This is a genomic window from Alkalicoccobacillus plakortidis, assembly GCF_023703085.1.
GTDB lineage: Bacteria > Bacillota > Bacilli > Bacillales > Bacillaceae_D > Alkalicoccobacillus > Alkalicoccobacillus plakortidis.
In genome coordinates, this window is sequence record NZ_JAMQJY010000001.1 from 1,614,804 (window position 1) to 1,672,231 (window position 57,428).

At 39.1% G+C, this 57,428-nt stretch carries 73 protein-coding genes, 1 other RNA gene and 2 pseudogenes (2 of these 76 cut by a window edge); 5 read left to right on the top strand and 71 right to left on the bottom strand.

The window, feature by feature from the left end; genetic code table 11:
• On the top strand, positions 1-336 hold the 3' portion of the coding sequence (locus NDM98_RS08690) for a hypothetical protein (protein WP_251606412.1). 255 nt of this gene lie to the left of the window's left edge; 336 of the gene's 591 nt are visible here — the last part of the coding sequence; its start codon lies beyond the left edge, outside the window; its stop codon occupies positions 334-336.
• A 381-nt stretch (positions 337-717) separates the two neighbouring features.
• On the opposite strand, the gene NDM98_RS08695 is transcribed toward NDM98_RS08690, so the two are convergent.
• The 49 genes and pseudogenes from NDM98_RS08695 to NDM98_RS08935 form a co-directional block, all read right to left on the bottom strand.
• The gene (locus NDM98_RS08695) at positions 718-1,716 is read right to left on the bottom strand and encodes a peptidoglycan recognition protein family protein (protein ID WP_251606416.1); all 999 of its coding nucleotides are present in this window, start codon (positions 1,714-1,716) and stop codon (positions 718-720) included.
• Entirely contained in the window at positions 1,713-2,141 is a 429-nt protein-coding gene (locus tag NDM98_RS08700; RefSeq protein ID WP_251606419.1) for a phage holin family protein, read from the bottom strand. The genes NDM98_RS08695 and NDM98_RS08700 overlap by 4 nt, the downstream gene beginning before the upstream one ends.
• A gap of 63 nt (positions 2,142-2,204) precedes the next feature.
• Positions 2,205-2,630, bottom strand: a complete 426-nt coding sequence (locus NDM98_RS08705; protein ID WP_251606422.1) for a hypothetical protein — start codon at positions 2,628-2,630, stop codon at positions 2,205-2,207.
• Between the two features lie 157 nt (positions 2,631-2,787).
• The gene (locus NDM98_RS08710) at positions 2,788-3,672 is read right to left on the bottom strand and encodes a DUF2971 domain-containing protein (protein WP_251606425.1); all 885 of its coding nucleotides are present in this window, start codon (positions 3,670-3,672) and stop codon (positions 2,788-2,790) included.
• A gap of 86 nt (positions 3,673-3,758) precedes the next feature.
• Positions 3,759-3,887, bottom strand: a complete 129-nt coding sequence (locus NDM98_RS08715; protein WP_251606428.1) for a CD1375 family protein — start codon at positions 3,885-3,887, stop codon at positions 3,759-3,761.
• The gene (locus NDM98_RS08720; RefSeq protein WP_251606432.1) at positions 3,884-4,171 is read right to left on the bottom strand and encodes a hypothetical protein; all 288 of its coding nucleotides are present in this window, start codon (positions 4,169-4,171) and stop codon (positions 3,884-3,886) included. Before NDM98_RS08720 ends, NDM98_RS08715 begins: the two co-directional genes overlap by 4 nt.
• Before the next feature lie 10 nt (positions 4,172-4,181).
• The gene (locus NDM98_RS08725; protein ID WP_251606435.1) at positions 4,182-5,051 is read right to left on the bottom strand and encodes a YomQ N-terminal domain-containing protein; all 870 of its coding nucleotides are present in this window, start codon (positions 5,049-5,051) and stop codon (positions 4,182-4,184) included.
• A 12-nt stretch (positions 5,052-5,063) separates the two neighbouring features.
• Positions 5,064-5,534 (bottom strand): hypothetical protein, encoded by a 471-nt coding sequence (locus NDM98_RS08730; protein WP_251606438.1) that lies wholly within the window; start codon positions 5,532-5,534, stop codon positions 5,064-5,066.
• Positions 5,512-7,197: a phage baseplate protein gene (locus NDM98_RS08735; protein WP_251606441.1), complete on the bottom strand. Its 1,686-nt coding sequence runs from the start codon at positions 7,195-7,197 to the stop codon at positions 5,512-5,514. Before NDM98_RS08735 ends, NDM98_RS08730 begins: the two co-directional genes overlap by 23 nt.
• A complete protein-coding gene (locus tag NDM98_RS08740; RefSeq protein ID WP_251606444.1) occupies positions 7,197-8,756 on the bottom strand; it encodes a phage tail spike protein in 1,560 nt (519 codons plus the stop codon). The genes NDM98_RS08735 and NDM98_RS08740 overlap by 1 nt, the downstream gene beginning before the upstream one ends.
• Entirely contained in the window at positions 8,756-9,466 is a 711-nt protein-coding gene (locus NDM98_RS08745) for a phage tail family protein (protein ID WP_251606446.1), read from the bottom strand. Before NDM98_RS08745 ends, NDM98_RS08740 begins: the two co-directional genes overlap by 1 nt.
• The gene (locus NDM98_RS08750) at positions 9,466-10,098 is read right to left on the bottom strand and encodes a peptidoglycan DD-metalloendopeptidase family protein (RefSeq protein ID WP_251606448.1); all 633 of its coding nucleotides are present in this window, start codon (positions 10,096-10,098) and stop codon (positions 9,466-9,468) included. Before NDM98_RS08750 ends, NDM98_RS08745 begins: the two co-directional genes overlap by 1 nt.
• Positions 10,031-10,867 (bottom strand): M23 family metallopeptidase, encoded by an 837-nt coding sequence (locus NDM98_RS08755; RefSeq protein ID WP_251606450.1) that lies wholly within the window; start codon positions 10,865-10,867, stop codon positions 10,031-10,033. Before NDM98_RS08755 ends, NDM98_RS08750 begins: the two co-directional genes overlap by 68 nt.
• Complete coding sequence (locus NDM98_RS08760) at positions 10,827-11,288, bottom strand: phage tail protein (RefSeq protein WP_251606452.1); 462 nt, start codon at positions 11,286-11,288, stop codon at positions 10,827-10,829. Before NDM98_RS08760 ends, NDM98_RS08755 begins: the two co-directional genes overlap by 41 nt.
• Before the next feature lie 28 nt (positions 11,289-11,316).
• Positions 11,317-12,183 carry a phage tail protein gene (locus NDM98_RS08765; protein ID WP_251606454.1) on the bottom strand — a complete coding sequence of 289 codons (867 nt, stop codon included), beginning with the start codon at positions 12,181-12,183 and terminating at the stop codon, positions 11,317-11,319.
• Positions 12,128-13,489: a tape measure protein gene (locus NDM98_RS08770; RefSeq protein ID WP_251606455.1), complete on the bottom strand. Its 1,362-nt coding sequence runs from the start codon at positions 13,487-13,489 to the stop codon at positions 12,128-12,130. Before NDM98_RS08770 ends, NDM98_RS08765 begins: the two co-directional genes overlap by 56 nt.
• A 38-nt stretch (positions 13,490-13,527) precedes the next feature.
• Positions 13,528-13,656 (bottom strand): phage tail assembly chaperone GT, encoded by a 129-nt coding sequence (gene gpGT, locus NDM98_RS08775; RefSeq protein WP_373370401.1) that lies wholly within the window; start codon positions 13,654-13,656, stop codon positions 13,528-13,530.
• Between the two features lie 62 nt (positions 13,657-13,718).
• On the bottom strand, positions 13,719-14,111 hold the full coding sequence (gpG, locus tag NDM98_RS08780; protein ID WP_251606456.1) for a phage tail assembly chaperone G: 393 nt from the start codon (positions 14,109-14,111) through the stop codon (positions 13,719-13,721).
• 47 nt (positions 14,112-14,158) lie between these two features.
• Positions 14,159-14,647 (bottom strand): head fiber protein, encoded by a 489-nt coding sequence (locus NDM98_RS08785; protein WP_251606457.1) that lies wholly within the window; start codon positions 14,645-14,647, stop codon positions 14,159-14,161.
• Positions 14,644-15,273, bottom strand: coding sequence for a major tail protein (locus NDM98_RS08790; RefSeq protein ID WP_251606459.1), 630 nt, complete (start codon positions 15,271-15,273; stop codon positions 14,644-14,646). The genes NDM98_RS08785 and NDM98_RS08790 overlap by 4 nt, the downstream gene beginning before the upstream one ends.
• A 13-nt stretch (positions 15,274-15,286) precedes the next feature.
• Positions 15,287-15,664, bottom strand: a complete 378-nt coding sequence (locus NDM98_RS08795; RefSeq protein WP_251606461.1) for a hypothetical protein — start codon at positions 15,662-15,664, stop codon at positions 15,287-15,289.
• A complete protein-coding gene (locus NDM98_RS08800; protein ID WP_251606463.1) occupies positions 15,661-16,026 on the bottom strand; it encodes a hypothetical protein in 366 nt (121 codons plus the stop codon). Before NDM98_RS08800 ends, NDM98_RS08795 begins: the two co-directional genes overlap by 4 nt.
• Before the next feature lie 30 nt (positions 16,027-16,056).
• Positions 16,057-16,425, bottom strand: a complete 369-nt coding sequence (locus tag NDM98_RS08805) for a phage head closure protein (RefSeq protein WP_251606466.1) — start codon at positions 16,423-16,425, stop codon at positions 16,057-16,059.
• Entirely contained in the window at positions 16,412-16,717 is a 306-nt protein-coding gene (locus tag NDM98_RS08810; RefSeq protein ID WP_251606469.1) for a phage gp6-like head-tail connector protein, read from the bottom strand. Before NDM98_RS08810 ends, NDM98_RS08805 begins: the two co-directional genes overlap by 14 nt.
• A 14-nt stretch (positions 16,718-16,731) precedes the next feature.
• The gene (locus tag NDM98_RS08815; RefSeq protein WP_251606472.1) at positions 16,732-17,895 is read right to left on the bottom strand and encodes a phage major capsid protein; all 1,164 of its coding nucleotides are present in this window, start codon (positions 17,893-17,895) and stop codon (positions 16,732-16,734) included.
• 6 nt (positions 17,896-17,901) lie between these two features.
• Entirely contained in the window at positions 17,902-18,528 is a 627-nt protein-coding gene (locus tag NDM98_RS08820) for a head maturation protease, ClpP-related (RefSeq protein ID WP_308807697.1), read from the bottom strand.
• Positions 18,485-18,688: a hypothetical protein gene (locus tag NDM98_RS23945; RefSeq protein WP_307728743.1), complete on the bottom strand. Its 204-nt coding sequence runs from the start codon at positions 18,686-18,688 to the stop codon at positions 18,485-18,487. Before NDM98_RS23945 ends, NDM98_RS08820 begins: the two co-directional genes overlap by 44 nt.
• 17 nt (positions 18,689-18,705) lie before the next feature.
• Entirely contained in the window at positions 18,706-19,827 is a 1,122-nt protein-coding gene (locus NDM98_RS08825) for a phage portal protein (RefSeq protein WP_251606475.1), read from the bottom strand.
• Between the two features lie 21 nt (positions 19,828-19,848).
• Positions 19,849-21,531, bottom strand: coding sequence for a terminase TerL endonuclease subunit (locus NDM98_RS08830; protein ID WP_251606478.1), 1,683 nt, complete (start codon positions 21,529-21,531; stop codon positions 19,849-19,851).
• A 3-nt stretch (positions 21,532-21,534) separates the two neighbouring features.
• Complete coding sequence (locus NDM98_RS24615) at positions 21,535-22,047, bottom strand: helix-turn-helix domain-containing protein (protein WP_373370366.1); 513 nt, start codon at positions 22,045-22,047, stop codon at positions 21,535-21,537.
• Positions 22,048-22,260: 213 nt separating this feature from the next.
• A complete protein-coding gene (locus tag NDM98_RS08845) occupies positions 22,261-22,683 on the bottom strand; it encodes a hypothetical protein (RefSeq protein ID WP_251606481.1) in 423 nt (140 codons plus the stop codon).
• Between the two features lie 66 nt (positions 22,684-22,749).
• Positions 22,750-23,091 (bottom strand): HNH endonuclease, encoded by a 342-nt coding sequence (locus tag NDM98_RS08850; RefSeq protein WP_373370367.1) that lies wholly within the window; start codon positions 23,089-23,091, stop codon positions 22,750-22,752.
• Between the two features lie 116 nt (positions 23,092-23,207).
• A complete protein-coding gene (locus NDM98_RS08855; RefSeq protein WP_251606483.1) occupies positions 23,208-23,789 on the bottom strand; it encodes a KwaA family protein in 582 nt (193 codons plus the stop codon).
• Between the two features lie 18 nt (positions 23,790-23,807).
• Positions 23,808-24,725 (bottom strand): Kiwa anti-phage protein KwaB-like domain-containing protein, encoded by a 918-nt coding sequence (locus NDM98_RS08860; RefSeq protein ID WP_251606486.1) that lies wholly within the window; start codon positions 24,723-24,725, stop codon positions 23,808-23,810.
• A 201-nt stretch (positions 24,726-24,926) separates the two neighbouring features.
• Positions 24,927-25,469, bottom strand: coding sequence for a hypothetical protein (locus tag NDM98_RS08865; RefSeq protein ID WP_251606489.1), 543 nt, complete (start codon positions 25,467-25,469; stop codon positions 24,927-24,929).
• Between the two features lie 12 nt (positions 25,470-25,481).
• On the bottom strand, positions 25,482-26,012 hold the full coding sequence (locus NDM98_RS08870; protein WP_251609043.1) for an ERCC4 domain-containing protein: 531 nt from the start codon (positions 26,010-26,012) through the stop codon (positions 25,482-25,484).
• Positions 26,012-26,449, bottom strand: a complete 438-nt coding sequence (locus NDM98_RS08875) for a hypothetical protein (protein ID WP_251606493.1) — start codon at positions 26,447-26,449, stop codon at positions 26,012-26,014. Before NDM98_RS08875 ends, NDM98_RS08870 begins: the two co-directional genes overlap by 1 nt.
• A gap of 250 nt (positions 26,450-26,699) precedes the next feature.
• Positions 26,700-29,078 (bottom strand): phage/plasmid primase, P4 family, encoded by a 2,379-nt coding sequence (locus NDM98_RS08880; RefSeq protein WP_251606496.1) that lies wholly within the window; start codon positions 29,076-29,078, stop codon positions 26,700-26,702.
• 58 nt (positions 29,079-29,136) lie between these two features.
• The gene (locus NDM98_RS08885; RefSeq protein ID WP_251606499.1) at positions 29,137-29,583 is read right to left on the bottom strand and encodes a DUF669 domain-containing protein; all 447 of its coding nucleotides are present in this window, start codon (positions 29,581-29,583) and stop codon (positions 29,137-29,139) included.
• Positions 29,584-29,612: 29 nt separating this feature from the next.
• Positions 29,613-30,320 (bottom strand): hypothetical protein, encoded by a 708-nt coding sequence (locus NDM98_RS08890; protein ID WP_251606502.1) that lies wholly within the window; start codon positions 30,318-30,320, stop codon positions 29,613-29,615.
• The gene (locus NDM98_RS08895) at positions 30,320-30,706 is read right to left on the bottom strand and encodes a replication terminator protein (protein ID WP_251606505.1); all 387 of its coding nucleotides are present in this window, start codon (positions 30,704-30,706) and stop codon (positions 30,320-30,322) included. The genes NDM98_RS08890 and NDM98_RS08895 overlap by 1 nt, the downstream gene beginning before the upstream one ends.
• 31 nt (positions 30,707-30,737) lie before the next feature.
• The gene (locus tag NDM98_RS08900) at positions 30,738-31,439 is read right to left on the bottom strand and encodes an MBL fold metallo-hydrolase (RefSeq protein ID WP_251606508.1); all 702 of its coding nucleotides are present in this window, start codon (positions 31,437-31,439) and stop codon (positions 30,738-30,740) included.
• Positions 31,436-32,305 carry a phage-derived integrase/recombinase RecT gene (locus tag NDM98_RS08905; protein ID WP_251606510.1) on the bottom strand — a complete coding sequence of 290 codons (870 nt, stop codon included), beginning with the start codon at positions 32,303-32,305 and terminating at the stop codon, positions 31,436-31,438. The genes NDM98_RS08900 and NDM98_RS08905 overlap by 4 nt, the downstream gene beginning before the upstream one ends.
• Complete coding sequence (locus NDM98_RS08910; RefSeq protein ID WP_251606512.1) at positions 32,277-32,531, bottom strand: hypothetical protein; 255 nt, start codon at positions 32,529-32,531, stop codon at positions 32,277-32,279. Before NDM98_RS08910 ends, NDM98_RS08905 begins: the two co-directional genes overlap by 29 nt.
• Before the next feature lie 108 nt (positions 32,532-32,639).
• Positions 32,640-33,428: pseudogene (locus tag NDM98_RS08915) on the bottom strand (DNA cytosine methyltransferase).
• Positions 33,429-33,479: 51 nt separating this feature from the next.
• Positions 33,480-35,444 carry an AAA family ATPase gene (locus NDM98_RS08920; RefSeq protein ID WP_251606514.1) on the bottom strand — a complete coding sequence of 655 codons (1,965 nt, stop codon included), beginning with the start codon at positions 35,442-35,444 and terminating at the stop codon, positions 33,480-33,482.
• Between the two features lie 79 nt (positions 35,445-35,523).
• The gene (locus tag NDM98_RS08925) at positions 35,524-35,790 is read right to left on the bottom strand and encodes a hypothetical protein (protein WP_251606516.1); all 267 of its coding nucleotides are present in this window, start codon (positions 35,788-35,790) and stop codon (positions 35,524-35,526) included.
• Positions 35,791-35,805: 15 nt separating this feature from the next.
• Positions 35,806-36,018, bottom strand: a complete 213-nt coding sequence (locus tag NDM98_RS08930) for a hypothetical protein (protein ID WP_251606522.1) — start codon at positions 36,016-36,018, stop codon at positions 35,806-35,808.
• 108 nt (positions 36,019-36,126) lie between these two features.
• Positions 36,127-36,270 carry a hypothetical protein gene (locus NDM98_RS08935; protein ID WP_251606525.1) on the bottom strand — a complete coding sequence of 48 codons (144 nt, stop codon included), beginning with the start codon at positions 36,268-36,270 and terminating at the stop codon, positions 36,127-36,129.
• Between the two features lie 55 nt (positions 36,271-36,325).
• Between NDM98_RS08935 and NDM98_RS08940 the strand changes: the two genes are divergently transcribed.
• Entirely contained in the window at positions 36,326-36,610 is a 285-nt protein-coding gene (locus NDM98_RS08940; protein ID WP_251606528.1) for a hypothetical protein, read from the top strand.
• Positions 36,611-36,637: 27 nt separating this feature from the next.
• Here the strand turns inward: NDM98_RS08940 and NDM98_RS08945 are convergent, their stop codons facing one another.
• The 4 genes from NDM98_RS08945 to NDM98_RS08960 are packed head-to-tail and all read right to left on the bottom strand — an operon-like array spanning position 36,638 to position 37,509.
• Positions 36,638-36,841, bottom strand: a complete 204-nt coding sequence (locus tag NDM98_RS08945) for a hypothetical protein (protein ID WP_251606531.1) — start codon at positions 36,839-36,841, stop codon at positions 36,638-36,640.
• A complete protein-coding gene (locus NDM98_RS08950; RefSeq protein WP_251606534.1) occupies positions 36,825-37,016 on the bottom strand; it encodes a hypothetical protein in 192 nt (63 codons plus the stop codon). The genes NDM98_RS08945 and NDM98_RS08950 overlap by 17 nt, the downstream gene beginning before the upstream one ends.
• A 15-nt stretch (positions 37,017-37,031) precedes the next feature.
• The gene (locus NDM98_RS08955; protein WP_373370402.1) at positions 37,032-37,253 is read right to left on the bottom strand and encodes a DUF771 domain-containing protein; all 222 of its coding nucleotides are present in this window, start codon (positions 37,251-37,253) and stop codon (positions 37,032-37,034) included.
• A gap of 13 nt (positions 37,254-37,266) precedes the next feature.
• On the bottom strand, positions 37,267-37,509 hold the full coding sequence (locus tag NDM98_RS08960; RefSeq protein ID WP_251606538.1) for a helix-turn-helix domain-containing protein: 243 nt from the start codon (positions 37,507-37,509) through the stop codon (positions 37,267-37,269).
• Positions 37,510-37,690: 181 nt separating this feature from the next.
• Between NDM98_RS08960 and NDM98_RS08965 the strand changes: the two genes are divergently transcribed.
• Positions 37,691-38,350, top strand: coding sequence for a LexA family protein (locus tag NDM98_RS08965; protein ID WP_251606540.1), 660 nt, complete (start codon positions 37,691-37,693; stop codon positions 38,348-38,350).
• 12 nt (positions 38,351-38,362) lie between these two features.
• Positions 38,363-39,496: a tyrosine-type recombinase/integrase gene (locus tag NDM98_RS08970; protein WP_251606542.1), complete on the top strand. Its 1,134-nt coding sequence runs from the start codon at positions 38,363-38,365 to the stop codon at positions 39,494-39,496.
• A 138-nt stretch (positions 39,497-39,634) separates the two neighbouring features.
• Here the strand turns inward: NDM98_RS08970 and ssrA are convergent.
• The 16 genes from ssrA to NDM98_RS09035 all read right to left on the bottom strand — a co-directional run bounded on the left by ssrA (position 39,635) and on the right by NDM98_RS09035 (position 54,716).
• Positions 39,635-39,997, bottom strand: a transfer-messenger RNA (tmRNA) gene (gene ssrA / locus NDM98_RS08975).
• 79 nt (positions 39,998-40,076) lie between these two features.
• The gene (gene smpB, locus NDM98_RS08980) at positions 40,077-40,550 is read right to left on the bottom strand and encodes an SsrA-binding protein SmpB (RefSeq protein ID WP_251606544.1); all 474 of its coding nucleotides are present in this window, start codon (positions 40,548-40,550) and stop codon (positions 40,077-40,079) included.
• A gap of 80 nt (positions 40,551-40,630) precedes the next feature.
• A complete protein-coding gene (rnr, locus tag NDM98_RS08985; protein WP_251606546.1) occupies positions 40,631-42,982 on the bottom strand; it encodes a ribonuclease R in 2,352 nt (783 codons plus the stop codon).
• 63 nt (positions 42,983-43,045) lie between these two features.
• A complete protein-coding gene (locus tag NDM98_RS08990; protein WP_251606549.1) occupies positions 43,046-43,789 on the bottom strand; it encodes an alpha/beta hydrolase in 744 nt (247 codons plus the stop codon).
• Positions 43,770-44,498 (bottom strand): alpha/beta hydrolase, encoded by a 729-nt coding sequence (locus NDM98_RS08995; protein ID WP_251606553.1) that lies wholly within the window; start codon positions 44,496-44,498, stop codon positions 43,770-43,772. Before NDM98_RS08995 ends, NDM98_RS08990 begins: the two co-directional genes overlap by 20 nt.
• 48 nt (positions 44,499-44,546) lie before the next feature.
• Positions 44,547-45,545, bottom strand: coding sequence for an LLM class flavin-dependent oxidoreductase (locus tag NDM98_RS09000; protein WP_251606556.1), 999 nt, complete (start codon positions 45,543-45,545; stop codon positions 44,547-44,549).
• Between the two features lie 723 nt (positions 45,546-46,268).
• On the bottom strand, positions 46,269-46,841 hold the full coding sequence (locus NDM98_RS23950; protein ID WP_307728751.1) for a hypothetical protein: 573 nt from the start codon (positions 46,839-46,841) through the stop codon (positions 46,269-46,271).
• Complete coding sequence (locus NDM98_RS23955; RefSeq protein ID WP_307728752.1) at positions 46,804-46,968, bottom strand: type 1 glutamine amidotransferase family protein; 165 nt, start codon at positions 46,966-46,968, stop codon at positions 46,804-46,806. Before NDM98_RS23955 ends, NDM98_RS23950 begins: the two co-directional genes overlap by 38 nt.
• Complete coding sequence (locus tag NDM98_RS23960; protein ID WP_307728753.1) at positions 46,925-48,760, bottom strand: beta-galactosidase; 1,836 nt, start codon at positions 48,758-48,760, stop codon at positions 46,925-46,927. Before NDM98_RS23960 ends, NDM98_RS23955 begins: the two co-directional genes overlap by 44 nt.
• Entirely contained in the window at positions 48,744-49,373 is a 630-nt protein-coding gene (locus NDM98_RS23965; RefSeq protein ID WP_307728754.1) for a hypothetical protein, read from the bottom strand. The genes NDM98_RS23960 and NDM98_RS23965 overlap by 17 nt, the downstream gene beginning before the upstream one ends.
• Positions 49,374-49,392: 19 nt before the next feature.
• The gene (locus NDM98_RS09010) at positions 49,393-50,229 is read right to left on the bottom strand and encodes a carbohydrate ABC transporter permease (RefSeq protein ID WP_251606558.1); all 837 of its coding nucleotides are present in this window, start codon (positions 50,227-50,229) and stop codon (positions 49,393-49,395) included.
• A gap of 22 nt (positions 50,230-50,251) precedes the next feature.
• A complete protein-coding gene (locus NDM98_RS09015) occupies positions 50,252-51,184 on the bottom strand; it encodes a carbohydrate ABC transporter permease (protein ID WP_251606561.1) in 933 nt (310 codons plus the stop codon).
• Positions 51,185-51,256: 72 nt separating this feature from the next.
• The gene (locus NDM98_RS09020) at positions 51,257-52,543 is read right to left on the bottom strand and encodes an extracellular solute-binding protein (protein ID WP_251606563.1); all 1,287 of its coding nucleotides are present in this window, start codon (positions 52,541-52,543) and stop codon (positions 51,257-51,259) included.
• A gap of 123 nt (positions 52,544-52,666) precedes the next feature.
• Positions 52,667-53,344, bottom strand: a complete 678-nt coding sequence (locus tag NDM98_RS09025; protein WP_251606565.1) for a substrate-binding domain-containing protein — start codon at positions 53,342-53,344, stop codon at positions 52,667-52,669.
• A 38-nt stretch (positions 53,345-53,382) separates the two neighbouring features.
• On the bottom strand, positions 53,383-53,706 hold the full coding sequence (locus NDM98_RS09030; protein WP_251606567.1) for a LacI family DNA-binding transcriptional regulator: 324 nt from the start codon (positions 53,704-53,706) through the stop codon (positions 53,383-53,385).
• 80 nt (positions 53,707-53,786) lie between these two features.
• Positions 53,787-54,716 (bottom strand): AEC family transporter, encoded by a 930-nt coding sequence (locus NDM98_RS09035; RefSeq protein WP_251606569.1) that lies wholly within the window; start codon positions 54,714-54,716, stop codon positions 53,787-53,789.
• A 117-nt stretch (positions 54,717-54,833) separates the two neighbouring features.
• Between NDM98_RS09035 and NDM98_RS09040 the strand changes: the two genes are divergently transcribed.
• Positions 54,834-55,361 carry a cysteine hydrolase family protein gene (locus NDM98_RS09040; protein WP_251606571.1) on the top strand — a complete coding sequence of 176 codons (528 nt, stop codon included), beginning with the start codon at positions 54,834-54,836 and terminating at the stop codon, positions 55,359-55,361.
• A gap of 53 nt (positions 55,362-55,414) precedes the next feature.
• On the opposite strand, the pseudogene secG reads toward NDM98_RS09040, so the two are convergent.
• Both secG and eno read right to left on the bottom strand, forming a co-directional pair.
• Positions 55,415-55,629 (bottom strand): annotated as a pseudogene (gene secG, locus NDM98_RS09045) (preprotein translocase subunit SecG).
• Positions 55,630-56,955: 1,326 nt separating this feature from the next.
• Positions 56,956-57,428, bottom strand: the 3' portion of a protein-coding gene (gene eno, locus NDM98_RS09050; protein WP_251606574.1) for a phosphopyruvate hydratase. Its footprint extends 817 nt past the window's final position; only the last 473 of its 1,290 coding nucleotides appear in the window; its start codon lies beyond the right edge, outside the window; it ends in the stop codon at positions 56,956-56,958.

Sequence of the window (57,428 nt, forward strand, 5' to 3'; positions counted from 1 at the left end):
GAGAACGCAGAATTCCAATACAAAGATGATATTCGCAGGATAGTTTTTCATTCAAGGGAGATTAGAAATAAAATTGGACCATTTGATCCTAGGGATATAGACAATAATCAATTCTTACAAGAACTTACTCAAGTTATTAAGAAAACACCTTTCTCTATTTATAGCTCTACTATAAATAAGTACGAGCTTGTCAAAAGATATCATTACCCTATGGGAGTTTATGATTTAAGTTTAAATTTCATTGTCGAAAGATATGCAATGATGTTAAATAACACCGGAAGAACTGGTTTGCTCTTTATTGAAGCTCGGGGAAAAAAGAGGACAAAGAAGTACTAGATCATTTAAATAATCTAATTAATAGAGGAAACAATTATTACAGTTCATCTGATTTCAAATGTATTAAAGGTGTTTATTTTAACCCAAAATGGTGTTACTCGAGTGATTATAAAAAATCTCACTTGCAACTGGAACTAACAGATTTAATTACACATCCAATACACAAGTTTACAACCACAGGATTAAAAGATATGGCTTATCAATCTTTTGAGAGTAAAATCTATAATTACCCTTATGTGAACGGTTATGGAATTAAATGTTTTCCATAAAAAAGAACCACTTATAAAAGTGGTCTCCGTTCGAGCACCCTCGAACCCTATTGCTAGTATAACCTAATAATCTTTAGTTATACAAGCCCCTCCAACAGGAAGGGCTCTTTATTTAATTTACAACCTTGTCCAACTCCCGATACGTATTAGGTCCAGCAATACCATCTACTTCACGAGGAAGATATACTTTCTGGAAACGTCTAACCGCATCCTGTGTTTTCGGGCCATAATCATCATCGACTCTTCCAACATTGTAGTTAGCAGCGTTTAATGCTGTCTGTAGCAAGCCGACGTCCTTCCCTTTGTTCCCGCGTCTGAGAACTTTAGTTGGAAGTACGTATTTTTTCTTAGTTGGTTTTGGAGCAGGTGCTGGCTTCTTTGGCTCTGGTTTACGTCCAGTATCAATTGCCTCCCACGTAAGAGCACCAACAATACCATCAGCATCAAGATTTAAAGATGCTTGATAAGCTCGTACTGCTTTATCTGTTTCTGATCCAAACCAACCATCTGCCTTAACACCAACAGCACGTTGAACCTTCTTGACGTCTTCTCCATTCATCATGTTTTTGGTATCCAATCGCAACGTTCTTGGCTTGCTTGGAGTAGGTGCTGTTACAGTAACAGGCTTAACTTCTGTCTTAGGTGGTGTGTATGTTTTACCTTCTCCTAATGCTTTTCTAACCTGGTCCATGTTGATACCAGGGCAAGCGGTAGAAGCTCCTTGGAATTCACGATGACCTAATACATTTGCTAGGGGAATACCTAAGCGTTTCTGCCAATAAGCTGCACGTTCATTCCAAGTCTTTTCTTGTTCTGCGGTGAATTGTCCATTACCTACTACGCAAATATGATACGTACCTGTGTTATGACCACCTACTCCGTTTGTAATGACGTCCGGATCGTAGCAAAACTGAATAGATCCATCCGGTAAGATGATTTCATGGTACCCACCAGTAGACCATCCTAACTGATCAAACCAACGCTTTCCAAATGAGAAATAGTCTCCACCTGTTGTTCCCGAATGGTGACGAGCGATCCGATTTACTCTGCTTAATGCTCGTTTACTTTTACCGCCACGTACTGATTTACGGATATCATGAATTTTTGTCATCTTTCTTCACTCTCCTCTGATTTTGGTTGGTCTTCTTCTGGTCCATGCTTATCAAACCCACGCAACTTCTCTTGAATCATCGGTGGCACTTTTAAGCCAATGTGTACTGCATTCTCTGTTATTGATAAAATTTCGTTAGCCATATAAAAAAGCACAGTCGCCGTGGCAACCATGCCGTTTAAATCCAAAATGACATCTATTACATTTGCCACAATAATAATGGCAAAAACTGCAATCTTACGAGCATAACCAAACAATGCAGATCGACTTCGTAAGTCCTTATTCTTAATGGCTTTCATTATTCCTGTCACGATATCCACTAGCATTAATATGACCAACAGATTAAGGTAACTCACCTCCCCGAATAGATATAACTTTACAACCTCTAAACTTTCCAAATTAAAAAACACTGATATTTGCTCCATAACGATCCCCTTTTCTTTTCATAATAAAAAGCCCTCCGGTTGGAGAGCTCACTTTAGTACTTATCAATAAAAATTATCTACGGTTTCTGCCTCGTAAGAAGAAGGAACTTTCTTATTTAATGACTCAATTAAATTGATTCCGACCCCATACATCAATATTGAAATTACAGTAGTGTTAAAAAGAATGTACATGCGCATTAGATCCTCTAAATCGCTAGCTCTTATGCTTGAAGAAAGCATAGAAAAAACTTGCGTTAATACACCAAAGATAATGATATAAAGGACACTTCTTATAACGCTCTTTTTTTCTCTTGTTGATTTTATATTTAAACTTAACGCCCCTAAGCCAATAGCAATAGATATGTTTATTATTGCCAGGTTCTGGACACCTTCTACTACCGCTAAATACTCAACATTTTTAGCTACATAAGCACTTATAACTAGTAATACAACAGAAATAAAACCAAATATAATTTTAAAACTTCTCACTCTCTATTCACCTCATTAAATATATCGGCAAGTAAAAAGCTTGAATAAAGACCTAGAAAAGAGCCTACTCTTCAGTAGACCCAGTGTTGTATATTTACCTCGCAGTTTTGTACTCCCCCCCTTTTCATAATAAAAAGCCCTCCGTGTGGAGAGCTTCTTACTCACTATTTTCAACAGTACATTCATCATAAATTGGCATATCTAATGGTATTCCGTTATGCCAGTTAATTTTTGAACAATGAACCTTAAACTTCTCGCAATAAGACTTGATTAGAGGTAAATAAGCATCATTAAAATCGGCACCAAGCACTATATGCACTAGAGAGTCTTGATAATCTACATATTCAAAACCAGATTCATTTTTTGTAAACACTACCCATCTAAACTCAGTTTCATCTTGCCAATCAATAAATTTTTCGAAAAATAAATCTTTATAATATGAAGATAGGTGATTGTATACCCCAGCTTCTAAATCATCTTTTATCGAATTGAATTTAATGTTCAATCTTAAATTATGGAAGTCTGTTGAATATTGAACATTCTCCCCAAAAAAACGTACATCAGAATTGAAAGTGTTGGAAATTTTCGATTCTAGCTTGTTCTGATCAAAAACTAGACAGATACCCTTATGACTATCCCCATACTGAGCCCACATTCGAGGACGTAAACAACCCTTAATCACCTCATTAATAGCATTAGGATCATAAACATTTTTGTCTTTTGTGAAACATATGAGCTTTGCATCTTCTTTTAATAATTCATTAATTTGCTTATTTAAATTAAGACTATCCATATGTTCAAATAGTTCAATCTCCTCCTCGGCAATACCAAATCCAAAGTACCACTCCTTATTTTCTCTTGGATCATTTGTTTTATTAATTGAGCTCAGCCTTAACTTTTGATCACGCAAAATATAGCTTATACAAGTATCAGATGAAGTGAAATGATATAAATAGTTTTCTTGTGCTCTATAAATGTCTAAGATAAAAATCACTCCTTTTAAATATAATAACATTATATTTTTAGGCAGTGATACTATCATTTACAACTATCAGAATTCCACCTGTCATTACTCCTCTCTCTATAAATTTCAACTTCTAACAACTTTTATTGAAATGAATGAGCCTACTATTCAGTAGACTCTGCTTCTACAATCTCTCTAACTTGCTCGCGAATAACAGAAGGAACAGAATCAATGGTTCTAAGCCCTCTAATCACATGAGCTGCATATAACATGGCTAATGCTGAAAATTTCATACTTTATCAATCCTCTCTTTTAATTGTAAGTTCATATCGGCTATCTCTAACATAGCTTGTTCTAAAATATCCATTCTTGAAAGTGATTCTTCTTGTTCTTCTGGTGGACCCCCTGTCTCTAACCAACCTCCATGACTTTGAAGGACAACACGGTAATTAGGTTCAGGCGGTGCGTTCCATGTGGTATTTTCCGGAAGCGTGTAGCTTCCACCTTCATTCTCTTGTACCTCAATCCAACCTGTTAGCACCTTAGTTTTTGGATCATACTGATAAGCAATCTTCATAACGTCCTCCTTATTCTGTCCAGAATCGAACGCCATCTAAGCTGATCTCATCGTTCGTAGTGATATCACCACGTAAAAGCATTCTACCTGTATCAGCTTCGATAGTAATTCCGACTGTTTGATTTTTTGTTACATTGTAAGCACCTGTCTTTATTAGGGTAGTCGGTCTTCTTCCTGATGGTAACGTTGATAAAGGTAGAGAAAGATTCGAATGCGCCTTGATTGATCCTCTAAAGAAGAGTTGACGATTCGATACACTGTATGCAGCCATTACTTCTCCTGCTGTGGATCCATTAGCTAAGGGTAGGTTCTGCCAACTTGCAGGAGCATTAATACTGAACATTGCCCATGAACTAGGATCAGATTCACTTGTTACACGGTAGTAGATTTCATGGATTACTCTGGAGCTCCTTATCAGGAATTGAATAAATGAGGAGCCTGTATCCTTTTTCGTTACGATAAGGAACCAACCCGCTACACCACGGTTAGGGTGATCGGTGAATCTGTTTGTATCAACTGTACTCATATAATGGGTATCAGCTTTAGATACTGTTGTGAGAGCCGTGATATTTGCATCTATACGCAACGAACTTTCTCGCGATAATGTTCCGAACATCGATTCTAACTTCTCGCGTTCTCCCGGTCTAAAATGCTTGTCTTGATCTTTTAAATGCCCTTCAATCTCTGAACTTTCTTCAAGTGGTGGTTCGATTGGAGGTTCACTTCCATTTGTCCACTTTCCATATAAGAAACGAGGACTATATAATGCATCTTCTGGCTGGATAAACGTTACATTCACCGGCAATTCTTTTTCATCATCAACAAAAAGGATATCAATAAGATATCCTTCTTCATCATACTTCCATGCTTGTACTTCCAACTGTCACACCTCCTATTTCATCGGCATTACTAAATTCACATAAACGGATGTTACATTATCAGGGAGATTTGCAATCAAGCCACTCGCACTTAGAATTCCATTGTCTCTAACTACGATTTTCCGATCGCCTGTTGTTCCAGCTACAGCACAATTAACCCACCAATTAAATTCAGGCGCCAGCTCACTTGGTATTCTTGCAAAGTCAACTGGATCGCCTTTAGGAATATCAACTCGACCTTTCATGAAAAGTAATCCTGCCTGAGAAGCATACATCAACGGATCATTAACGGGACTGTTACGAGTTCCATTAATTAATGTTGATCGTCTCCACACTTTTCGTCCACTTGTCATGATCTCCACGAAGTCACCTGGATCACCCACGGCAGGAACCACACGTATATAAATCACAACATCTCGATTTGCACTATTCCTCCATAACACCTGCCTGACTGATCCTGGCTTATCTGATGGCAGGACATCCATATACCAACCAAGCGTCACCCGGACTAGGATGATCTCTTAAACGGAAAGTATCATCCGTCGTCATATAATAGTTGTCAGGAATTTTGATATCACTTAAACGTGTGACGGACGGGTAAAGGTATTCACACTCTCCACCTTTGAAATGAATCTCCCATTTACTTGATGCAGTTGATTTATTTAAAATCCGTGAGAATACTCTTACTTTTCTAGTGAGTGTGCTCCTTGTTAAATATTGCGGAACAGTCCCCACTCTGTCACCTGGCAAAACGTCTAAAAACCACCCTGCGTTACCCGGATCTGGATGGTCCGTTAAACGTAAGGAATCATCGATAGAAAGATAATAATGACCAGGCTTCGTTATTTCAGCTAAACTTTTAGCGTTTGCAGGTATGTTTTTGCGCGAACCATCTGATTTAGTCATTGCGTATAGCTGAGGGTTACTCAATATATACTGCATTAACTTATTTATTGACCCTCTCTGTCCATACGAATACACTTTGTGGCGACGTCTTCCCATACCGCCTACTGTAATACCAGCTAGTAATGCTCTTTGTTTCGTTACTGGATCAGTATAAAAAAAGACTCCCTCAGGTTCTCGGAAGTCGTCTATAAATTTTCCATTGTTTTCTGCTCCAAATGTATGAAGTTTGCGAGCGACTTCCTGTCCTGTTTTAAAATCATACTGAGCTAAATATGGTTGATGCGGCGTTCCGTTGGCTGATCCACTGTACCAGTACATGTCATATCCATCCGAAGTGACACCTTGCATAAAATCAATATCAGAAGAAACGATTACTTCTCCCAACAAGTTGTCAACGCCCTCTTTGATGTCCGATAACTTACGTAATTCCACTACTTGTCTGCCATTCCTTGAATAACGTAAGGTAATAAACCCATAAGCAGGATCTATTGTTGGTGTAGTATAAACAGAGTTAAACTTCTTGAACCGTTCAATACCTGATATAGATCCAATACCTGTATTCGGTTTATAAGGAAAACGGACTAACTCATTGCTGATTACACGGTTGTTACCATCTACAATATTGAGGTTAGACCAGACATACAGTACATCATCTTCCCACTCAAGACCCACTGTAGTGCCATGACCACCATCTTTTATGATCATATAATCGATAAGCTCACCGTTAGGAGTCATCTGGCTCAACACATAATGCTCATTGTTGCCGCTTGTAGTGGAATGCACCTGAGTCGCAAATAGATTCTCTGTTCTCTCGTCAATTCCAAACCACTGCATAACAGATGCTGACATAGGAACCAATTCAGCGAAGAAGTAAGGCTCGTATTTAAACAAGTCAAATTCATGTTCAATGTCATCGAGCACACCCAATGTTTGATTAGTTACAATGAGCTCATTTTCATTATCATCCGCGCGTTCTCCCATGGTTCCGAAACTCTTACCAGTTGTGCGAGAAACATGATAATCTTTAATCTCTGTGATATCGGTAGCGTTAGCGATCTGCTCTTTATACTTTTTATCAAGGACCTCTTGCTGAAATTGCGTGTCTTTACTCAGCTTTTCGGTTTCATCAGCTAACTTTGCCGTTTCTTCCATACCATCAGCAATAGAATCTCTAACATATCGAGCTTTTTCTTCACCACGCACCGAATTAGCCAATTTTTGAATTACGTTTTTTATAGGCATTAGCTTCCTCCCTCTAATCTAGACAATCTGAGAAGTACATCATCTAAATTCACTAATTGTGTGGCAGTAATCTTGTTCAATTTTTCTTTATCAACCGAATCAAAAAGCCCGCTAACCAATTCGGTTGCGAGCTCATAATTCTTTAATCCATCTAGTTTTTGTTTATCGGCAGCAGTCATTAACCCTGTATTTGTTGATGTAGCTGGTTGGTAATCAGGTAGGTCACCAAGAGACTCATTCAACTCATCAAGAGCAGCGTTTAAATCTTTGACAGCTTGATCAAGACCAGGCAGATCATTGTCTTCTAGTGTGATCTTGATAATAGATACTGTTTCATTTACTCCATCAACTTCCGATCTTAAAATTCCGATTGTCCTAGCTTGTCTGTGTATGGTGTTCTGCAAATCCACAACTGTTCTGGCTGATCGATTTACATCATTTTGATATTGAGAAGCTGTTTTGAACAGATCACCGACAATCATATTATTATTGGCTGGGTTGATAATATCGATATTCTTTTCCACAACTCTCAGGGTTTCATTTATGGCCATGATTGGATTAATGACAGGATAACTGTTTCCGCACTCAAAGCTGTCAGGATCTTTGCCGATGTTGTATAAATCCAACGCCTCAATAACATGTTTGACTTTCACTCTATTGTTTTCAGCCAGATAGTTGCGTCCAGTTCTAATCAAGTTGGCAGGTATTGTGATATCATCCCAATTGACGCTTTTTGTTATAATGCCAAAAGCTGCCCTTGCTTGATCGTCCTCAATATAATCCAATCCGTTATTAACTGATTCAATCGTTAACCTTGCTTGGCTTGCGTCAACAGCCTGTTCATCTTCTGACTCAATTGTGACTCCAAGAGGAATGAGACGTGTAATGATCTCATTCGGATCAGCTTCTTTTTCAATGGACTTAAGATTGTGAGCCAATCTAATTTCAGTCTTTTTTACATCTCCACCTTTTTCAAGGTAGTCCAGATACCTGACTCCATTTTCTTTCCGAATCCACAGCTCCCCACCTAACCGATCTATGAGCTTGTCGTTGATAGACGCCCATGTAGACTCATATCCAAGGTAGCGATACACATTGTCTGTATTATTCACTACAGTGACGTTACCAAGAACAAAACGCTTATCAATATTGTCATTGGCTATTTCTCTGTTGTGTTGGTCAATCATATGCTGTAGAAAGGCTCTGATTGTGATGTCCCTAAATTCGCCATGACGCTGTGCTGAATCGTTGAGATAAGCAAGCTCTCCTTCACATAACAAGGACTTGCCGAACTTGCCTGAGTCGTCCATGTACTCACTGGGCACCCTTGCCCTTCCTTCAAACTCCATCTTTCCTGTTTTCATGTTCTTCACTTCAACCAAAGTTTTAAATGGTCTGATCAAATTATAACCAGGGTTAAACGGGAGAAACTTAAAGGAAAAGGTAGATGCTAGATTTACAACCTGTTTGATCGTACCCTCTTGTAGTTTCAATTCATTAAATTCAGGATGATGTATCTCTGTTCTCTTGCCATCATTAATGATTGTGACTTTATACATCAAATCATCTCCTTGTAGTAGATAAAGGAGACTTCTGCCGAACCTAAGATTCGTAGCCTGTTTACTCCTGGACTAAGTGTGAAATCATAAGATGATTTTGTTCCTGCAGGTATGTCATAGGTGACGCCATCCTTAATGATCTTAATAGATGCAGACGTCTTGATCTCAGGCTTTGCTTTACGACTGCCTGGGTTTTGAAGAATGACGTCCAGTGACCCATTGACCTTAAACATCGTATCTTGAAAGTAATCCCACAGAAAGTTGATCTCATCCCAAAGACCATGCCCCTCTGGAAACCTAGCTATTTTGTGCGAGTATGCTGTGAATGTGACTGTTACCTTACCCATTACAAATTGAAAATCCGTTTCTGCACTAGAAACGGACTCAGCCAAGAAATAGAAATCAGACAAGGTATCATCTTTAAGCGGCAACTTTCTAAAAGGAGCTTGCAGCCAATTTAACAGCTGCGTTTCAAGTTCCTGAAAATAATGCCTTGCTTTCTTCCCTGCAATATTAAACGTGTAAGTAAGCTCCCTTTCCGTCCACTCTTGCTCTCCATAGAGTGAAGAGAAGTCATACTCAATATTAGAGTAAGGTATCCTCTCCATTTTCTTGATTTTAGAGGGCTTGCCCAAGTTTCTTGATTCTATCGTTAATCCAAGATCTCTATAGCTGTGTAACCCATTAAATTCAATACCATCCCAACTCATTAGTAGGCAAGCCCCCTCTCTTGTAGTGCCATCCGTTTAGATTGTTCGCTATCCATCTGAGAACCGACTTTTTCACGACCTAAGAATACATCAGTAGATTTATCTGCAATCTTTTGCATGATAGCAAGCATTTTGTTGTTGCTATCCCTTAAGATTTGATTCTGTTCTTGCGTAGCAGCAAGTAACTCCTGCATGAGCGTCATTTCCTCTGGCTGTCCTCCAGATGGCTGAGAAGGATTAGACAATTGATTAGGACGCTTCGTTCCTTGGATATCTCGTCCGGCTAAAGCAAGAAGCTTTTGCGCTGCTGATCTACGGCTCGGATCAGTTGGGATAACATACTCTGGCCATCCTCCATCAGCAAGCTCATACATACCTCGTCTATCAACTCTACCTCCTGTTTTAAGTCCTCTTGGACTAATAGGAGTGCCATTGCGTCTAACTTCATAATGTACGTGCGGACCTGTACTATCACCAGTTGATCCAGTAAGACCAATAGTTTGACCAGGAGCAACCATTTGACCAGCTCTAACAAGGTTCTTTTGATTATGGCCATACCTTCTTTCAAATGGACCAGTAACAACCTTGATTAAGTTTCCGTATCCTCCAAGCCCATCCGGAGAACGAAACACGGCCAGGAGCCTGAGAAGAAAATGGTTTCCCCATAGGAGCTGCCCAATCGTCACCGTTATGCGGTCTGATTTGTCCTGTGATCGGATGTTTACGTCTTGGGTTGAATGGTGAAGAAAGCCTAAACCCTTTCCAACCCTTGCCACCAGATCCTCCTGCTCCACCTTCAAAGAAACCATTAATCTTATCGGTGACAAATTTTTTAAATGAGTCTTTCACCTTAGTAAAAGCGCCAGTTCCAATATCCTTAAGCGATCCACCCATTTCAGGTGCAGCCACACCCATGAGATCTAACGCTTTATTAAAGAGCTTGCCTGGATTAGAGATGTAGTCCCATACATCAAGAGCAGAATCCTTGATTGTAGATGCTACTTTTTTTGTCTTGCCCCATAGATTCTTACCTGCATTTTTCAATGTACCCCATGCGTATTTTGGTATATCCATCATTTCTTTTGTTTCTAACGCTGACCAAACATGAGAGCCTTTAGGTAGACTAATCAGCGTGTCTTTGGCAGGAGAAAGGAAGCGATCGCCATCAGGCGTCTCTATAAGCTCTCTGCCTGAGTTTCTTCCTCGTCCATCCCCTACTATGGCAAGACCGCCTTTGTGTCCATCTGTGCCGTGTGCGTATTGTGGTACTGACCATTCACTGATCTTCGTACTGACACCGACTTTATCAAGAACCCAGTTCACCCCGCCGATTACGCCATTTACCCCTTTACCTAGTTTGTCAGTCATGGAATTTGCTACTGCAATCAATCCAAGCTCCAATATTACCTGCTGTTCTCTTAAGGCCATCGCCCATTTTCTTTGGCATGCCCTTTACGGTTTCAACCATTTCAGAGACGTATTTTCCGACATTCGATTTCAAATCTGTGAAAATTCCAGTGATTCGGTTTTTCATATCAGTGAATCGAGAACGGATACTAGAAACCGTATCAATAACGGGTTTTACAATTCGATCCTTGATGGCATTCCATAAATTACGAGCTGTGTCACGGATTCCGGTAAAAATTGAACGAATTGTATCTCGCATTGAAGTAAAGCGACCCCGCACAAAATCAATGATTGCTCGGATCACTGGCATGATGATTCCGTTCCAGATGAAATTCCATATTTGAGAAAACGTATTACGAATTGAAGTTGAGATTGTTGAAATTGTTGTTTGCATGGAAGTAAATCGATTCTTCACGAAATCAACTATCCATTTTATAACGTTGTTAAAGGTCGTTCGAATTCCGGACCACATTGTTGAAATGTACCCTGCGAAACTTCTTATAAAAGTGAGTCCAAGCTTTAAGGATTCGTCCGAAGAACATCAGCTGAATGAAATTCCAGACAAACTGGATCGCCCCTGAAAACATCTGCTTTATGCCTTCCCACATTTTGCGGAAGTCGCCAGTAAAAAGACTAGAAAAAGTCTTCGCTAATCCCATAATGAATTTTAGCCCGCCATCGATGACGCCCTTTATATTCCCCCAGATCATTTTCGCTACTTCGAGCACGATTTTAAAGGCAACGGAAAAAATCTGTTGCATATACGGAAATGCCCACTTAAAGGCAGCGACCAGTCCATCAATGATCGGCTTCGTTACTTTCCAGATTCCAGAGAAAATATTCTGGAATGCCTTGAGGATGGCTTGACCTTCAGAGTCCCAAAACTTTTTGATTTCAGCTATTTTTTGACGTACAAAATCCATCGCTACTCCAATGGCATCCATGATTATTCTTTTTGCATCGGCAAATCCTTTTTTGACTGAATCTATAAATGCAAGGAACTGAGGATTGGTCGTAAGAAACTCTTTTACTTTTTGATAAGCATTCACAAAAGCATCACGTACTGCATGTATGATATTTCTGAATGTCTCTGATTTTTTATAAGCGATGATGAATCCAGTTGTAAGAGCTGTAATGACAGCAATCGTTATTCCAATTGGTCCCGTTAATGCCATAAACCCTAGCCTTAATACATTGAGCAAACCACCTTTAGCAGCTATTGCATGCATGACTGGAGCCATTGCCGACATCACTTTACCAATGATGATGATAAATGTACCTAGCACAGTTAAAACAGGACCAAGCCGCAACAGCTAAACCAGCAAATACCCCTGCTAGTTTCTGTTGTTCCGAGCTAAGGCCTTTAAACCAGTTGATTGCTGTTTTAACATGACCAACAATCTTAACAAACGCTTCACCAAACTTAACGCCCCATTCTTCTGCTACTCCGGACATAGTATCTATAGCGCTAGTCATATTAACGACTAAAGGTTTCATGGCAGAGAAGAAGCCTCCACCTTTACCGCCAGCATCCAAGAAGTTTGCTCCTAAACGTCCAACGGCTGCCCACATGTTAGCCAACCCAGCTTTGAGGGATTTATCCCCCATTGTTTGTGCAGCACCACCGATATTGTTTTCAATTGCTTTTAAAAACTTATCAGTCGAAATCTCTCCCTTAGAAGCCATATCAAATACAGCATCAGCGGTTGTATTTGCTTCTTCTGCGAGCCATTGGTAAATAGGCAACCCTCTATCAGATAACTGCTGTAATTCTCCGTTATACGCTTTACCTGACGTTTGGATCTTATTGAAAATACCTCCCATGTCAGATAGGTTTGTACCAGCGATAGCGGCAGCGTCACCTGTGAGAGAAAGGTACTTAGTAAGTTCTTTACCTTCTTTTACTCCTGCAGCTACAGCATTGGCAGCAGTCGTAGCAGCTTCATCTAATCCAAATGAGGTTCCACGAACAGAATCTAATGCTGATCCCATGATCTTCTCAATTTCTTTCGTAGTAAAACCAAGGCCTTCAAGCTTTGCATTAGCTTCATCGATCCCCATTAATCGACTAAGGCCTTTTGCAATGGCAGTAGCTCCAAGTGCAGCAATTGGAGCCGTGAGCCAAAGAGTCATTTTACCGCCAAGGTCTTTGACGCCACTACCAAAGCTTTGTAGCTTTGTTCCTGCTACATCCATCGCATTTCCCATCTTAGTCCAGCCTGAGTTTTCGATACGCTGAGCTTCAGCAAACTTTTTAAGCTCTGATGTAGTCTTAGAAATGTCGCTCTCTAAGTTTCTTAATGCAGCCGATTGCTTGTTGTATTCAATTGCAGCCTTTTCAGCCTCGGCAGATCCAGCACCGTGTTCATCAACCATTTTTTCATAACTTTTTTGAGCAGCTTCGACACGTACCTTTTGTACATCAAGCTTTTTATTTAATCCATCTAATCGGGTTTCATACTTACCAACAGATCGCTCGCCTCTATCAAAGGCAGACATATTGGCGCGCATTTCACTGTTCACTAAACTAAATTGTCTATTAAGGTTTTTAAGCCCGCTCTCCACTTTCAAACTGTCCAGGCTTAACCCTATCGACAAACCCTCAATGCGTTCCATGAGTTTCCTCCTTTCCTTGTTAATCAATAAAAAATCCCTTAACTACCACCACTAAAGGCAGCAATAAGGGATTTTTCTTCTTTGGGTTTATTTCGTTCTTTCAAGATTTGCACGACAAATTCATAAGGCATGGCAAGTGTTTCGTTAATGTCCTTGCCGTCCTTCATCAAGTCCAAGATGAGATTATCTAAGTACTCTTTTTGTTTGGTTGGGGAAAAGTCCTCATCCGTTAACCTTTCCTCTCCAGGAACTTTTTTGTCATTTCGGTATTTTGTTCAGATTGAGTACCCGTCATCACAAAGGCAACGTGTTCCTGTAACGTTTTTAAGGCATCTGGACCATGTAAGCCAGCAAGGAGATCCTTCTTAGTAAATTGCTTGTTGTAAAGTTTCACAGTGAAATCAACAAGCAAATCAAATAACTCACGGTTAGTAAGAGGCTTTTTATCATCATCTTCTTTTTGATCTTTCCCTTGTTCCTCCATTTTTTCAGCAATGTCCATCGCTTCATAAGTAACATCTGTACGGATAAATGGAGTTGTAATATAGGTCATGGATACGATGTCGCCGTCGTCCTTTACCTCTGTAATAAGTTCGATTGTATGTCTCTTTAAATTCGCCATTGTGACACGCTCCTATTTTTATAATAAAAAAGAGCAAGGCATCAGCCTCACTCTTGAATCAATGCTTTTAATGCTGTAACTTCATCTGCGGTGAACTGACTTTCACCGGGATCACCCTTATCCCCTTTATCTCCCTTGGTACCGCGAGGACCTTGGGGACCTTGCTCTCCTTGTGGTCCAGGTTCACCTTCGCCACCGCCGATAGATCCGGCAGTTCGCACTAAAGTGGCAATCTCTCCTTCTTCCACAGTAGCTGTAACATATCCAATATCAGATTCCACAGCATTGATTAAAACGCCATCCTCACCCGCTTGGACTCTTACACCTGCAACAATTGCTTCTCCAGCTTCGATGCGCCATGTAGACTTACCGGAAAAATTCACATCAACAACGGAATCAGCTTCAATCGCTCGTGTCGAATGGAAATCAGGAGTACCACCAGCTTCAGTGTGAGCGATTGTAGGTGCCGCCCCTTCTTCGCTTTCAAGAGATAACAGGCGATTGGCTAAGATATCACTATTTACGAGTACCTTCATCCTTCAACGCCTCCTGCTGGTGGAGTAGTCCCAGGGAATGGTTTGCCGAACGTTGCCATAAACAAAGCATCACGATTTTTTGTTTCGCCAGCTGCATCCTCTGCGGTTGCTACAGATTTCAATTTATCAAATCCTTCTAGCTCGCGATCCATGAACTGTGCGTTGATTTCCTCAGGATTAAACTCAACACTTTCGCCTTTTGTTTGAGCATTGATGTTAGGTCGAGTGAAAATTCCCTTTAGGCAAGCAACCCATTCTTTTCTCCCACTCTGATATGTCTTTGCAAAAATAACAGCAACATATGGAGGATTGTCTTCAGCTCCCATCGCTGTGATGCCGTTCTTCGCTTCAAGACCTAGCAGCTTCTTTTTATCCTCAGTTGGGATTTTGTGAAATGCAGAAGTGACAGTTGTGTCTCCAGCAGATACAGCCATTTCAGCAATCTTATTCCCACCGTAAGCCTTAACAATTTCTTGCGGCATTTCAATCCCAATTGTCTGAGGAAATTCTACTTTCTCAATGTCTTCACCAGCTAGCATAATAGCTGTTCCTGAATCTGCTAATACTCCATAATAAAACTCGTCCACTCCTGTGGATGCTGTATAATTCTTTTGTTCTTCTGGCACTTAAAGCCCTCCCTTAAATTACATGCTTAACACCGCGGTACCTTCTGGCATCGCGGTAGATCTTTAAACCTTCGTCATATTCGTCAAGACCATCGCCACTTTGCCTGAATTCAAGACTGTCCCATAAGACTTTTTCTATCGCTTCGGCAACAAGATCCCGATCTGTCAAACTGCTAGACCATACCTCAATTTGATAGAGATATCTTTTTGTGATCCATTTGTTGCCACCAAACGAATTAGGTGAAGGTGTCGTTATAGGATCAATGATGATGTAACATCCACTAAAATCACCCGTTGCGGGATACTTATAGAACTTGATCTGTGTATTCACATTGACCTTTTCTTTAATAACAGGATTAGCTGCCAATGCGTTGTAAATATCCCAATTCATTGGCGCATACCCCTTATGATCGCTTTCTTAACAGCATCACGATAAACTTTCTCTGAACTTTGCAAGGCTCGTGCAATGGCTCCTTTGGCTGATGGACTAGGGTTGCGAATCGTACCCCACTCATTCAAGTGGATAATCCGGTACCGCCCTTTAGGACCACGCCAATGGATCTTAATTCGTACTTCTCCATTAACGTAATAAGGCTTAGAAACTGTAATCTCATTGATAGTAGTGCCAGTGTCCTTGTAAGGCATTAATTGACGCCTTAACTCCTGAGCAAAAAGCATTGCCCCTGATTCGACTGCGCGCTCTTTGATCTCTCTCATTCGTTTTTGCCCAAAACGACTCTCTAATTCAGCCAAGAGCTTCTTCATCCCTCTTACCTGGACCACTCATTTAACAAGCCCCGCGACAATGTCAATAAAACGTCTGTCTTGTAAATTAGGCTGCACCTTTTTGATGTTGTAGTGGTACCCTTGATAGTCCAAAGCATCCACCTCCAAGTAATGCAAATTGGAAGGCTTGTACTCAAACTGAGGATCGCGGATCGTGATTGTGATATCTGATAGAGTGTTGTTTGCCTTAGCCTGTTCTAGATCTTTCAACCAGACTTGATCTACTTTTGCCCAACAATTAAAAAGAGTCCTCTTCACGCTTTCACCTGGAAGGGGACCCTGATTAGGTTGATATTCAAAGAAGATAACTGGCGTTCTTAGATCGCCATTATGGACACGTGGAGGTTTATATTCAAACTTCCTCATTAGGCTCACCTATTTCATCTGGAAGTAAAGAAAGCGCAAAAGAATTAAGCTCAGCAATGAAATTATCCTCAAAGAATTCAACAGCATCGTTATACGAATACCTCGTTCTTTCAAAGACTAATTCCTTTCCTGTTTCGCTTTCCTCAATGTCGAAATCCCCACAAGAGCTTTTTATTCTATTATAAGAAAAAGACAGTAATCGTTTTATATTACTGTCCTCAGAACTATGAGATAAGCGCATGCGTTCTTTAAATTCGTCCACAATGGCAGGCGTGATTGATGATGTCCCCATCAAAAGACACCTCCTTATGCTTCTACTGAATTATCTGTAGTAAAGCTGATATCCAAATCATACAATTCAGCAGTCTTATTATCACTTGGCTTACCATTAGCAAACTGCTTGATTGTGTAAAGCATCGCATCCTCAATCGCTAATGTTTGATCGAATTTATTCGTTTTGTAACCACCGGCAACAGCTGCAAGGTATTCACCAGAAACAAAGAATAAGGCTTTTTTCTCTGGAATCTCTTCAGACTCTACAGTCCTGATGTTAAATGGAAGAGCTGTTACCCATTGACCGTTAGAAGTCTGAACAGTGTTACGAGCTTGTACACTAATTGCATCCACAGGATTGATTACCATTACGATACGATTTAGAACTTTACGAGATTTACCTTTAGCGTTTACAGCTAAGGATTTAATTACGTCATGTAGTTCTCCTGCAATAACTTCGCCGTGTACTGATGGTTTGAATGTTAATACACCAATTGAACTCTTATCTGTAACGGCACCGTTCTCTGCCACATCTTTCATTAATCCAATTGGTTCATTTTGAGATGGACCCTTACCATTTACATAACCGTATTCCAATCCAACTGAGTAAGACTCAACAAGTAAGACCCGAACATAACGTTCAACATACTCCGGACCAAGATCAAGCATATCTTTTGGAATAACAGCGAATGCTGTAAGCTTCAATTGTCCAATCTGCTCTTCAGTGAATGCTGCACTTACTTGTCCTTTAATCTCACCGAACAATTGACCCCATGCATAAGCTTTAGTTGGATCAGATTTAATCCAACGTGTGACCGCTCCAAGATCTCTAATTCCAATTGCATCAAGTAGAGGGTGTGCTTCAATAAGATCCTCAAAAATACGCTCTTGTGTAGTGATAGGAAGAATGGAGTCTTCATCAAAGCCACCAAATTCAATTGCTTCGTTGAAAAATTTCTTCTCTACAGAAGTTAAAACGTTTTGACCTCGTGCAGAAAGAACTTGAGCATCATGAGCATTGTTCCGCGCTTCATTGCTAATCTTTTCTGATAGATCATCCTGTAGTGCAGAGAACATATCTGTAAATGCAGCTTCCAATTGTTCTGGTGTTGATTTTTCATCTTTCATAACGTTCATATACTCTTTTTTCTTCGCTTCAAAGTTCTCCATTTTCGTGCCATTTAACTTAATTGTCATTAATAGCTACCTCCATTTTTTTATAAAATTAAAAGAGCCTCTCTCTTGTTCCGCTGTGTTAGCAGGTGTAGGAGAAGGCTCTTGATCTGGCTTTAATATATTTTTCAATTCGTTCATGATGCCTTGCTTATCTTCATTACTAAATGAATTTTGTTGCCCTGTTTGATCATCTGAAGGCTTAGAACCTTCTGAATTAGTAGCGAATCCTAGTTCTACGGCTTTCTTTGCGCTGAACCATGTCTCGTCATCAACCTTCTGTCGAATCTCATCACGGTCGATAGTAGCCTTTGTTTCGTAGATATCAATAATACCTTCTTCAAGTTCTTCCAGAATATCTGCTTCTTTACGCATATCTCTTTTGGAACCCCATACAATGTTACTAGCTTCATGAATCATCATCATAGAACCAAGGCCCATGATCAATTCGTCAGCTGCCATTGCAATAACGGAAGCAGCAGAACAAGCCCAACCATCCACAAAGATTGTTACTTTACCATTATGACGCTTCAGGCGATTATAAATGGCAATACCCATAAATGCATCACCACCAGGGCTGTTTAAGTGAACAGTAATATCATGTCCAGCTGCATCATTTAATGCACTGTCCATTTCGCTTGGCCGAGAAGCTGTCACTAAACCAAGAAAATCCAATCACACCATAAATCGTGATCTCACTCTTTTTTTCTTCTTTGTTATGGACTACGTTAAACTTTTGTGGAATTTCTTTAAGTTGATTCACATACGTTTGATTCTTAAACGATTTAAAAAAATCATCTCTAGTCATTGCTCGCATTTTTATTCTCACCCCCTTCACTGGAATCTGCAGAACGATAATTTTTGGTTATAACAAACTTGTCCAAGCTCTGGATCATCGGCTTTCTCTTTACCAAACAAGACCCTAACCTCATTTCTAGTAAATGTTCCTGAAGAAACAAGCTTGTCAACTGCTTCCGCATTGTTGATTAGGTCCCGTTCAGTCAAACCATAAACTTCTATCCGATCACCCTTCAAATAATCTTCCTTTGTTAAAATCTTTGCGTTCAATTCGTCTTCAATCTTTTCATTGAACGGTTTAATGCAAAATTTCACGTATGCCTTGATACTAGTTTCGTACTCAGCTAATTCACCATGGATTAATGCCACCGGTATACCTAAAATGTTTGCTACATCATTTGTTAGTGATTTTTTTAGCTTAGTTAGTTCCTCGATAGATTGGCCATTGTGCTCCCCACTCGCAATCTCATCATACTCAAACCCTTTTAACTTAGGTACAAGAGCAATTGTTGCACTTTTAAATGACTTGAAAAGCTTATCGATAAATTCCTGTAGCCTAGATAAAGTTTTATCATCAAGGGATTGAGTAGATGAAATACCTACTGTTCCTCTAATCTGATTATTCCTTAATGATACTTCTAATTTACGGCTGAATAATTCAGCGAAATCATCAAACATTCCATTCATAAACTTTGTGAGTTTTTCATTGTTATGAGTGATATGAATGACTTCATCCATTGGAAAAGAACGATTATAGGTGTAATCTTTAATTGTCACATCTGTGAATATATCAGGGTATACCGCATACTCTATACGCTCAAAACTGTCTACTATTAATAGATCATCTGAATCAGTTTTAATTACTAATACTTCATTTTCGAAAATCAGCTTATGGGTGAATCGTTGCCAAAAATCAGCAGCATTTTGATCAGAATTTGGTCTGACATTCAGAAGGTAATGCCAATCATCAATTTGACGCTTACCGTTCTGCATAATCCTATAATCAGATTGTGCAATAGATCTTCCTATAAAATTAATGCATGTTTCTAAAGCGATTTTTTTTAAATACGCCCTATGACTAGTTTCAGACGTAAAATCTAAATCAAACATTGATTCTAATTCTTTGTTTCTTCTCAACACAGTATCTAACCAGCTCATTTTTTCTTCCTCACCCCCTCACTAAAAATTAAGAGCCTCTAATGCATCAAATGATGTATCAATATTTTCATCTATTAATTCATTCGCTCGATATAAAGCGTGAACGAATGCCTGGAAACCATCTGTTTTCCTTTTTACTTCTTCTTTTTTCAAGAACTGTTTACCGGCTTGAGTTTCTTTTACGTAAACATTGTTTGTATACCAACGCATCAAAGGATTATCACCAAATATAAAACGGTGATTAGCAAATCCATCTTCCACACGAGGAGCAAGTAATGGGTGAATGCTTGATGGTCTGCGTATTGCTTCAACCTCGAATCCTTCAGCTTCAAGTAAAGGTCTTAAAATATCTAATTTATAATTATCGGCAATGATTTTTTCAACTCCGTATTCTTCACGCGCATGTATAAACCAATTAACAATGTGAGCCGGATTAAGAGATGGCTCATCGACCACTTTCATTAACCCCAGTCTCTCCCACTCTCTAATTGGTGCCTTCTTGCCAGTGCCAGTATCGTTAGCGCTGTTGGAGTAGCCATAATGCACATCAACAAAATTCTTAATTGCAAAACTAAACGTTTTGAATGCAAACTCATCACCCTTTTTAAATAAAAGGCCACAAGCTGAGAAATCTCTTACGCTACCAAAGTCTAAAGAACCAATTGGCTTTGTGTTCAATTCAAAGAAAGGACGATCCGTTGCGTATAACTCTTTAGTGCTAGCAACTGAATTTTCCGTATTATCCATAATGAAGTTCATACGTTTTGTCACGAACGCTGAATAACCAGATGGGTTGTTGGCTATCTTTTTATACTCCTTAAGAACTGTATTAAATAGGCGTTTACCTCTTTTATTTAAAGGCTGTTGAAACGCCGGATTAGCTTTTTCCCATTGTGTGGGATCATTCATTTCTTCTAGATCATCAAGCTCACAGATATAAGGGAAAATACCCTCAAAAGGAATCGTCCCATTTAAAATGTCTTCACATTCACGGAATTTAATATCAAAATAACCATCACGAATGAAACCTTTAGTTCCTATGAAAAATTGGCGGCCGCAATCAACTTTTCCAAGACCCCCTGAAAAAACATCGACAATCTCAGCTGATTCCATTTCATGATACTCATCGTAGATAACGGCACCTTCACGCCCGCCATCTTGTGAGCTTGCATTGCTTGTCTTATATTCAAATACAGACTGTGTCTCTAAACCTGTAATACTACTTTTATAGGCTTCAAATTCTTCTGTTAAGTCTTCGTTACCGTTCTTACTAATTGTCCTATAACACTCTAAGAAACTCCTTTTTGCTTGCTTCTCTGAGTTAGCTACAATCGACACATCATAGTAATCGATGCCATGTAGTGAGCTAATGAAATAGTTAGCCAATGTTGAAATGAATCCGTTCTTTCCTCCCCCACGACCCATGTTGATCGTAAAATCATCGAAAACCGGTTCATCATCTTCTTTTCTAAACAAAAAAATGAATGGGGCTATAAAAGTCTCCCATTCATCTAATTCAAAGTACCAGCTTTCGCTGAACTCTATATAATTTTCTATTTGCTCATCGTTGAAATAATATAGATCGTCTTTAGGTAAAATTTCCTTTTCAATCAAACAAATTAACTGGATACGTTTTTTATTAAGTAGGAGCTTGCCTACTTTCCACTTGTGAATGTATTCCTCTACATATTTGTTATGCAGCATAAGCTATCGACCTAGTAATTTAGATTTACGATCCAATTTCTTTTTAGGTAGTAGTTCAGTTAATTGTTGAATGATTGATTGATACGTTTTATCTCGATTGTCGTAGTTATCAACTATTGGTCTTTTACGATCATAAGGCACCTGGTTATTACTTTGAGAAAACTTTTCATACTCGCCATTCTCCAGGATGTCTTTCCAGTTGTCGTCGAGTAGGATCCGCAGTCGTGCAGCTTGGATGATTAGTCCTTCCACAACATTGAGTTGGTCCCGCGGTATTTCATTAAATATTTTCTGCAACCTATCAACTTCTTCATCGACTCGATGCTCCATATCGTCAATTCTATCGTTTAACAGATAAAGTAAAGATACATCCAAAGCAGTGGAAATTCTAATCAACACATCCAAGCTAGGGGAATTTGTACCCTTCTCAATACTTGAATAGTAATTTGAGGAAACCTTAGCTTTCTTAGCAAATTCAACCTGTGTTAATTTTAATTCCTTTCGTTTTTCCTTCATGCGAAACCCAACTTTTTGCTTGTCCAAACTAATCACCTTCTTTCTATAATCGACCTAGGGGGTAGGGAGGGTATCAAATTCGTGTCACATCTGCTTAATTGAACCCCTGCACCGGTTCCCCTGTCACCGGAAACTGCAAAACTTTTTACCCGGGGGGACCCAACATCTCCACTAAAAAAAGACTATCCACATTGATAGCCTCTTTGTCAATCGTTATAACTCTAACCTTTTAATTAAAGCGTCTAGTGACTTTTCAATCAATGATGAAATTTTGTAATTATCTTGTTTCTCTTCCAGTCTAACGAGCATTCCATCACTAAACTTTAAATCAAGAACTCTTTTTGCATTTTTTTGAATGGTTAATGATTCAACCTTCATCTCTGATAAGTCTTTGAATTTAAGTGTTACATTCATATTCATATCAAAATTAACCCTTATCATTTTATCTCTACCAAAGAAATAGAGTATGTGATGATTAATATCTTCTTTGTAATCCTTAGGGAAAAATATATAATCATCTTTATCCTCTAAGAACTTTTTAAAGTTAGTCATCATTAAATCATATTCGTGTTCTGTGAAGATCCCATCTGGATATATCAAATCCAAATACTCTTCAATAAGATTCTTGTTTTCCATATTTTCACCTCCTTCTTTATAATTCGACATAAAAGTAAATTTCCTTTAATTTTATTTATTCTCAAACTACCACAATTCATCATCCCATTTCTTTTTCTTGCTAGGCTTGAATCCTTTGCCATGTACTTTGTTATGACACGCCAGACACAATGTCTCAAGGTTATCAAGCATCAACGCAAGCTTAGGATACTGTTCGATCTCATACTTATGATGGACGTTCAGCTCGATTAACTTACGCTCACCATCAACCTTCTTGCTATCCACATGAACACGACCCTGACGCTTGCACTCTTGGCATTCATAGTTGTCACGCTCTAATGCTTCAAGTCTTAATGACTCCCAATCCTTTGAGCGATAGAATTGTTTCTTTTGATTGTCCGATTTATACTCATCACCTATAATAATCACAATTACAAATCAACTCTCTAATAGAATACTTTAAGCAAGCATCTTATAACTTCACATTTCTTCATTCATTTAAGTTCAATAAAAAAAGAGTACCGTATTTGGCACTCTGAAATTATTTATACTGTTTTTTGTTTTCGAGTATTTTGCTCTTTTTTTACTATAAATAAATTATCACCTAATTCTCTACACCATATTTCTTTATCTTTATTTTTTCTTAATTCATATAAAGATAAATTCGAGATTATAGTCCTTCCTGTTTCACACTTGTATATATTGTAGCCAAAGAACAAGAAGAGAGGATTAAGATACACTAAGTTATTTTTCACATAGATGAACCCTAACAAAAAGAATAATCCGGCATTCACCAAAAGACTATTTGGACTATTGATATCTATTGATAAAAGCGGAACCAAATAAGTTACAACATAACTTAATAGATTATCCTCAGTCCCTGTGATCTCACTAAATTTCTCTTTTATATTTGGTTTTCTCTTTATAATAATCAGTACACTAAAAATTGATATAACTATTAAGAAAAATATAGATGACCAGAACAAACTTTCAGCTAAGTTATTGAACTTTAATATATCTTTAAAACTGCTCCAAGAAATAAAGATCTGAAAATTATCTAGTATTAATAAAAGATAAAGTGGAAAGAAAGATGAAATGTATAAACCTGCTCTATAGGTTTTAGTCATTACTTCACCTCATTTTTATTAAACCCCTTCATCAATGCCATCTCGTTCATTAACTATACTCCTATAAAAGGAATCTCTAATTAATCGAACAACATCCATAAGTTGGGATTTATCTTCATAAATTAAAGCAGTGTTATCATCATTAAAGTTTATATCTAATTCGAAAATATTAACTGCTTTAATCATATTATTAAAATTTAAAAAGCTTTGTTCTAATCTATCCTCCTCTTTTAAGATTTTTGTAAGTGCTCTTACCACTCGACCATCGGATAAACAATCTTCTCTGAATTGATCGAAGTTAGTTATTCTGTTAGAATCTTCTACTATGCTCAAAGTTACCTCTGCGTTCTCGAAGAATTGATCTTCAATCGAAAAAATCCTTTCAAGTGCAATATGATTTAGAATTAACATCTCTCCTCTAAAAATAACCACATCCACTTGATTATCGATACCTAATAATTCGGACGAAATCTTCTCGAAATCACCATCTACAAATTTCCCCATAAAACCATGTTGTAACTTCTTGAACTTTGTAATTCTTCTAAAAATATAGATGTTTTCATCTTCTGTTGGCAAGTTAACTCTTAAACAATAAAAATTTAAATCTTTTATATCTCCATTTTCAATTTCAGGATTAATCTCATGCGGCTCAAATGAATTTAAAAGCTCAGTAAGATTACTGACCTCATCAGCTTCACAAAATTCAATAGTACCCGCTATAGTACCTATAGGACTATATTCTCTTTGTTCAATCTCAACTGCTCTACCTAAAGAAGTTAAAGCCATTTCAAGTAATTCAATTTGAAGATCATAGCCAATTCCAGGACGGAAAGTTTCAAATTCTCTTCTATTTATTTTTTTTGACAAGTATAGCCTAACCTCAATGTCATCTCTGTCAGATTCATTTACTGAATTAAGTAAAGCTTGTACATCCATACTAATGACCCCCTCTATAATACCTACATTATAACTTGTATTATGAGGGAATTTGACATTTATCGTTCGACATTATTCGTCATTTTTTTAAAAAGACGCCCACCTAATTGGCAGACGTCTTGATATCGAATTGGTATTTTACTCAATATCATTTTACATCAGTTACTTTGCCTTAACAATGGCGTGCCACTGACATTTGATTCACTTAATGAGTTTAATACCATCAACGCCAAACACCAATACTGACAAGGTTTTCACCGCTTCATTTACGTCTCTATACACTGTCCTAACATTCGTTTTGTGACATTCAGCTATGTTTTCTACAGAAATTTTTTCTTCTGCGATATACATTTTATGAATCGTTTGATACCTTCTCAGGTCTTCATCCTTACCAGACTCTTCACAAAGTATGCGATACACTTGCAACATCTGATCCATAAACTTAATCATTGCCAATGTTCGTTCCTTGCTTCGCTTGATAGCCTCAACAACAAATTCGTTACTGTGCATTTCCTCGAACATATCATTAGGTACTTCAATCTCTTTGAGTTCTTCATGAATATCATCACCATGCATCATGAATGAGCGATAGTTTTTGAGAAGGAGCTTTGTATTCCGCAATCTAAAATCTTTCCTCTGCTTCTCAGCTTTCTTTCTCTCGTCCTCGATGTATTTCATTGCGGTTACTACAGCTGTCTCAGCAGAGATCCTTGCGACCTCTCCGATCATCGTTTCATTCGACATGTGATCACTCCTTTATACTTTCATCATTTCGCGTGCCATGTAATAAAAATGGTGATAGATATAATTCCCACTGTAAGACGGACTAATAAAGTAAGTGGTGAAATTATATCTGACTTCAAAAGTCTTTAAGCTACCAAGTAAAGACTGCGGCTTATATTCACTGATGTACTCACCGTTTAAGATTTTCTTATACCCATCTAGTTCTTCGATCATCAGAACAAATGGCTTACCGGCTGCACGAATCAATTCATTCTCGAATCTATGGCGCTCTTTAATGTTCCCAACGATTTCATCAATGCCATTTTTTCGTTCAATACAACCAGCTAGATATATGTCTCTTGATAAGCCTAACTCTTCATTCTTTGGTATCATGGCGCCATAGTCGCCAGTCTTCATTCCTTGTAGCTTGAATGGAATCTCTTTATCCCTAAAATAATTCAAAATATGTTCATTCCGTTGTTCCCTCGTATCGACAACGATTACCAATGTTTTAAGCAGCTTCTTCATTTCTGTTTCAGTAAACCGATAACTCAAAGCGTTCATCATGACGCAACACCTCTCACAAAGTCCATTGCTCTGTTATATAATTCAGCAGCCAATTCTTCAGTTGTCTTATTTTCAAAGTTGGCAACTGGTTCATCGAAATTCGTCCATCCATTATCGCGGTAAGATTGCATGAGCTTCACAGTCTTATCTAATGCCAGTTGATCATGACTTAACCATCGATCGATAACAGTTTGGTTTTCAATCTGAGTATTTTTCATATAATCAATTAATTTATCAATCGTCTGATAAACATTATGCTTAGCATCTGTATAGTTACCTTGCAAGTACATAACCAATCGACTCTTGAATGACTTAGCAAACACCTTCATTTCATCGCTTACCTGATCACTGTTATTTAAGTAGAGCTCATTCCCCTCCATAGCAAATGTTGCTCCCATCTTCTGAAAATCTTCAACAATTTGTTTTGGATGCATGATTTCACCTCTTTTTTTGTGGATAACTTCAAGAATTACTTTTTAAATTACTAAAAGTAATTGTATAAACCTTAATGTACCAACGGTTTAAAGGCATAATTACTTTTAATTACCTAAAACGCCCTAATAGGCTCTTTATAGTTATTTTTCTCATAAGGAACGGAATAGAGAAAATAAAGTAATTAAAAGTAATTCTCTAGTTATCAACAGGTGTTAATAACTATCTATAACCCTTATGGCGCAAGTGGTTCTAGAATTTTTCACGAGCAATTACTTTTTGTTCAGGAATTACTTTTGAATTACTTTTCGAAGCCCTTAGTTCTGGGTTTTCCTTCCATAATCCAATTCCAAAGAAGAAATTTTTGTTATCTGTTCCTCTTCCTTTCAAAAATTCCCTACTTTCCAATGCTCTATAAAAGGCTCTATTCTTTAATTCAAATTCTCCATTATCAAAACACCAGTCTTTATATGAAGAATAAAGAACTTTAGCCTCTACCTTTGCTAGTGGATTAATAACACACTTCTCGTCAATAAATGGACCCAATATGTCCATATCCTCACGATAACCTTGTGTTGCCTGCTTAATTGCATCAGGCTCCTTAAGGCCTTCATTCTGCCACTTCATGCAGCCTTCCACAGCCCATTTCAATATGCCTGGCATTTCCTTAGCTAACTTCTGTGGTAAGAACTTATCAACTTTATCCTTAGGAATTGTTACAGTGAACGGAATCAGACGCAAACGTCTCCATATACCTTCGTCAGAACCCTTTATGATCGGTTTGTGGTTAGTAGTGAAGAACACTTTAAACTCTGGCGTAAACTCAAAAAACTCTTGTCGTAAGAAACGAGCAGACATTTTCTCTCCACCAGTGATCTGCTTAACCAACGATTCAGCAAGCTGTTGACCTTCCTCAGACTCCACAGCCGATACAAAACGAGCACCATCAAGTCTGGCAATGTCATTATTAATGCTGTTATCATTCTGCTTCTTAATGAATGTGTCACTATTCGTTTGACGTCCATAGTCACCTAAGATCTCCTGAACCGTATTAATAAATGTTGATTTCCCATTACGACCAGTCCCAAAAAGAAAGAACATAACTTGCTCTGATATGTCACCAGTCAACGTGTAACCAATAGACTTCTGCATAAAATCAATAATATCGTGCTGAACATTTCCCATTTCATCTTGAAAAATGCTCTCCAAAAACTTCATCCAGTTGGGACAATCAGCATTTTTGTCATAAGCAACCTTAGATATTTTGGTAAACAAATAATCTTTTTCATGTGGCAACAGAGTTCCGGTCTTTAGATCGACAATGCCGTTATCACAGTTGAAAAGATAATTGTGATTATCTAGCTCTCCTTTTGCTACGGCAACCATCGGCCGTGCATCAGCTATACTATTAAGCCTGACCGATCTTCTTTCACATCGTTCGGCCCAATCATAGATTTCCTTTTTACGATCTTTATCAGCATCAGAAGACTCCTTAAATAACTTCCGCAGCGTTTGTGCAGCTATGGACTCAATCTCCATCTTGTTATCCTCACGCCATACCTTGCCATCCCATATAAGCCACCCTAGCTCATTGCAATACTTCAATTTGTGGCTATGATAGTGAACAATTCGTTCGGCGTTACCAAGCTCAGATAATCGGAAGTACGGTGTATGTTGAGCGAATTCGTCATGCTCTTCTTTCATTTGTTCTTTACCAGAGAAATAAATTTCATAATGCGGTTTGTCGTAGAAATCCTCAATTGTGGATGGCGTTGTTGAAACAGCCATATCAATTGTCATTTGACCATAGGTGCGGCCATCGGATGAATGTTGCTTGTCCCATTTCTCGCGTACTAATGATGACTCACGGAACATACTATCCATTAGGGATTCATCTTTACCTGTCCAGAATGCTAGATGGTTACACAATGCTAAATCAGACGATGAGTGATCACCATTAAGCAGCTCCCCGTTGAAGAGTGATTTAATGCCTGGACCGCTTTTAGAATTAAACATTCGTTCCCATAACTCACGACTTGAAAGATTATTAATTGACTTCTTTTCCCTTTGTGCCTGAACTGGCTTTTTCATTTCTTTTTTAGGAAAATGCTCTTTTATTAAACTAGCTAAATTATCGGTATTAGGTTCAATATCATTGCTGTTAAGTCTCTTACCTGTGAAAGTAAAGTAACGGCCATGTTGATAAACCTCTAATCCTAAATCAGGATTCTTACGACCGGTTCCAGTGATCTCAGCTGGTAATTTACCTTCCACAATGATATGCAGTCCTGTTTCACTTGGAGAAACCTCTGTATAACTACCCATCATTTCGACAATCTCACGAGCAATATCCGATAACTCTCCATCCCTCATGCATTTATCTATATCAACGCCCACATACGGATCATCCTCTGAAAACATGAAGCCAATGCCATCATACTCATGTTGATAAAAAGCATTCACCGCATCATCAAAGGCAGACCAGGTGTTAGCGTTATTTGATTGTGCTAGTTTGCCATCTATTCGATAAGGCACTTTAGTAGGCTTGTTGTTCCTCGTTTCAGATTTCCATACGATCCATTGCGGGACTTCCTTTAATTCGTCCGGTATGCGATCGAAGTCATAGTTCATGCGCTGACTCCCCTTTATAAAAAGGGAGCTTGAAGCTCCCCCTCGATGCAATCATATTTTAGAATGGTACTTTGTCGTCACTTGGTGTCTTTACATCTTCAACGCTCGTATTGCCAGCATTAGAAGGCAAGAAAGACTTAACTTTTGCATATTCACGACCATTAGTTTGTTTTTCTAGAACCGTTAAAATTCTTATTGGCTTATTCATAAACTCTTCGCACCAGTCTCTAAAGCTTTCAAACTCTTTTCCGTCAGGGAAACCAGCTGCTTTACTAGCTTGGTGAAATCTCCACATAGAATTATCGCTAACTACAAAATTGTCATACATGATTTTCTGACCTTGGCATGGCTGATCCACATCTGAACGAATCTCATAATCTACGATTACCATGTTGGAACCTGTTTTTGCTTTATCCAACGTGTAATTAATTGGCTTTACTTCATATTCTCCTGGCTTAATCTGTTCAAAACCATCACCTTGACTATGATCAATCTTAAATCCCATATATAACGCCTCCATTTGGTTGTTTGTTTTTATGCAATGACAATAACTTTATTTGAATCGATTTCTTTAGCAAGATTCTCTTTTAAGTAGCTTTCAATACGGTGAATAGCATTGATCTTCCATGCCCCACCATCTGCCTCAAACAAAGCGCAAGATGGGCCATTTTGCATACGGAACACAAAACTAGATACTGGTTGTTCAATCTCTACAAATGTGCGGAATGGCTTAAGAGCTACTGGATTAGGAACAATTACATCTGCAACCTTTGAAACGCCTGTCTTTGCTACCACAGATTGAGAAACCCCATCATCTCCGTACGTTTTAACATCATCCTCACGAATATTACCGACCACTTGTAAAATAATGTCGCGATCTTCATTTTGGACGAACACAGATTGCATCTTGATGTTAAACTCTTCCGTGTTATAGAATCGATCGAATCTAAATTCAGGTGTTAAAGCAGTTGCACGAATAAACTCATGACGACTTGCACCGTTATTTAATTTGCTAAAAGCAATTACTTCTTCTGGACTGACCACATGGATCATGAGTGTTTCTTCATAATCAAATTTCGTTTTCAAATAATCAACAAATCCAGTTAAACTGTGAATAGTAAATGCATCAGCTGTAGGCTCTTTCAATGAATACAGCTGCTTGTCCGAAAACTTACGCCCTTCAACTTCATGAATTTCTGCTTTACCTAATCCGATTAAATAACCCATAGCTTCTTTTAACATTATTTATTACCCCCATTAGCTTTTTGTTTTCTGAAATCTACGATCTTTTCACCTGTGTCCTCATAAAGGCCCTCATCATCAAAATAGGTTTGTCCAGGCGTTCCGCTTAGCAACTCTTTACCAACCATTTTTCCTTTACTATCGCGATCCATAATAAGCTTGGTTTCAAGATCCTCATATGGCTGAAGTTTACTCGTTGCTCGAACTGATACATCTGCAACCTCACGCTTCTTATCACCTTTTAAAGAAACCGATAGAGTGATAGATCGTACCTTTGTGGGATCAGTATTAGGATCAGCCATATTCTCTAGCACCTTTTGTAACTCATCGTTAAACTTCTCAGCAAGACCACCATCAGCAAAATTATTCAAATCAATACCTGACATGTAAAAACCTCCATTTAATGAAATATCTATGTTAAGGGACGTGTATAACCTTCCCAGTAATCTGTGCTATTTCTCGCTTGAATGCAGATGCATCACTATTACTATCTGATAGATGCAAGAGCCAAATTTCTTGTACTTTGCTCATATCATTCACTTTGAAGAAATCCTTTACGTTCTCTAAGCTGAAGTGTGACCTCATGAGCCTGTCCTTCATTAAAGCTGGAACATGACCCTGTTCAATCTTGCGGTCAAGGATCTCCTTTGAATAGTTAGCTTCTATCATGATGTGAGTGAGTCCGAAGAAGCGATATTTAATGTAATAGGTGTCTGTGGCAAACAAGAGCTTGTCCCCTGCTTTATTAACCAACAGGAATCCAAAAGGTTCACTGACGTCATGCTGAACATCAAACGGTACAATTGACCAAGTGCCAATTTTGAATGGCAGCTTAGATTTCACAGGTAGTAAGCGGTGATGATCAACGTCAAGCTCTTCAATGGTGCCCGATGACGTATAACAATTAATCCCCCTTTTAAGCAGCTCATTTACAGCAAGAGAATGATCTTTATGTTCATGGCTGATAAGACATCCTTGTACCTCTGACAACTTAAAACCAATTCCTTTTTGGATCTCGTTTAACTTAATGCCACATTCAATGAGTAATGAGGTAGTGCCATCAGTAATGTGATAGCAATTCCCCTTACTACTTGATCTAAGAGCCTTGACCTCAATCAAAAGTCTGGACCATCATCTTTCTTAGCAAATTCATCTTCTTTTGGCTGCTCATTTACCGGCTCATCCACAATCTCTACTTCAGGCTCCGGATCATCTGGAACATCCTCATACTCTGCATCAATAAATTCTAGATTCGCATTTTCTGAGATTTCTTCTCCTACTTGGGCCTCACTGATCGCGGCATCTGATTTATTGAAATGCTCAACCACAAGACTGCTATCATCAGATGAATTAATGAATTTTTTACAAGTACGATTAGTAACAGTTTTCTTGGCCATTTCCTGAGTAAAGTCTTTGTGTGTATTGCTTTCCTTCGATCTCGACATTTTCCAAGATTGTTGGATTTCCTCAAAGGACATAACCTCTGTAAAGCTTGTTTCATCAGGGAAAGTGATAGTACAATAAGCGCCTATTATTTTATCTTTATTGATGTTACCTAGCTTTTGTTTATGAGAATTGACTTTCTTTCCATGTGGAAGGATCTCGTAATCAAAATCATCATCTGCATAGACCACTTGAGCAACAATACTCTTTGCACCTGTTACACGTTGAGTAACAGCCATCGTTCCAAAGTAACTACGTTGAAAGACGAGGTTGCGACCATAAGCGATAAAGTACCCCTGTTTTTTTGCAGGCGTTAAACCTTGAACAACCATGTCTAGCAATGCACTTGCAATGCTGTTTTTATCGCATGATTCCAATACGCAAACACCATTCTTATTATTTGTATCTTGCAAAGTAAGCCAGGCAGATTTTAAAGCGTTCTCTGGCTCATAGTTTGTAGGGAAAGATAGCTGCCCTTTATCCCTAAACGTTCTAATTTGATCGGAAACCGTATCAACAATTCCTGCTTTTTGAATAGCCAATTCCTGTGCCATCTTGCACCACCTTTTTAGAAATATAAGCTTGTCCGACCTTTGCTTTTATCATCATCCATTGAAAACCTTCAGTACGAATACCTATAAAACCCCATTCGACTCTAAGATCATTCATTTTTCTTTTTCTTACCCCATACATGTTCATGATTTTTCGATCATGGTAGCCTTTCACTTTTAGTTCAAAGTAAGTGGTACGATCCAGATCCTCATTCACCACGATCCCACCTTTCATAGTTTCTGATTTTCATAGATTCTTTGAAAAACTTATAAGTGATAGCAGCAAAGAGTGAGAGGAATAGACCGCATGTGATGAGTCCTAATTTCATTTAATTTCCTCCATACTCTTTTCTATTTGAAAAATTGCTTCAAAGATGGGGTATATCTGTTGAGGCACTACTGCGTTTCCGATTCCTCTAAGTCTGTCCACCCCTTCGGAAAGCCCATCATCATTTCGTTGAAGTCCGCTGCCTCAAGCGGTGATTGTCCTAGAGCCTGTAAGTAGTAAGTCATTCGGATTGCGCTCGAGTGGCCCCCAGGTTTTACCCGTAATGTTTTTTGTAAAGATGTCAATACATCGCTTTTCTTCACCTTTGTCCAAGCTTCTCCATCGCTTGCTATTGGAGTAGGCCACAATAAACGTTCTTTGTCTTTGGTGAAGCGCCCCGACGGCACTAGCCGGCAAAACAAACGACCTTCCTTCGTAACCGATATTCTCCAAGTCAGAAAGCGTGCGGTCGAGTTCCATCTTCGCGAAGTTAGCAACATTTTCTCCAACAATCCAAGTGGGCCTAATTTCGTTAATGAGTCTAAACATTTCTGGCCAGAGGTCGCGGTCATCTTCCGTGCCCCCTCGCTTCCCGGCAATACTGTAAGGTTGGCAAGGGAATCCTCCTGTAATAAGCTCAATTGCTCCAACGTTTACATCCCTTTCTATCAACGTTTGTTTATTTAACGTTTTAATGTCATCAAAAATTGGAGTGATTGGCCAGTGTTTATTCAGTACTTTTTGACAAAACAGCTCTCTTTCACAAAAGGCCATTGTCTCAATACCTGCCCACTCTGCAGCTAAAGCAATGCCTCCAATTCCTGCGAAAAGCTCTAAGGACTTCATAATATCCTCCCAATCCAACCAACCAGCTTTCACCTATGCTGGTGGTTCTTTTTAACTAACAACCCTTAATTCCTTATCACCTTCAGAAACGACAAGACTTATAACTTGGCTATCAACATCAATCAGCTTTGTCACAGCCTCCGCATTGTCCACGAATATGGGAGCAGATAATCCATAGTGCTTCGACAAGGTATTAATAATGTCTAGCCCTACATTGATTCGAGCTGCATTATTTAAGCCACCTGAGTAAGGCACACCTTTGAATAAGGTTTCGCATGTCTCACGTAAGCCATCATTAATCTGCTGATCGAACAACTTAAATCTGGCAAACTCAAACTTAGAATTGATTTTCTCTTCAAGGAGCTCCACTTTTGAGCGAATGAATTCCTCTGTCAAATACAATTCGTGCTCGAGCTTTTCATATTCGCCCGCAAGCTTTTTCTCTTGGTCCAACAGCTGATCAATACGCTCTTTTGATTGATTAACTGTATTAAATTTTGAAAGATCGGCTTCGAGCACTTCGGAAAGCTTATAACGCAATTTAGCAATTTCGTGTTTAGCTTTTTCTAAACTCTCTTTTGTGGAAGAACGTAAGTTTTCTATTGATTCTTTGATTACCTGTGATTCTTTCAGCTTGTCCTTGTATGCAGGATCATCTTCTAGGCTAGAAGTGCCTGCTTTTAAATCTTGGATTTCCTTGTCCAAAGCTTGAACAGCTTCTTTTTTCTGATCAATCTCATTAGTTAAAGTAGCAAGGTATGACTCATACCCATTTTGTTTTTCTTTTATTTGTTCAACCTGTGCAGCCTTTTCTTTGCCTTCAACATTGATTGCTTCGAGACGATCAGATTTATGTCTATTAAAATTAGCTTGAGCCTTCTCTTTAGCAGATTGTAATTTGTCCAATGGCAGAACTTGACCACAACTAGGACAATCCGTATCACCTGTGAAATCGAAGGTCTTACTATTCACATGAGACCATTCTTCTCTTAATTCTTTAATCGATTCATTTAGCCGATCAATCTTGCTTTTCTCAGAATCATATTCAGTCTGCTTTTGTTTCAATAAACGTTTCGCTTCATCCAGACTTTCCTCAGCCTTATAGTATTCAGAACGCTTCTCATTAACCTTGGCGAAATTCTTTTGTTGGTGATCGTTCTTTAAATCCATAAGCTGCATTTCAATTTCACGAATCTCTTTTTCTTTGACTGATACCTCGGTACCGTTCTTAATGCGTGAGATCTCAGCCTCTTTGTCCTCAATCTTAGATTTAGTTGAAGCAATATCAACTTTGATATCAGCTTCGTTCAATCCAGAGACGTCAGGTAATGCACGCTTAACCTCATCAATTCTCACTGGTATCTTGTCCAATTCCTTGTTGATCTCAGAGCGTTTGGACGCAATAACTTTCCGATGATCCTCAATGCTCCGATTGTTCAGAAACTGCGGAAGAGTAGCTAAATCTTTATTACTCGCAATGACTTCTTCATCAGAGACGTCACCACTTACCTCAAGCAAAATCTCACGGCGTTTCTGCCATTTTAGGTGGTCATTAAAATATGCCGGTGACGTCAGGAGCTTAAAGACGTCTTCATCAACAATGCTAGAAACCTTTAACTCATACTCTTTTTTCTTAGACGGCACTTCATCAATAAAGTAGTCTGTAGTATGTCCAGTGAATTCCTTGTGTGCGGCTCCACGCTTTTTAGTCCATTTTTCAGCATAGACTTTCTTTAGAGAAAGCTTGGTATCGTCCACAAGAAAGACCGCTTCGACCTCATGACTTAATCCGTGTACTTCCTTACCATCTTGCGTAACGGTCTTAATTTGAAAATCTGTACGATTTTGACTGTCTTTACCGAACAGAATCCAAAGGAAAGCATCAAACACCGTTGTCTTACCTGTCGCGTTATCTCCGTATGCCTTAGTGTCTTGCCCATCTGCTTTTAGAGAAAAGCTTTTAACACCTTTAAAATTAGTGAGCGTTAGAGAAACAAGCTTCATTTGTTTATTCAATTGTTAAAACCTCCTAGTTGGTGGTATACTGTGTTCAACTTAATTTTTCTAAACGGTCGCCTCTGCAAAGGTGGCTTTTTTATTGCCCTTCAATCTCTGAATCATCATATCCCCAATAGATTGTGAGATAGTCACCATCAACAGCTACATCATATTCATTACCTTCAAAGTGAGCCATAACTTCTTGTAAGACAGCCTTAATCTCAAAGCCAAGGGTAAATATATTTAATGACGGCTTACCATCCTCGCACTCTTCCACAATTCGAGATTCGATTTCTTTGACCACTTTTGAAACAAGATTTACTTTTCCTTGTTGAGCCATTTTCGTTGCTTCAGCTGCTTTCATTGCTTGTCCCTCCTTTTATTTGTTTAACTCGACCTCATGCAAGCCAGTCCAATAACTATCGCCCATGCTGTCTTTTACATACAATTCAACACCTGATAAAAAATACTCTTCAGCATCAATGACCTCAATATTGACAGTTTTAGTTTCATCAGACCCTAGTAAATCAAATTCCTTCGTCCCTTTTAAACCAATCAAATCAGTACGTCTCTTTCGTTTTTCTTCCGCCAATTTCTCTCCCTCCTTTCTCGGTGCTGGGTGCACCAGGCGGAACACAAACGGTCTATGTTGAACATAGGTCACCCCTCATGGTCCCTCCGGCACACCCAACAGCTTTTATTAAACTGTTGCTAAAAACTGTTGGTAATATCGTTCGTGCTTCTTACGTGCATAAGCTGCAATGTTCGGTCTGCCTTTTTGCGTCATGCTGTGTTCCAAGTTAAGGAATAAGGCAGCTAGTTGAAAAAGTTGTTCCTGTTTCATAGTTTGTTATCCTTTCTCTCCTTAACTGTTAGAATAGTTAGAGGGAGGTGAAATTATGGAAAGACTAAGTAAGAATTTACAGGATGTTTTAGATTTCCTAGGTCCTGAGTTCACAACTAAAACAATTAACAATGAGCTTTGTGCATATCGTAAGTTAAATAATAAATACGACATTCACATTAGTGGTTGTAATACCAAGTGCTCACCTTTTAATGTTTATGTTTGGGATATTTCAAGTGGTGAGAGTGAAAATTCTACCCTTGTAAACAAGGCGGAGTACCTTAAAACAATTAAGGATTTAGGTTTAGCTTTAGATGAATTTACTGCTAAGTACAACTAGTTATTTACTCTTCGAGGTGCCTCGTTCTTAACGACTTCGTTCAGAACGACGTGTCTCACCCTCTTCCCACTCAACATCAGACTCTGCAATCCAGAACCGGTTGCCAGCTCCATCTTCTACATGAACATCCACACCAGTTGAATACTCAATTGCGCTGACCACTGTTACCGCTGTAATGATTCGACCTTCCTTGCCTTCAAGCTGAGGACGAACATTAGAATAAGCTGACACGTTCTCCCGCCTCCAATACTGCGATGATCAGGAGTTCTACAAACTGTTTACTCTCACGATCTAGTGTTTCTCCAACTGCCTTAAGATCGCGTATCAAATGATTGCGCCTAACTTGTCTTAAATGTGGACCAGCTGCTGAACGTTCGATTTCGTTTAACCGATTGGTGAACCCCAAGCATTTCGCCTGTAGTCATGGTCTTTCACCCTTCAGCTTAAAAATTTCAACAAAGTGGTTAGTTAAAAATTCTTCCATTCTTTTTGCTAAGAAACACCATTTGTCCCCTCTTGATTCCGGATAATACACAAATCCACCACGATCAATATCTAACTTTTTCATGTAAGCCGGCTTAAGAAGAATTTTTTCCTTAAGCCAATCCTCACTTCTACCTGTTTTATCTTTTAGATCTTGCATTGACCACCAGATTTTATCTGCCGCCAACTTCGCTCACCTCCTTTGTGTCTTTATAAGACACTTTAGGTTTAAAAAAAATACCGATGTCCACCTTATAAAAAACAGCTAATTTAGCTAACTCATCTGCATACCAACGCGTTTGATTATTTTCTTTTCTCTTATACGCTGTAAGCGATAGTTCAAGATGATTAGCGACATCTTCCTGTGTTTTTCCACTGTTAACTCTTAACGCTTTTGGAGTTAATGTCATGCCCATTATTCTCACCCTCTCTTGTTGCGACACCTTGTGTCTTTTTATGACACCTTCATCTTACAACGGTGTCCAAATTTCGTCAACCACAAAAAGACACTTTTTTTCATAAAACACTTGTAAAAGTGTCTTTTTGTGTCTATACTATTCGGTATATATAATAACGTAGAAAAGAGGAACAAAAGTCATGGATAATTTTTATCAAATAGTTGGAGCAAATATCGAAAAACACAGAAAGGCGAAAAAAGTAAGTGCAGAAGAATTAGGAAAACGAATAGGGGTAACAAAGAAAACAATTCGCAGATACGAACTTGGAGAAATTAGAATTCTTAATGATCGTGTATTAGATATTGCAAAAGGTTTAGAAATAGATCCCACAGAATTGTATGCAGGTACTATGAATGAAGTTAAATCGGATATGGTTCATGAGGTAGTAAATAATGATTACTCTAACATCACGAATGTTCCTATTGTTGGAGCAATAGCAGCTGGCGCGCCTATTTTTGCCGAGCAGAACATAGAGGGGTATTTGCCTATGATGACTAGCTTTTTAAAGCAAAATAAAACTTATTTTTATCTAACCGTAACAGGAGACAGTATGGATAGAGAATTACCTGAAGGCTCTTATGTGCTTGTGGAAAAAGATGCTGATATTGAAAATGGTCAAATAGCTGTAGTACGTGTAAATGGATATGACGCAACTGTCAAAAAGGTTTCTGTGTCCGGAGATATTGTGACTCTTATTCCACTTAGTAATAACCCAACTCATCAACCCCATACATTCAATATAGCCGAAGACGATATAGCTTTTATTGGAAAAGTTATTCAATCTGTAAAAACATATTAGGAGGATAAAAGGATGGCTAGCATAAATGAATTAAAATCTGGTTGGCAATATAGGATTTCATATAAAAAACGCGACGGTACTTTCGGAACACTCAGCAAAAATAACTTTAAAAGAAAAAAGGATTGTATATTAGCAGCTGCCGAAATTGAAAAAAAGTTAAAGGACGGCCATGACTTAGAACAGGGAGATCGTCTTTTTCACGAGTGTTTTAGAGAATGGTATGAGATATTTAGAAAGGGGAAAAAGAGTAAAGCGAATGATGGTGATATTCGCAGAGCTGTTGAATTTGCAGAAGAAAAATTTCCTTTTATTAAATTTAAAGATCTTAATAGAAAAATGTATCAAAATGCTCTAAATGAATACGCAGAGACACATTCCACATCATCAGTGAAAAAGCATCACACATACATGAGGACATTTATTATGGATGCTATAGAGGATGGCGTCATAACAAAGAACCCAACTTATAAAGTTATTGCTAAAGGTAAAGTGGAATCAAAAGAAGAAGATCTTAAATATCTTAATTACCAGGATTCTCAATCATTAATTGTGGAACTCACGAAGGATCTAAAATATAGATATATCTCACGATACATTATTTTATTTGCCTTAACTTCCGGATGTAGATTTAGCGAAATAATGGGCATCACGTGGGATAGCGTTGACTTTAAAAACAAAAAAGTAAGAATAAATAAATCGTGGGATTATGCCGAAGGTGATTTTGGAGAGTTAAAAAATAAAGCATCTAAAAGAACATTGAGAATTGATGATAAAACAATGGAAATTTTAAAATCATTAAAATCTGAACAACAAAAAGTCGCCCTAGCATCAGGGTTAAGAAATGAAAATAATTTGGTTTTTGTAAATAATAAATTTCATCTAGTAACAAACAACGCAGTAAATAAAACATTAAAAGGCATTTGTAAAAAAATATTAGTTACTGAAATCACTTGCCACCACCTAAGACATACACACGCTTCAATTCTTCTCTTTAAAAAATGCAATATCAAATACATTTCTAGACGTCTCGGACATGGTGATATTGTTACTACATTACAGACATACTCTCATATCATAGATGAAATGGAACAAATGGAATCGGAAGTAGTTAATGACACAATGAGCAGTCTATTTAAAGTTATGTAATATAGATTCAATGCAAAATGAATGCAAAAAAAAATCAAAAACATAAGGTTTCTTTCGGATTCCACCTAAAACAAAAACTCCACAAACCCTTTAATATCAAGGCTTGCAGAGTTTCGGTCTGATTCATTCGGATTCTAAAAATGGAGACGGTGGGAATCGAACCCACGTCCAGAAACAACGACACTTACGCTTCTACGAGCGTAGTTACTGTATTAGTGTTTCGCCGTCATCTTGGCCCAGTAACAGGCTTTGATACGGCTAGTCCGATTATTCTCTTCCTCCCCCTTCAGACTGCAGGGGAAAAGGTGTAGCCCACTTAGAGTGAGTCCCAGGTCCTACCACATGGGCGATGGAGGGTGGAACCGCAAAAGAGCTGTTACGCTGCTACTGCGAAGTTGTTGTTTTCTTTGCCAGTTAATTGGCTTTGGCGTTTTTACGTGGCCGACCCCCACGACTCGCAACGCAAGCACGACCTGTTCCTGTCGAATCCAAAACGTCCCCGTGTTAGAAAAAGTTCCGAGGTTTTAATGCCTCAGAACTCTAATGATAGCACAATTAACAGTGAAAATCCAGTCATATGCTATCCGTTAAAACGTTCCTTCATTGCACGATCCACTTCACGTTTCGCATCCTGGCGACGAAGGGTTTCACGTTTGTCGTAATTCTTTTTCCCTTTTGCCACACCTAGTAATACCTTCGCAAAGCCATTTTTAATATAGACTTTAAGAGGTACCAATGAATAGCCTTGCTGTTGAGTCTGACCAATGAGCTGGCTGATCTCTTTTTTCTTCAGCAATAGCTTTCTAGCACGTGTTGGTTCATGGTTAAAACGGTTTCCTTGTTCATACTCAGCAATATGAGCATTGTGCAAGTACACCTCGCCATTACGGATGCGAGCAAAGGAATCCTTAAGATTCATTCGCCCTGCTCGCATCGATTTTATCTCAGTTCCTTGAAGCACCATTCCTGCTTCGAAGGTTTCTTCCACAAAATAATCATGGCGTGCTTTTTTGTTCTGCGCAATGAGATTATCATCTGTTTTTGGTTTTGCCATTATCCGCACCTCAAATTCTCTTCGTGCATCTATCTTAGCAAAGGCTTTAAGTGAACGTCAATTGCTTGCCCTACGCTTTGTTAGCTCTTTTTCTTTTTGCCTTTTTTTCGTTTTGCTCCAGGTGCGTTTTCATAAAAAGGCTTTTTCTTTTTCTTACGTCCACCAGACGATGATTCGCCTGGCTTTTTGTCTCTTGAACCAGATGTTTTAAGTGGCTGACGTGCATTTTTCCCAGGGCGCTGCTTGCGTTTCCCACCATCAATGACCTTTGGACGGCTTTTAGGTGCTCTTGGCGCACGTGCCTTCATTCCTGTTAGTTCAAAATCAATTGAGGATTCCTCCACGTTCACTTGAGCAACACGGATTTCAACCTCATCTCCAATACGGAACACCTTACCGGTCCGTTCACCAATCATCGCATATTGCTTCTCATCATAGTGATAGTAATCGTCCGTTAGGTAGCTTACGTGTACAAGTCCTTCAATTGTATTCTCTAGTTCTACAAATAAACCAAAGTTTGTAACGCCACTAATGATCCCTTCAAAGACTTCACCAATTTTGTCTTGCATGTATTGAGCCTTCTTCGCACTGTCTGTATCTCGCTCGGCATCAACAGCACGACGTTCCATCTCAGATGAGTGTTTTGTGATCTCAGGTAGGCGCTCATCCCAGATAGCCTGTGTTGCTTTATCAATTTTCCCATGGATTAAATAGGTGCGAATCAAACGATGCACAATTAAATCTGGGTACCGCCGAATTGGTGACGTAAAATGAGTATAGAACTCTGTTGATAATCCGAAGTGTCCCAAGCTTTTCGGATCATATTTTGCTTGTTGCATCGAGCGTAGCATAACTGTGCTTATAACCGCTTCTTCTGGTTCGCCTTTTACTTCGGCTAACAGCTTTTGCAGCGCACGTGGATGAACGGTATTCGCAGTTCCTCGAACAACATATCCAAAGTTCGTGATAAACTCCATAAATTTCTCAAGTTTTTCCGTTTTTGGATCTTCGTGAATGCGGTACACAAATGGAAGATCTAAGCGATGGAAATGCTCGGCTATTGTTTCATTTGCAGCAAGCATAAATTCTTCAATCAGCTTTTCAGCAACTGAACGTTCACGTAGTTCAACATCAACTGGCTTACTTTCCTCATTAACAATCACTTTTGCTTCTTTAAAGTCAAAGTCAATCGCACCACGCTCTGTTCGTTTGTTACGAAGAATCGCTGCTAGTTTTTCCATCTTTTCAAATAGAGGAATTAAACTTTTGTAACGCTCTCGAACCTCGTTATCCGTATTTAACAAAATCGAATTAACATCTTTATAGGTCATTCTTTCTGTAGTGCGAATGACACTTTCAAAAATATCATGATTCACAACTTTACCTTGTGCATTAAATTCCATTTCACAAGAAAGAGTTAAACGATCGACTTGAGGGTTCAATGAACAAATCCCATTTGAGAGACGATGCGGAATCATCGGAATCACTCGATCCACTAGATAGACACTAGTACCTCTTTCAGCTGCTTCCTTATCAATGGGTGAGTCTTCCGTTACGTAATGAGTCACATCTGCAATATGCACACCAAGCACGTAGTTACCGTTATCAAGCTGCTTCACTTGTACAGCGTCATCTAAGTCCTTCGCGTCTGCACCATCAATGGTGACGATTGTTTCTTCTCGTAAATCTCGACGTCCCTCAATAGCGGAAGGATCGATCTCATCACCAACATCCTCCGCTTGCTTTAGTGCTTCATCTGGAAAAGCAAGGGGAATGCCGTGCTTGTAGATAATGCTTAAGATATCCATACCCGGATCATTCTTGTGCCCTAAAACCTGTTTGACTTCACCCTCTGCACCAGCACGGTCTTTAGGGTATTTAGTAATCTCTATAACCACTTTGTGGCCGGCAATTGCGCCTTTTTCTTTACCTTTGGGAATTAAAATATCATCTGGAATTCGTTTATCATCAGCAACGACCATACCATACGCATCATAATCCACATATTCTCCAACGATATCCGTTGTTCCGCGTTCAACAATACGGATGACCTTGCCTTCAGGTCTCGACCCTGAAGAGCGAGAATGCAAGCGAACGAGAACCGTGTCGCCATTCATTGCACCTTCCATATCCTCCGCACTAACGTAGATATCGTTTTCGCCTTGTTCCTCTGGAATCACAAAGCCAAATCCTTTAGCGTGTGCCTGGAGTCTACCTCGGGTTAAATTCATTTTTTCGGGAACTCCATAACGGTTCGTTCGTGTTTGAACTAAGACGCCTCTTCGTTCCATTTCATTTAAGACTTTTACTAGCTCTTTAAATTCATCACTATTTCTCGTAGGGAATGCCACTTCTAATTCTGAGACAGATAGCGGCTTTTCCGCTGTATCTTTAAAATAATGTGTGAGCTTGGTGATTAGTTCTTCATTCATAGATGTCTTTCTCCTTTCTTTCTCTTTGTTCTGCCAATTCTATCTGTCCCTACTTCAAGTTTATTAATCCCAATCACATGCTTCTAAAAATGCGAGGACATCTTGATGGAGTTGTTCTTTCTCATCTCCAAGGGTGATGACATGACCAGAGTGTTCATACCATTTAATCTGCTTCAATTCAGATTCAGCTTCTTCATGGATAATGTTAGCACTGTTGGTATCAATCATTCCATCTTGTCTTGCTTGTACAACAAATAGTGGCGAGTAAATAAAATCTAACTGGCTACGAACATCATCCATTAATTCTTTTAATTGAAAGAGTGTGTCCATTGGAAGCTGTTTAAATGCCTCCATCTCCTCCTCGATGACGTCCTCTGTTTTTTGCTCTCTTTTTTTATAGGCTTCTGCGTATTCAAGCATACCATTATAAATCGCATCTTCAGTCTTTGCCCTTACAGGTGCACACATCGATACGATACCCTTTACAGGTAAAGTGTAACCGATTTTTAAAGAGAATACCCCTCCAAGCGATAATCCACAGACCGCAATCTCATCATACCCTTTTTCTTTAAGAAATTGATAGCCGGCTTCAACATCCTTCCACCAGTCTGTAGGTCCTGTTTCAACTAATTGTTCTGGTGGAACACCATGCCCCTTATATAAAGGAGCATAACAGGTGTAGCCTTCTTTTTGAAGGAATCGACCAATCATTCGTACGTCCGCAGTTGTTCCAGTAAAGCCATGCAATAAAAGAACCGCTCGCTCGCCTCCTTCAAAGAAAAATGGTTTAGGTGCTACTAATTTCATTTTGTTCATCCCTTCTGTCTTTCTTTTCAATAAGAAATTCATGAATATGTCTCATAAGCTGATCCTTCTCAAAACCGTGACAGATCATATGTCTTCCATCCTTTAAATAATGAATGTACTTTTCCTCTGCCCCGATCGTCCGGAATAAATACTCCGAACTTCTCCTCGGCACCAACGCATCCCGCTCACCTTGAATAATAAGAACCGGCGTTTGAACATGTCGTATATACGGTCTAATCTTCTTCACTGCTGTCATAAACTGCACAACTGCTGACATTGGTGTATTCGTCATCTTATGACGGTACAAATCAACTAATTGATCTGGTTCTGAAACACCAGTCAGCTGTGTATGCAAAGTCGCTTTCACACTCTCAAACAGCATCGGAGGATTTAAATAATAGGCAGCCGCACTTAACAAAACCAGTTTCTTTATCTCATACTTTGCGGCAATATAACAAGCCAAAAGACCACCCATCGAAAAACCAATCACATATACCTCTTCACATCGTTTGATTAATTCTTCAGCAGCTACCTCAACCATATATAGCCAGTGCTGATACGTCACAGTACGCAAATCCCCATCCGGACCGTGACCAGGCAAGGTAGGTGCATAAACGAGCCAGTCCTTTTGTTTTCTTAACGATTCAGCAATCGGCTCAACCTCCCACGGTTCCCCAGTGAAGCCATGTATACAAAGACATCCCTTCAATGCCTCCTCCACCCCTTCTAACTGAAATACACGCATTGGCGTGTGAATTTATAGCTCCATTGCCTCAGCCAGTAATTGATACGAACGAATTCGATCTTCTTCCGAATGAAGATTACAAAGAACCAAAAATTCATTCATGCCATATCGTTCTGAGAGCTTCATCAATTCCCTGCGAACCGTTTCCTTTGAACCAACAATCATTCGAGTTCGGTTATGTATCATACGCTTTTGATCATCATCTGTATACTGATATTGGATCGCTTCTTCTGAACTGGGCACACGGCTATCGAGCCCTTTTTCGACCCTTAATAGCCAAAGATCCTGACTTTTTGCAAGGTATTCGGCCTGCTCATCTGTATCAGCACATACAACAAAAATGGCCGTTAGCATTTGTGGCGTTTGACTCCACCCGTTTGAAACGAAGTTAGAACGATAGGCTTCAAACGCTTGCCGACCACGAGCTGACTTTATGAAATGGCCAAACACATAGCCCAACCCTTGTTTTGCTGCTAGTTTTGCGCTGTTTTCACCTAGACCAAGTAGCCACATCGGAGGAGGTACTTCAACCTGTGGAGATGCTTTGACTCCTGAATAAACATGATTTCTAGGTAACGTATCTCTTATATAATACACAAGATCCTGTAATTGCCGATCAAATTCCTCTAAACTCCTTGGTTCTCCATCAACTAGTGCCTTGCGCAGAGCCGGTGTTCCACCAGGAGAGCGCCCCACACCAATATCAATTCTACCCGGAAAAAGCGATTCAAGCTGCTTACTAATTTCCGCCACTTTAAATGGACTGTATTGAGGAAGAAGAATGCCACCTGTACCGATACGAATCTTCTTCGTACTAGCTGCAACAGCCGCCATCAAGATCTCAGGCGCACTACTTAACATCCCCTTTGTCCCATGATGCTCCGCAAACCAATATTTTGTATATCCTAGCTGTTCAGCTAGAGTAGCCATCTTTATCGTTTCATCCATCCTGTCTGTTACTGACTGACCTTTAGATAGAGGGACTTGATCTAAAATACCTAGCTTAATCAATTCGTTTCGCCTCCCTCCTTCTATTGTATCCTTTCTAGTTTATTTTCCCTATTTTTCTGCTTTCCACACCTGATGATGGATATTTTGGTGCGGGGGGATTTGGGTTGGGGTGCTCCGGTTGGGGGGCATTGCTCCATTTCGAGGGCCATCGCTCCAATTTGAATGCCCATTGCTCCATTTCGAGGGCCATCGCTCCAGTTTGGGTACCCATTGCTCCAGTTCGAGGGTCATCGCTCCAGTTTGGGTACCCATTGCTCCAGTTCGAGGTCATCGCTCCAGTTTGGGTACCCATTGCTCCAGTTCGAGGTCATCGCTCCAGTTTGGGTACCCATTGCTCCAGTTCGAGGGTCATCGCTCCAGTTTGGGTACCCATTGCTCCAGTTCGAGGGTCATCGCTCCAGTTTGGGTACCCATTGCTCCAGTTCGAGGGTCATCGCTCCAGTTTGGGTACCCATTGCTCCAGTTCGAGGGTCATCGCTCCAGTTTGGGTACCCATTGCTCCAGTTCGAGGGTCATCGCTCCAGTTTGGGTACCCATTGCTCCATTTTGCCTTCTATCGTTTCAATCGCATCCCTATCGTTTCACTTTCCACTTCTATCGTTTCAATCCAGCTCCATCCCTTCACTTCCTCCTCCTATCATTCAATCTCTACTCCACCATTTCAATCCCCCACTCACAAAAAAACAGTGAGCATCCTAAGATACCCACTGTTTCTGAAATCATTTATACTTTTAATCCTTCTGATTCTGACTCAACTTGTACTTCGTTAGGTCGATACGTTGTAACGATTTCTCCTGCTGCATTCGTTTGGAACAAAACAGATCGTTCTTGCTCGAGTTTTACAGAGTACGTTTTATTAAGGACCGGATTGGTTACTTCTACTTCTACATCTCCTGCAAATTCAGAAACAAAGATGTAGAGATCACCGTCATCAAATGACAGTCTGCGTCCATAGACACCTGGGTTGTCTCCACCCTTATTCCAGATCAGCTCTTCCGTTACACCAGCCTGCTGTAAAGCGAAGCGATACAGCTCTTTTAATGGCTCCAGACGGTTATTCAGCTCCACAGGCAGAGGACTCCAGATAAATGTTCCTTGACCAATCGACACTTGCTTCACGGCATTCTGAGTCGATTCTACTAAACATTCCTTTGTCAACTCAGCAATACGTCGCTCACCAAAGCTAACTGCATGAGCTTTTCCATTAATCACTAATGCTTCTTCACGCAAGACATTCTGGAGTTTGGATGCACCAAGCTCATCTAAAAGTCTCTCCGAATGTTTCCAAGCCTGCATTTAAACGAAGTGGTCCTGTATACAGAACGGTTCCGCCTTGCGCAGCATAAGCAATCAACTGATCAAAGGCTTCGTCGCTGAAGTTATGCGCACTTGGCACAATCACAAGCTTCGGCTTGGTTCTCAAGCATTGCCTCTAAATGATACTCACTAAATCCACGGGCATGTGTATTTAACTCATACGAAAGAGTACGCACGGCATTCGTTGTTGCATCAAAAGCAAGTTTACGGCTTGAAAAGTCATTGGAATACGGATAAATCACTGCTACTTCTTCTAGCTTTCGATTCACAAATAATTCCTTCGTCTCATTCATAAAGGAACCAAAATCATAGGAGACATCAGCTTCTGGTTTTTCCGTTCCATCTGCTCTCAATGCGCCAATATTGGATTCGTTTACATTATCCATATAGAAGTTTGTATTCCATAGCCATTGCACAGCACCTGCTCCGCCAGTTGAGAATGCGTATGCATACTTGCGCTCTAAAATGTTACGCAGTTCTTCTTCTGTTCGTTTAGCCAAGCCGTCAGGTTGTTCAAGATACATAATTCCCGTTTCCTGCACAAGATTCGGTTTTGATGCTGTTTTTGTGAAAACACCATCCCATACAAGATGATCCAACTGCCACCACGTATGGTTTGTTGTATAATCAACAACGGATTCATAGAAAAATGGTGTTGGACGTTGCGAACGTAATGCCTCATCTTGACCAACTGTAATTAAGCGATCACTGTTAATGGAATGAATCGTGCTCGACAATTCTTCTGCCCACTGGTTATGCATATCCATTGTAAACAAGGTGTAATCAAGCCACACTAAGCTTTTACTTGGGTTACGCATATCCTGTACATCAAAGTTGATATCCTCATGCTCAGGTGTTGTAATTGCTTCAAAACTAGGAAGCTCAACAGATGAATAATTCCATGCCTCCTGAACCTGGCGAATCGTGCCATACTTTTCTTTTGTCCAATCTTGAAATGCCTTTATTTCAAACGAGTCTCTCGCAGAACGTGGTCCTGAGAAAATTCGTTTTGGATCAAACATTGATGGCTCATTAATTAGATCCCAGTGCAGATGGGTCGCTTTTGTATATCTAGAGATAATAGCTGCGATAAAACGTTTCTGTGCTTCTAAGCTGCGCGGATCAAGGTACGGATTTTTCCCTTCCCATAGCTCCGGTGTAAAAGCAAAGAATGTAAAACATAGATCCAAATCATGTCTCTTAGCAGTTAATACAAATGCATCAATCGCACGAAGCACTTCCTCATACGGATGCCCATCCACATACATGATCTGTCTCCATGCCGTCCAAATGCCTGAGCGAATATGGTTAATACCCGCTTGCTTCATTTGTGCCATATCCTGATCCCATACAAGAGCATTAGGCATAAATAAAAATTTTCTTGCCACATCAGAAGTCATATAAGTCATACCAACAATCGGAAAAGGTTTACCATCTTTCTCAAAATAATCACGGTTTGCGATTAATGGAGAACCCTCTTGAAGCAATGTTTCTGAGAAGCCCCAAAATCCTTGGTTGAAGTGTACTATTTCTCCAGAAGTTGAGAGGGCTTTAACATGAATCGTGTAGAACCCTTCTTCCACCTGAAACGGCATCGTTCTTCTGAGATTTGACCATTCTCTTGATTCATCAATCGTCACAACTTCCTGAAAGTTGATTTTATCTGCTCCATCCTTCAGAACTTGAAGCTGAAGAGTCCACTGTTTACCTTGTTGTTTACCTTGATGAAGAGCAAGACTTTGTAACTGAACAGAAATGGTTGGCACTTCTCCAGGATAATAACTAGCATAACCCGGTTTCACCCAAATTTCGGTGACACCTTCTGATGTATACCAAGCCAATTTATTTAAAATATCAGTTCCGTGCTTCCAGAAAGTATCATCAAAGCGCTGATTCAAAAAAATCCAAGCGACCTCCGGAGAATTGTCCTTTTGTATTCTCTATTAATACAACTGGAGCTGAAATCTCTCTTCCCTCTTCAGATAACCCTGTTAATAATGGGTAAATATGAGCATCCATCGGTCCACTTGAACCATTTTCATGTGGCTGATCATCCTCTTTCGTCACGTGAAGAACAAATCCATACGTAGACTGAATGCTAAACGCGCTCTCCAACCCTTCCAATATTGGTCGGTCATTCGAGCCCACAAGTTCGTGAACTTTACTACTATCTACCTTTAATGCTTCATGGATATTAAGTTGCTGATGGTAGGCCGTTTGCTCAATCTCAACCTTCCACTCACCCTGATCTTTATATACAGGATATCTAAATGGAATATCACCTGTGTGTACAAGTCCTCCACCTTGTTGAAAAAAGCGGAGGATTGCAGACCAAGAATCCTTTGGAAAATAAGAGCCATGTAAATTAATGAAAGTTTGGTATTTCCCACTCTCCAACGCACGTTCTAACCCTTCAACATCTACCACTTCCGAAAAATTGGCAATAGTACGATCTGATGGACGCACCCCATCAAATGGAAATGTATGATCATAGAAAAACAAATAACTCATGCGTAGAACCCCTTTACAGCTAATTTTTGACGGCACCCTCTGTTAGTCCAACGATAAAGTACCTGCTAAATAAGATAAATACAACTAATATAGGCAACGTAGCCATAAATGTTCCTGCTAGAATCATAGAATAATCGGTATAGAACACATCATTTAATGTTCTTAATGCAATTTGAATCGTATGAACACTTTGATCTTTTAAAACGACTAAAGGCCATAAAAAATCGTTCCATGTGTTCATGAAGGTCACAATGCCTAGAGTAGCAAGACCAGGCTTAACAGTTGGTAAAACAATATTCCAATAGGTACGGAACGTTCCGCATCCATCCATTCGAGCCGCTTCTAGCAACTCGTCAGGAATAGCAGATGAGATATACTGTCTCATCCAAAACACACCAAACGCACTCACCATCGTTGGTACAATGACTGCTTGTAGTGTGTCGATCCACCCTAATTTACTAATGATCATAAAGGATGGGATTAAACCAAGCTGAGGAGGAATCATCATTGTTGCTAATAGGAAAACAAACAACATATTTTTTCCTTCAAACTGCAGTTTGGCAAAAGCAAAACCTGCTAACGAACAGAAAAACAAGACTGACAACGTTACGGCTGAGGAGATAAAAAATGAATTAAACATCGCTCCAAAGAAATCAATACGCTCAAATACATTCATTGCATTTTCAACAAATTGAGTTCCCGGAAGCATAGCTGGTGGAAATTGGTTAACGGATGTTGTTGAATTAGAACCAATAACAAACATCCAGTAGAAAGGAAATAAAGATAATAAAGAACTGCACACTAGAAAGGTATATAACAAAATCTTAGGCAGCTTCTTCTGTCCAACTTCTTTCATAACGAAATTCTCCCTTCTTGCATTAAGCTGACTTGATTCGTTTTGTAACGAACATATTAATTAATGAAACAACGATAATAATTAAGAATAGTACCCAGGCAATAGCTGATGCATATCCGAATGAGAAGCGTTCAAATGCTTCTTGGTAGAGATAAAGAGTCATTGTTAATCCCTGTGATTCGGAACCGATTCCAAATAACAAAGGCTCTGTAAATACCTGCATGCCTCCAATGGAAGATAACAATACTGTAAAGATAATAATTGGGCGAACCATTGGTATAGTGATAAAAAGAAATTGTTGAATTTTATTTGCCCCATCAATTGTGGCTGCTTCATATAAGTCTTTCGGTATACTTTGTAGACCTGCTAAGTAAATAATTGTGTTATACCCTACCCATCTCCACATCACCATTAGTGAGATCGCAACGTGAGTTCCAAAGTAAGAACCTTTCCAATTGATTGGATCAATTCCAATTGAGCTCAGTAGGTAGTTAATAATCCCATATTGTGTACCAAATATAGCGGAGAAAACGATTGCTACCGCTACAATTGAAGTAACGTTTGGCATAAAAATACTAAGGCGAAACAGGCTTTTCCCTTTTAAAAATGCTTGATTTAAAACAAATGCCAACACTAGTGCAAGAAATAACTGTGGAATGGTTGAAAGCGCCCAAATACTAAAGGTATTACCAACCGCTTTCCAAAATAATGGATCATTTGTAAAAAGTCCTATATAGTTTGCAAATCCAATAAATTCTCTCTCTCCAAGAATGTTCCACTTATGAAAGGATAAATAAGCTGTAAAAATCAGCGGAAACATCCCAAACACACCAAACAATAAGAAAAACGGGGAAATATATAGGTAACCAGAAATACGGTCGCGCGTACGCTGATTGTATTTCCTTTTTGGTTTCTTTTCCGTGATCGGACTATTTTGCCGCACTTCTGTACTCATAGGTTTCATCCTTCCTACTTTACTTTCATAAAAAACAGCGTAAGATTACTCCTACGCTGTTATTAGCTCGTGTTAACGAGAAATCTGTCTGTCTACTTCTTCCATAGCTTTATCCCATGCAGCATCAGGTTCTGCTGCTCCATCAGCGACTGTTCCAAGTGCATCCTGCATGATTGTGTTAATTGGAGCTGTCATTGGTGCGCGATAAACGTCTTTAACAAGAGTAGCTGCTTCAGCATAAATGGCTCCGATATCTTTACGGATAAAGAATTCATCATCAAGTTCTTTGATCGCAGGTTCGTCATAGATACCTGGTGTAGATGGGAAGTTCCCATTTTCTTCAAAGATCTCAAGTTGATTATCTGGAGACATTAACCATGTAATAAAATCATAAGCTTCTTGCGGGTGATCACTTTGAGTTGGAACTGTTAAGAATGATCCTCCCCAGTTTCCAGAACCTTCAGGCATTAAAGAAATATCCCAAAGTCCTGAAGTATCAGGCGCGTCATTTTTAATGTTTTGAAGCATCCATGGTGGTAGGAATACTGTAGCAAAGTCTCCATTTGCAATTGCTGCGCCCCACTCAGGTGTTTGTCTTTCGATGTTCGCTTGAATATCCATCGCTTCAATTGACTTATCCCAAGCTTTTAGGATCTGTGGACTTTCTTCAATGATTAGGGTGCCATCCGTTTCAAAATATTGTTTGTCTCCCTGTTCGCGAATAGCAGAGTACAAGTCAGCAACATCACTGAACATAAAGCTACCTGTTTCTTCTTTTAACTTTTGTCCTGCTTTGATATAGTCATCCCACGTGCCCAGTGCTTGAGACACTTCATCTGGATCTGTTGGTAGACCTGCTTCTTCAAACAAATCAACGCGATAAGCCATCGCCATTGGGCCTATATCTGTAGGAATACCAATGACTGATCCATCATCAGAAGATGCTTGCTTCCATTTCCAATCAAGATAATCCCCTTCTAAATCAGCTGCTCCGTATTCAGACAAATCGTAAAACATATCACTGCTCTCTTTAATTCTTTCAAGATAGCCTTCATCTACACCTGAAATATCTGGTGCACCAGATCCAGCTGCTAAAGCTGTAATTAAATTCTGATGAGCATCTGCATACTCAGCCTCTTGAATATTAATCTTAATCCCTGGATTTTCTTCTTCATATTGCTTCGCCTTTTCAGCAAAACCCATTCCTGGCCAGAGCCACATTGTTAACGTAACGTCATCCCCACTTCCACTATCACTTCCGCCTCCACCAGAACTAGAACCTGACGAACACGCTGCCATAGCAGCAGCCATACCAATGCTTCCAACAACCAGTAATGATTTGCGAGCAAAACGATTCATACTAACTCCCCCTGAATTGTTATTATTGTTATTATTAAATGTTATTTATAGATAAAACATATCACTAGATTCATCAAATGTAAACGCTTAATTTATAAAAAAATAAAATCGGCAAGCTTTAGCTCACCGATCTCTTGGTATATCAACAGATTCTTTTAATAACATATCTCCTGAAATAAGTATTTTCTCAGGGGGATACTCATTATGGTTGATCCTCCAAACCAAACGATCCACTGCTCGTCGTCCGATCACTTGTTTCAATACTTGCACAGTCGTTAAAGCAGGAGTTCGCCCTTCTTCTTCGGCTAATAAGTCAAAACCAGTGACAGAGACATCCTGCGGACAGGTTAATCCATTATCTTCAAGTAAATGAATAACCCGACGCGCTATATGGTCATTTGCACATACAAAAGCTGTTGGGAATGGAATTTTTTCTTTTTTCCACTTATCGAACTTCCTCTGAATTTCAACTTCCATATCATCATCATATGTAATATCCATCAATACTGATTCGTGCTCTAAATCAGCATTTTCTATAACCGTTCTGAATCCAATCCACCTGTCAAAAAAACTACGAGAATGCTTCAATTCCCCTACAAAAGTTAATTTTCGATGTCCTAGTCCAATTAGATGATCCGTGATTCTTTCAATACCATTGCGATTATCCATAAAAATACTATCAGCACGCATAAGCTTATCTTCATGGTCAATCATAACAATCGGAAGACCGTATCCGGAAAGCGCTACAAGCCATTGTTCATTTAATGTTCCAAGGCTGATGATCCCAATCAAATTGGTCACGTCCACCTTTTTAGATAGATCCATTTCACTTGTAATAACTACCATTCCAGCTTTTTTGATTGGATTCCTATCGAGACCCCCTGAAAAACTGAACCCCAGTATGTATAGGTGATACTTTGATATTGATAGTTAGGAAGAAAAACAAGAATATAGCCGTTTTCCACTTCTACCTTCTTATTTGCTTGATTTGAATTAGACAGATGACTCTCTTTTGAATACCCAAGTTGTTTTGCTGCAAATAAGATCTTCTGTCTTGTTGTTTCACTAACGCCTGGCTTGCCATTTAACGTTTTTGACACAACATATTTAGAAACCCCTACAGTATCTGCGATTACCTGCATGGTTATTTTTCGTTGTCCCACTGACCCACACCACCTGACATCCTACATTTTTGTTATCTTTGTTAGTATTATAGCAGTATTTTATGCATATTGCAGATTAACTAAATAAATGGAATGATCAAATACAAAACAGGAATAAGTATAACGAGCATGGCCGTATTCACAATCCAATTTGAATTAGCCAGTTCCACATCTAATTGATAGAGCTGTGGAGGTACTAAAGCAGAGACTGCTGTTGGCATAGCTGACATAATTAGAACAACTTTAATGAGAAATCCATCATACAATTCCCCTAATCCTAACAATATAGCGAGAGTCACACTTATACATGGAACAAGTACACTCTTCATGATTGAAAGCGATAGACTCAGTTTAAGATGTTTTTTAACGGATGTCAGTTTCATTGAGAACCCTACTGGAATTAATAAAATGACTGCCGTTAATGGAACGAGCACTTGATTTAACTGACCATAGCCGGTAAATCGTTCCCACGGTGACACATTTAATAAACCTCCAACTACAACTGCACAAAAAGTAATCATAATAAATGGATCTCGAATAATGGCTCGCCATTTTGAATTGGAGCCTGCCGTCGACTGTGGTTGACCGTAACTTTTGGCTACGGGATAACAAACGGTATAATAAAACAATTCTTCAAATAGTCTGAACATAACAACATACGCCAAGCTTTGCTCTCCTAACAAAAGAACACAGAATAACGATCCAAACGTTCCTAAATTTAAAAACGATCCTGTTACAAACATCGAACCTGTCTGGACTCTAGACAGCTTATAGAACTTAGATAATAGGATACCTAATAAACCGCCTAGCATAATCGTTGCAATACCTAGAATAGGCAAATAAATAAGGCTACGATCTGTTAGCTCAGCATGCCAAAACGCTCCAATTAATATAATTGGATTTAGACCAAGTAGTACAAACCGAATACAAAATGTTAGAAATGAGCTAAGCGGAAACCAAGATGGAGTTAACTGTTTATTGGCTAGGTTTCGTAAGACACTTCCTAACAAGAGTCCTATTGCAATCACACTAAAAGCAAGTAAAAATTGATTAATGCCTATCCACTCCTAATTATATATTAATTGTAACTAAAGTGATAAAATGGTTTCGAGAGGAGTTGATATCATTTGAAGTCTGCCTTACTCATTCTGGATGTTCAAAATGGGTTTATTCAATCCGGCTCATTTGATAAAGCTTTACACAATATGGAAAGTCTTGCTACATATTTTAAAGAAAAAGATGAACCTGTTATTTTGACTAGACATATTGATCAAAATCCTAAAAGCCTTATTCAAGATCAAACCTTTAATGGTGAGCTTTATGATACGTTTATACCTTATGCTGATGCGGTTTTTCATAAAAAACAACCAAGTGCCTTTAAGGAGACAGATCTAGAAACCTATTTAAAAGTAAATAAAATAACAAACCTCATCATCACTGGCTTTAATGTTGAATATTGCTGCCTTTTTAATTCAATTATTGCACATGAAAAAGGATTCTCTGTTACGTTTATTGAAGATGCTTCTGCCACCGTTAACACGGATGAGACGTATGAGATGCCTGGTCTTGATATACGCGATTTTGTGGCCACTGTACTGCATTGGTCTGGATGTATCCAAGTTGTGGATACTGAAGAATATATCCAACTACCATAAAGAAACCACTCCATTCATTCTACATGATTGGAGTGGTTTCTTTAGAGCATCTATTATAAGAAATAACCAAGAGTGACAGATAAAATAAAGAATAGAACGGCCAATATGATGGTTGCTCTATGTAGTACAAGGTCAACTCCTCTGGCTTTTTGTTTCCCTATTAATTGCTCAGCACCACCAGAAATCGCTCCGGATAAACAGCACTTTTACCTGACTGAAGCACAACAACAGTAATTAGAGAAATTGAAACGATAACCAGCAAAATCATCAACGTTAGTTGCAAAACATTCCACCTCCATGCACATCTTGCGCTAGTTTAAATCTACCATATAGACAGGGCTTAAGCAATGTTATAGATAGAAAAAGCTGAGAATTTTATTATCTTATATTCGTACAAGCCAAACGATACATCGATTCATCTTTCCAAACTTCTTTTATATTTCCGCTTTATTCTACACAGCACAGATCATTTCCCGCGCAATATTTCATTTTCCGAGTATAGGTAGTGCTTTTGATCATATTTGACACCATAATTAGCTAATGAAGCTGTTACGTAGTGAAGGGAGTGTCGGTAAAAGAAGAACAGGAAAGAGTATGATTAATTGCTCTGCTACAGGAAGATCCTACTTTTAAAAACAAAAATGCTAACGTTCCTGATTGGGGTTAATCACACCGCTACAGGAGAACCCTACGCACCCTCAAGCACGGCCTCAGCCCTTGAAGGGGAAGATCACCCCTTCAATGTCTTCGGACGCGTGCTGTCCCGCAGGAGTCTACGGATTCTCCTTCCGCTATTATTAGCTTAAACTCAAAACAACAACAAACATAAAAGACTTAAAAATTTAAAGACTTAAAGACTTAAAAAACTTATAGTAAGGAACGTTTACCCTTTTTGATTGTTTGAATCTATATAATATCTCTTACATAGCGCTAGAACGAACAATTCACTTAATCATACAAGAGAAAAAACACAGCTGCATGAGCTTGAACAAACGATTATAGCTTTTTAGATAATTTGTTTTAAGTTTATTTGTACTGATTTTCAAAAAATTTAATGCATCTGTATTGTGCAAAAGATGAATACAAATACCTGCAACAATACAATATTTAGAGTACTGAAAGGAAAGTTCTTAATAGTAAGTTGATTTCACATGAACCTCTGCAGGTATATGCGTCAACCTCATAAACCAGATTGGACAAATGATCTAACTCTGATAGTAAGGCTTTCACACCAGTCACATCAAGTGAAATCAATGGTAATCTACTATTTGTTTTTTCTTGTATAACTCTATATGACAAGTTAAATACTTTGTACTTTTCTTTTGCACTACAACTCTAACAAAAATTCAGACGCACTCACCTAGCGGACGGAATGGGCAGGCCGACTCCAAGCGGGACTAAAGGGCAAGGTTGAAATGATTTGGCAAGCCAAATTAGGCGGGCGCCCTCCCGCGGAAAGCGTGCCGCCCATCCCGGTAGCGACGATTCTAAGGAATCCCCATTCCGCTAACTTTAGCCTAATACAAAAAAAACGAACGACCCTAATTTATCAGGATCGTTCGTCGTTTTGTTTGTTCATTTACAATTGTTCTACTTACTTAGACAGGTTATAGAAAGACTTACGTCCGCCGTATACTGCTACATCAGCAAGATCGTCTTCAATGCGAAGAAGTTGGTTGTACTTCGCTACACGGTCTGTACGTGATGGTGCACCTGTTTTGATTTGACCAGCGTTTGTTGCAACTGCAATATCAGCAATTGTAGCATCTTCTGTTTCACCAGAACGGTGAGAGATAACCGCTGTATAACCAGCACGCTTAGCCATTTCGATTGCTTCAAATGTTTCAGTTAGTGTACCAATTTGGTTCACTTTGATTAGGATTGAGTTAGAAATACCTTTCTCAATTCCTTCAGCAAGTTTTTCAGTGTTGGTTACAAACAAGTCATCCCCAACAAGTTGAACTTTGTCGCCAAGCTTTTCAGTTAATAGCTTGTGACCATCCCAGTCATTTTCATCTAAGCCATCTTCAATTGAGATGATTGGGTATTTGGATACAAGATCCTCAT

Bases quoted from the DNA above. Each gene is read 5' to 3' on its own strand.
- NDM98_RS08695 (WP_251606416.1), bottom strand. From the start codon at position 1,716: ATGACAAAAATTCATGATATCCGTAAATCAGTACGTGGCGGTAAAAGT.
- NDM98_RS08700 (WP_251606419.1), bottom strand. From the start codon at position 2,141: ATGGAGCAAATATCAGTGTTTTTTAATTTGGAAAGTTTAGAGGTTGTA.
- NDM98_RS08710 (WP_251606425.1), bottom strand. From the start codon at position 3,672: ATGATAGTATCACTGCCTAAAAATATAATGTTATTATATTTAAAAGGA.
- NDM98_RS08715 (WP_251606428.1), bottom strand. From the start codon at position 3,887: ATGAAATTTTCAGCATTAGCCATGTTATATGCAGCTCATGTGATTAGA.
- NDM98_RS08720 (WP_251606432.1), bottom strand. From the start codon at position 4,171: ATGAAGATTGCTTATCAGTATGATCCAAAAACTAAGGTGCTAACAGGT.
- NDM98_RS08730 (WP_251606438.1), bottom strand. From the start codon at position 5,534: ATGGATGTCCTGCCATCAGATAAGCCAGGATCAGTCAGGCAGGTGTTA.
- NDM98_RS08735 (WP_251606441.1), bottom strand. From the start codon at position 7,197: ATGCCTATAAAAAACGTAATTCAAAAATTGGCTAATTCGGTGCGTGGT.
- NDM98_RS08740 (WP_251606444.1), bottom strand. From the start codon at position 8,756: ATGTATAAAGTCACAATCATTAATGATGGCAAGAGAACAGAGATACAT.
- NDM98_RS08745 (WP_251606446.1), bottom strand. From the start codon at position 9,466: ATGAGTTGGGATGGTATTGAATTTAATGGGTTACACAGCTATAGAGAT.
- NDM98_RS08770 (WP_251606455.1), bottom strand. From the start codon at position 13,489: ATGGAACGCATTGAGGGTTTGTCGATAGGGTTAAGCCTGGACAGTTTG.
- gpGT (WP_373370401.1), bottom strand. From the start codon at position 13,656: ATGAAGGACGGCAAGGACATTAACGAAACACTTGCCATGCCTTATGAA.
- gpG (WP_251606456.1), bottom strand. From the start codon at position 14,111: ATGGCGAATTTAAAGAGACATACAATCGAACTTATTACAGAGGTAAAG.
- NDM98_RS08785 (WP_251606457.1), bottom strand. From the start codon at position 14,647: ATGAAGGTACTCGTAAATAGTGATATCTTAGCCAATCGCCTGTTATCT.
- NDM98_RS08795 (WP_251606461.1), bottom strand. From the start codon at position 15,664: ATGAATTGGGATATTTACAACGCATTGGCAGCTAATCCTGTTATTAAA.
- NDM98_RS08805 (WP_251606466.1), bottom strand. From the start codon at position 16,425: ATGAGGAAGTTTGAATATAAACCTCCACGTGTCCATAATGGCGATCTA.
- NDM98_RS08810 (WP_251606469.1), bottom strand. From the start codon at position 16,717: ATGGGGACATCATCAATCACGCCTGCCATTGTGGACGAATTTAAAGAA.
- NDM98_RS08815 (WP_251606472.1), bottom strand. From the start codon at position 17,895: ATGACAATTAAGTTAAATGGCACGAAAATGGAGAACTTTGAAGCGAAG.
- NDM98_RS23945 (WP_307728743.1), bottom strand. From the start codon at position 18,688: ATGCGAGCAATGACTAGAGATGATTTTTTTAAATCGTTTAAGAATCAA.
- NDM98_RS08825 (WP_251606475.1), bottom strand. From the start codon at position 19,827: ATGAGCTGGTTAGATACTGTGTTGAGAAGAAACAAAGAATTAGAATCA.
- NDM98_RS08830 (WP_251606478.1), bottom strand. From the start codon at position 21,531: ATGCTGCATAACAAATATGTAGAGGAATACATTCACAAGTGGAAAGTA.
- NDM98_RS24615 (WP_373370366.1), bottom strand. From the start codon at position 22,047: ATGAAGGAAAAACGAAAGGAATTAAAATTAACACAGGTTGAATTTGCT.
- NDM98_RS08845 (WP_251606481.1), bottom strand. From the start codon at position 22,683: ATGGAAAACAAGAATCTTATTGAAGAGTATTTGGATTTGATATATCCA.
- NDM98_RS08855 (WP_251606483.1), bottom strand. From the start codon at position 23,789: ATGACTAAAACCTATAGAGCAGGTTTATACATTTCATCTTTCTTTCCA.
- NDM98_RS08860 (WP_251606486.1), bottom strand. From the start codon at position 24,725: ATGGATGTACAAGCTTTACTTAATTCAGTAAATGAATCTGACAGAGAT.
- NDM98_RS08865 (WP_251606489.1), bottom strand. From the start codon at position 25,469: ATGTCGAATGAAACGATGATCGGAGAGGTCGCAAGGATCTCTGCTGAG.
- NDM98_RS08870 (WP_251609043.1), bottom strand. From the start codon at position 26,012: ATGAACGCTTTGAGTTATCGGTTTACTGAAACAGAAATGAAGAAGCTG.
- NDM98_RS08875 (WP_251606493.1), bottom strand. From the start codon at position 26,449: ATGCATCCAAAACAAATTGTTGAAGATTTTCAGAAGATGGGAGCAACA.
- NDM98_RS08880 (WP_251606496.1), bottom strand. From the start codon at position 29,078: ATGAACTATGACTTCGATCGCATACCGGACGAATTAAAGGAAGTCCCG.
- NDM98_RS08885 (WP_251606499.1), bottom strand. From the start codon at position 29,583: ATGGGATTTAAGATTGATCATAGTCAAGGTGATGGTTTTGAACAGATT.
- NDM98_RS08890 (WP_251606502.1), bottom strand. From the start codon at position 30,320: ATGTTAAAAGAAGCTATGGGTTATTTAATCGGATTAGGTAAAGCAGAA.
- NDM98_RS08895 (WP_251606505.1), bottom strand. From the start codon at position 30,706: ATGTCAGGTATTGATTTGAATAATTTTGCTGATGGTGGTCTTGCTGAG.
- NDM98_RS08925 (WP_251606516.1), bottom strand. From the start codon at position 35,790: ATGAAAGCAGCTGAAGCAACGAAAATGGCTCAACAAGGAAAAGTAAAT.
- NDM98_RS08935 (WP_251606525.1), bottom strand. From the start codon at position 36,270: ATGAAACAGGAACAACTTTTTCAACTAGCTGCCTTATTCCTTAACTTG.
- NDM98_RS08940 (WP_251606528.1), top strand. From the start codon at position 36,326: ATGGAAAGACTAAGTAAGAATTTACAGGATGTTTTAGATTTCCTAGGT.
- NDM98_RS08955 (WP_373370402.1), bottom strand. From the start codon at position 37,253: ATGCAAGATCTAAAAGATAAAACAGGTAGAAGTGAGGATTGGCTTAAG.
- NDM98_RS08960 (WP_251606538.1), bottom strand. From the start codon at position 37,509: ATGGGCATGACATTAACTCCAAAAGCGTTAAGAGTTAACAGTGGAAAA.
- NDM98_RS08965 (WP_251606540.1), top strand. From the start codon at position 37,691: ATGGATAATTTTTATCAAATAGTTGGAGCAAATATCGAAAAACACAGA.
- NDM98_RS08970 (WP_251606542.1), top strand. From the start codon at position 38,363: ATGGCTAGCATAAATGAATTAAAATCTGGTTGGCAATATAGGATTTCA.
- smpB (WP_251606544.1), bottom strand. From the start codon at position 40,550: ATGGCAAAACCAAAAACAGATGATAATCTCATTGCGCAGAACAAAAAA.
- rnr (WP_251606546.1), bottom strand. From the start codon at position 42,982: ATGAATGAAGAACTAATCACCAAGCTCACACATTATTTTAAAGATACA.
- NDM98_RS08990 (WP_251606549.1), bottom strand. From the start codon at position 43,789: ATGAAATTAGTAGCACCTAAACCATTTTTCTTTGAAGGAGGCGAGCGA.
- NDM98_RS23950 (WP_307728751.1), bottom strand. From the start codon at position 46,841: ATGCAGGCTTGGAAACATTCGGAGAGACTTTTAGATGAGCTTGGTGCA.
- NDM98_RS23965 (WP_307728754.1), bottom strand. From the start codon at position 49,373: ATGAGTTATTTGTTTTTCTATGATCATACATTTCCATTTGATGGGGTG.
- NDM98_RS09010 (WP_251606558.1), bottom strand. From the start codon at position 50,229: ATGAAAGAAGTTGGACAGAAGAAGCTGCCTAAGATTTTGTTATATACC.
- NDM98_RS09015 (WP_251606561.1), bottom strand. From the start codon at position 51,184: ATGAGTACAGAAGTGCGGCAAAATAGTCCGATCACGGAAAAGAAACCA.
- NDM98_RS09020 (WP_251606563.1), bottom strand. From the start codon at position 52,543: ATGAATCGTTTTGCTCGCAAATCATTACTGGTTGTTGGAAGCATTGGT.